This window comes from Aerococcus viridans (genome assembly GCF_002871935.1).
Taxonomy (GTDB): domain Bacteria; phylum Bacillota; class Bacilli; order Lactobacillales; family Aerococcaceae; genus Aerococcus; species Aerococcus viridans_B.
This window is the reverse complement of record NZ_PNHQ01000012.1, coordinates 1-57,671: the sequence shown is the minus strand read 5'-3', so window position 1 is coordinate 57,671 and position 57,671 is coordinate 1. Positions and strand designations below refer to the sequence as shown.

The following is a 57,671-nucleotide window of genomic DNA, read 5'->3' as shown; positions in this document are numbered from 1 at the left end:
TGCAAAAGCTAGGGCATACGGTAAGATTATCGTCACTTGGGAGACTAGTAAGGCACCTAGAGCTGCACCAACGATTTCAACTAAGGCAGATGCTTGACCTAATTGGAAAGCATGCCATTTGCTAGCCCCTTCAGCGCGGATAGGCATTGACAAAGCTGCACCTTCAGGGAAGTTTTGTAGACCAATCCCCATTGTTAAGACTAAAGCAGAGGCGAGACTAGCTGCATTAAATTCATTTGCACCGTACGCTACCCCAACAGATAAACCTTCGGGAAAGTTGTGGATTGTCACTGCTAAAAAGAGCAAAGTGGTTGCAGGTAATTTAGTTTTAGGCCCTTCAGCGTCCATCTTATTCTTTCCCATATGTAAATGTGGGGTGATGTAATCGATTAGGCGTAAGAATAAGCCACCAACAATAAAACCAATTAATGCGGGTATAAAGGCAAGTCGTCCCCAACCAGCTTCCTCGGCAAAGCTAATGGATGGTGCTAACAAGGACCAAAAGCTTGCTGCAATCATCACCCCTGCAGCAAAACCGTTCATAATGTCTAATACACGGCGGTTAATTTCATTAAAGAAAAATACTAAAGCTGACCCTAAAGTTGTCATTAACTAAGTGAAGACACCAGCTAGTGTTGCTTGTAATACAGGGTTAGCACTTGCAAACCATTCAAACATATCTATTCCTCCATTTCTCCAATCATTCCATTTCATTATAAATCATTTGGTATCGCTTTTCATTGTGATTAGCAAAGTTTTCGGTTTTTTATTTGGATAACCAAAAAAAATAAAAATAGTTGTAGAATGAAGTAAAGGTGTTTACCTTTGTTAAAAGATAAAGTATACTATTTTTAGGCTTACTTTTAGTAAGCATATAAAAAGTTAAAGTAAGTTGTGAAAAAGTGAAAAAATATTCAATCCGTATATGAATAACTAAAAAGGTGGAAAATAACAATGGAAAAACAATTTTTTAAAGATGTTACCATTTCAACGGTAACTTACCGAGTAAAAGATTTGAATAAAATGAAACGCTACTATAATGAGGTTATTGGTTTAGAAATACTAAAAGATGAGGAAACTGCAGGAATTGTTGAATTAGGTTTTAAGGGACAAGATGCACCACAATTAATTTTAGATGGGAAAGCAGATTATAAATTAATCACTGGACCTAAAAATGGTTTATACCACACAGCTTGGTTGTTACCTACTCGTGCAGCTTTAGGTGATGTGTTATACCGCATGCTATTAAATAAAACACAACTATACGGTGCTTCAGATCACTCATATTCAGAAGCTTTATATCTACAAGATCCTGAAGATAATGGTATTGAAATTTATGCTGACCGTACTGCTGACCAATGGACACATGGTCCAGATGGTGGGATAACTGATGTTACTGAACCAATGGACGCAGAAGGGGTATTAGCGAGTCGTTCCTCTGATGAACCACAACCATTACTTGCAGAAGGTACTATCATTGGGCACTTACACTTGTCATCAGACAAAGTAGAAGAGTTCTTTGGTTTCTTATCTGATGAAATGATCTTAGAAGAACAAATGGGCTTTAAAAACAACGTTCATTTCACTTCTTATTCTGACTACCACCACCACATTGCTGTGAATGCTTGGGGGGCGGAATCAATGGCACCTTATGCTGAAGATCAAACTGGTTTAGCAGCTTACACACTAACTTACCATAATGAAGAATTGTACAACAATATAGTAGCAAAACTTAAAGCGAATGGACGAGTAGTTGATGAGGATGTAAACCATGTGACAGCGATAGATGCCAATGGTGTAACAGTTTATGTAGATTTTAAATAGGTCAATAATGATGTTGGGAAAAGGGCTATCAGCTTAATCGTTGATGGCCCTTTTTCTCTGGAGAAGATGGCGAATATTTGTTATTAGTGTGTTCGTTAATAGCGAACAATACCGTTCACATATTCATAAATTTTAATCATTGAAACCATGTTATGATTGGGAAAAGCGATGACGGAATTTAATTGAATTTTAATAGAAGGACGGTAATGATAATGACGAAACGACATATTGAAACTTTGCTAGCTCAAATTGGTAACCGTAGTGACAAACTTTATGGTGCGATTAATACGCCTCTATATTTTTCAACGGCATATAAACACCCTGGTTTAGGGGAATCAACCGGATACGACTATACGCGTACAGCCAATCCAACTCGTGACGTCTTGCAAGAAGCAATTGCCGTTTTGGAGAATGGGGAACAAGGATTCGCCACTTCATCAGGTATGGCAGCGATTCAGCTAGTCATTGAAGGGTTATTATCGCATGGAGATACAGTGGTTACGCTACAAGATTTATATGGGGGTTCATATCGTTACTTTCATCATATGGAGGAGAAAGGTTTCTACAACTTTACTTACTGTTTAACAGAGGATGAAGTGTATACAGAGATTGAAAAAGGACCTCAATTAGTCTTCATCGAAACGCCTACCAATCCTATGATGGTGGAATTTGATATTGCAGAAATTTCTAAACGCGCACATGCAGTAGGTGCTATTGTGGTGGTAGACAATACTTTCTACACGCCTATTATTCAACGACCACTAGAAGAAGGTGCGGACGTTGTGCTTCATTCAGCAACCAAATATATTGGGGGCCATAATGATGTGTTAGGTGGTTTAGTTGCGAGTAAAGGTCAAGAAATCAATGAAAAATTAGCCTTCCAATTAAATACAACTGGGGCAACTTTAGATCCCTTTGCCTGTTGGTTGATCATCCGTGGGCTAAAAACGTTAGCGGTTCGCTTGCAACAACATGAAAAAAATGCCAAAGCTATAGTGGCAGCGTTACAGGAACATCCTACAATTGAGCAGGTTTATTATTCTGGACGTGGTGGTATGGTAACATTCGCAGTGAAAGATGCAAGCATTATCCGAGATGCTTTAAATAGCTTAAAGATTTTTACTTTTGCAGAGAGTTTAGGTGGTGTTGAGAGTTTAATTACTTATCCAGAAACACAAACGCATGCGGATATTCCAACTGAATTACGAGCACAGTATGGTCTAACTGATAAGGTTTTACGGATCTCAACTGGGATTGAAAATAGTGATGATTTAGTGGCCGATATTAAACAAGCATTTAGCGTCTAAAAAAGCTGTTGCCTGTGAGCAGTAATAGTGAAAAACGAATTTGATTAGTGTAATATAGGGAATTGTGAGTGTAGTAGTTCACAAGGGAAGGATGGAAAGCCATGAACTTTCAAAAACTAAAATATGCTGTTGTTGTCGCTGATAGCGGATCATTTCGTGAGGCAGCGAGACGGCTGTTCATGGCGCAATCTTCTTTATCAACAGCCATTCGTGAGTTAGAAGAAATGTATGATCTACAAATCTTCGAACGTACAAAACGCGGTATTTTCATTACTGAAGAGGGTAGCGAATTCTTATCTTATGCCCGCGATGTCTTGTCGCAGGTGTCGGTGATGGAGAATCGTTATTTAGATGCCGACCGAAAAAAACTGTTTTCTGTATCTAGTCAGCACTATGACTTTGTATCAGAAGCTTTTGCGGTATTAGTTGCGAATGATGAAGATCGCGCCCACCATTATCGTTTATTAGAAACCTCAACAACTGATGTCATGGAAAATGTGAAAAATGCTTATTCTGAAATTGGCATTTTATACATGAATGCTTATAATCAAAAGGTCATTAAGCAATACCTAAACCACAATGAGTTGAGCTATACAGAGATTGGGGCCTTTCAACCCCATGTTTTTGTTGGTAAACAACATCCCTTAGCAGGTAGAGAAAGCCTAACCCAAGCAGAGTTGCTGGCCTATCCATCTGTTACCTTCGAACAGACACAAGGTTCCTCAGCCCAATTAACTGAGGAGGCGTTGGACTTGGGAGAGGACTCTACACAATCAACCATTTACGTTAGCGACCGGGCAACTTCGATTAATGTCTTAGTAAAAACCGATGCTATCCTAGTGGGTACAGGTATTTTAACTTCGCCATTTCGCAATATGATGACCACAATTCCTATTACAGATGTTGAAGAGAACCATATTATTTATATTCAAAATAAATACCGTAAACTTTCTAGTGAAGCTGAACGATTCATTGGCATTTTGAATGACCAGTTAAGCGACGTGATTGGATCTGTTGGTCAATAACCAACACAATATCTTTATCAAAATTTAGGAGGAAGACAATAAATGGCAGTCATTATTACTTTAGCTATTTTTGTACTTGTATTGTTATTCTTAAACCGTTTAGCAGGGAAACACGTGAAATATTCAAATCGTGTCTTTATCGGATTAGGCATCGGGATTGTTTTTGGTATTATTATGCAATTACTTTTTGGTTCCGATTCAAGTACAACCACAACAATTTTAGATTGGGTCAACATCGTTGGGAATGGATACGTATCCTTCCTACAAATGCTGGTTGTACCTTTAATTTTTGTGTCACTAGTCCGTGCTTTTACACGTGTTGAAGGGGAACAGAATTTGGGCAAAATTGGTTTCAATGTCCTATCTGTTCTAATTGTTACGGTAGCAATTGCTTCCTTTATCGGTTTATCAACTGCCTTGTTATTCAACTTAGATGGTGCAGAATTTACCCAGGGGGCAGCTGAAACAGCTAGAATCGCTTATATCCAAGAGCGTCAAGCGGAAATTGCTGATACAACCTTACCACAACAAATTCTGTCCTTTATTCCAACTAATATCTTTGAAGACCTAGCGGGATTACGTCAATCAAGTAATATCGCAGTAGTCATCTTCTCAGCTATCGTTGGCGTGGCTTATCTAGGTATCGCTAGAAAGCATCCAGAAGAAGCTTCTTATTTTAAGAAAATGATTGATATGTTAGATGCTATTGTCTCACGCATCGTGACATTAGTATTAAGAATGGCGCCTTATGGTATCTTCGCCTTAATGGTTAAAGCTATGGCATCATCAAGCTTCCAAGCCTTGTTAAACATGGCTACATTCGTCATCGCAGCTTATGTAGCGATGATTATCATGTTTGCAATCCACGCAGTGATTTTAGCAGGGTTCAAGGTAAACCCAATCAACTATTTCAAGAAAGCTTCTAGTGTATTAGGATTTGCCTTTACCTCACGTTCAAGTGGTGGGGCATTACCAATGAATATCCAAACCCAAACGGAAGCCTTAGGTGTTGAAGATGCAACAGCTAACTTCGCGGGTACTTTTGGTTTATCTATTGGACAAAATGGTTGTGCAGGTATCTACCCAACAATGCTAGTAGCAATCGTTGCGCCAACAGTTGGTATGGATTTATCTGATCCAATGGTTTGGTTAACCATTATTGGTACAGTGATTATTTCATCATTTGGTGTAGCCGGTGTCGGAGGTGGTGCAACATTCGCATCGTTAATCGTATTTGGTACGTTAGGTTTACCAGTAGAAATCATTGGATTAATGGTATCTATTGAACCTATCGTTGATATGGGTCGTACAGCCTTAAATGTAAATGATTCTATATTAGCGGGTGTTGTAACTTCAAAACGTTTAGGTACCCTAAATGAAGAAATTTTCAATAACCCAGAAGCACAAATCGAAGTGAATTAATTAAAAAAGCAGGTGAGACAAAAGTCGTTTAGAAGGACGCACTGTACCAAAAGCCGAATAATAACGACATGTTATTGGCGCATTTTGGGAAGTATCGCGGACATGCTGACTTTTGAAACTCGATGATAAACATTCTTATATAGCAAAGAGAGGCTGAGACTTGTTTTGTCCCAGCCTCATTTTTATATCATATAACCTCTTTAATTAGACATAGAAAAGCTTTTGTTTCGTATTCGAATTATCGTGCGAATTATTTGAATTGTCATAACTTTTATTGTAATCTATAGATAATCATCTATAGTGTATAAACAAATTAGGAGGGATCTGATGGGTGGTTTTAGAAGGTTTCTACAAATTATCTTAACCTTATTCGGCTTGGTTACTTTATTATTTGCCATTGCGCTATTTTACCCAATTCAATACCTAACACCTTTCGTAAAAGATACTATATTAGGCAATACTTATGGTCAATGGGCTATGATAGCTGGTTTAGCCTTTGTAGCTTTAGTTGTATTAGTTGTTTTTCTGCAAGCTGTTGTGGCACCTGCGAAACGTGACCACTTAGAAGTGAAAACAGATGCTGGTGTGTTAAGTTTTACCAAGCACTCTGTTGAAGATACAGCAGTTCGTGCTAGTCAACGGGTAGCAGGGGTAAGATTTCCTGAAGCCAAGGTACGTTTCGGTAAACGACCAGAAGATACCAAAGTGAAAGTTGTCTTTCAGGTAGAAGAAGCGGCGAATGTGATTGATCTAGCTAGTCGGGTACAAGAACGTGTTCGTGATACTGTCTCTGTTTCATTGGGCATTCCCGTAGAAGATGTCAATGTAAAAGTCAATCAAATTGACCGCAGTGTCGTAGTTGCTGAAAAACAAGCGAAACAAAAAGCGATACCACGTGTGCAATAAGGAGGAGGGATAATATGTCAGAACGAAACAAACAAGAAGAACGTGCGATTTGGCGCCAATATAAAGGGCGGATTATCGGCTTATTATCAGCCTTTATTTTTGCACTGCTTTGGGTAGTCTTTAGTTTTGGGACTGCTTTACTGGTCTTCATTATCGCAGCAATCGGCTTTGTGGTAGGTGCATACTTTGATGGACAAGTGGATTTACGTGCTTGGTTACGATTTTTCATGAAGTAAATGAAGGGTTATCGGTTGATAATCAAAAATATCCACGTTATCATTAACTTATAGGTTATTATGAAGTTGGTTGGGTGACCAACCTAAATATTAGGAGGAATTAAATTATGGTTGAAACAAACGAACAAGTAAAACACGAAAATAATTTAGCTTTTGAACCTCGCGTGTTAGAACGCATTGCGAATAACTCAGTTCAAGATATTGATGGCATTTTAGAGTTAAAAGGAAATTTCACATCTGGTGTGAAAAGCTTCTTCTCTTCTGAAGATGATCAAACAAAAGGTGTGAATGCTGAAGTAGGTAGCAAAGAAGTAGCTATCGACTTAGAAGTCATTGCTGAATATGGCAAAAATATTCCTGCAGCCTTTGACAAAACAATTGAAAAAGTCAAAGCAAATGTTGAAAAAATGACTGGTTTAAAAGTTGTTGAAGTAAACATGAATGTTAACGATGTGATGACTCGTGCAGATTATCAACAACAACAAACTGAAGAAGAACGTAAACGTGCAGAAGAACGCCGTCGTGCCCACCAAAATGGTGAGTATACAGATGGTTCAAGAGTACAATAATTACTAACATACAAGGATACCTAGTATCTATTACCATGTGTAGGAGGGTCGACCAAGTGTCGATCCTTTTCTTATTCATAAAATTTAGGTAAAATAGAGAAAGCAAACCGTGCAGATTAAACTGGAGGGGTTAAGATGAACACAATGATTTTACTAGGTGAAGGTTACGAAGAAGTCGAAGCAATTACAGTTATTGATTATCTACGTCGGGCAGCAATCCCAATAGATATCATATCTATCAACGAAACCCTATCAACAATTGGTGACCATGGTATTGAGATTATGGCAGATAAACTGCTAGATGATATTGATACAGACCGCTATGATATGGTCATTACACCAGGTGGACGCCCAGGTGCAGAGAAATTGGCCAAGGATAAAAGAGTAACTGACTTGATTGCTAAACAAGTAGCGAACGATAAATATGTTTCGAGTATTTGTGCTTCACCAATCGTGCTTGAAGCAGCAGGCATCACAAAAGACTTGGAAGGGACATGCTACCCAGGCTTTGAAGACCAAGTACATTACAAAACCTTCCATGAAGACATCACCTACTACGATGAAAACTATAAAGTATTGACCTCACGGGGACCAGCTACAGCAGTTTATTTTGCCTTGGACATTATACGAATACTAAAAGGTGACGCTAAAGCGCAAGAGATTGCTGATGGTTTATTATTACCAATGGTTGAAGGGAAAAAGGGGTAAACGTATTATGGCTGACAAACCCCTGGTAAAAATGGTGCGGGGTTACCAAAAGTATATTTCTCCAATGTTTCCCCCAACTTGTCGCTACTACCCATCGTGTTCCACTTATATGATACAAGCAATCAGTAAACATGGCACATTCAAGGGTGCAGTTATGGGCACAGCGCGTATTATTCGTTGTAACCCAATGGTGCCAGGAGGGCTAGATCCAGTACCAGACCATTTCACTTTACGTCGCAACCGTGAAGAAATGTCTGATGAAGACCGGGCATATTTAATTGCACAAATGGAGAAACATGACCACCACCATCATGAAGTAGAATAACAGAAAAACGTGGTAAGAAAACTTTTTGCAGCAATAGGCAACAGTTAGTGAATAAAAAGAAGGTGAGACAAAAGTCGTTTAGCATTGACGTACTGGACCAAAAGACGAACAATAATGAAATATTATTGGAGACATTTGGGAAGTATCGGACAATACTGACTTTTGGAACCCAATGATAAACGTTCTTATATAGCAAAGAGAGGCTGAGACATTTTTGTCCCAGCCTCTCTTTTATAAGAAATGATGTCAATTGGTAGTTGTATTAGCCTTTTTTACCTGCGGCTTGTCTGAACATATTCTCTACAACAATATCAAATATTTCTCCAATACTACTTCCATAAGTTAGCAAATCTCCAGGTTTGTTGGTATGAAAGTGTATTTTAATAAGATTTTCATCACCAACAACGAGCAGGCAATCACCTTGAAATTGCGCTTGTATCGTTTCTTGGATAGCTTGTTTGGATAAGTTTTCTCCTTCAATCAAAAATTGTGTATCGTATCGGAAGTTACCTAAATCCATTATGATTCTCCTTTCATTTTTAGCAAACGCAATCTGTACCGCAATCTGAAAGATCGTCTAAGTACATTTGATTATCGATGTAGTACTGTAACATGTCTTGGTCAAGGTCAATATTTTCTCTTGCAGCGATTTCATCAGCTATGACGGCAAAACGTTGTCTGTATTTGTAAATGTAGCATAGGATAACGCCTTCATGTTCAACTTGCGGTCCGACCATAAATAAGTTTGGATATATGGTTGATTCATCTATATGATTTAGAACAGGTCTTTGATTAGATTCCTCAAAGAGGTGTTTGATTAAGGGTGATTGAATTGTGGCAAATCCTGTAGCTAGAATGGGTTGTGCGATAGAATGGTAAATATTATTGTTGCTATCGACCATTTGGTAACCTTGTTCACTTTTAATAATGTTTTGTATCCTTACACCTCTCTGTATTTGAATCCAGTCTTTAAATTCTTCATACCGATTTCTTGTATAAATAGAAAGTCCCAAGCTTGGATCTGATGAAGTGGAATCAATTCCTGTGCTATCTGTATAGATAATCGATTTCTTTTTATTTTTAGCTAAATTGATTGCAGCATCAAAACCAGATTCGTTACCACCAATTATGGCATATGTATCTGTATCAGTTAGTTTGCTATAGTCCCCAAGACCTGTATAGTGAATACCCAGTTCACCACCCTTGATACCATTGATATTTGGGAAATGAAAATCACCAAGTGCAATAATTAAGTATTTAGACTTATATACTTCGTGGTTGCTAGCTAATAGATAGCCATCTTTGGTATAGAGAATTTCTTTAATTTCTTCATTTGTATAAATAGGCAAATTAAAATGCTGTGCGACTTCTGTAAGGTAGGCTGCGTACATTTTTCCAGATGGATGTTCATTATTGCTGAAATAACCCGGTGACGTATCAGGTGTGATAGCATTCAAATCTGGAAATCCAAAACCATTCGTATTAAAAGATGGGGAAATAAAATGGGTGCTAGATGGCCACTTTCTAAAAGAAGCACCAACCTGGCCTTTATCAATGACTTGTATATCTTCAATTCCTAACCTTTTTAATGTAGTTGCCATACCGATACCAGCGGCACCTGCCCCTAAAATGGTTACTAATGCATTATTCATCATTCATTGCCTTCTTTCTATTAAAATAAAGATTTGTGATAAACATACTTATTTTTGTCCCGATATAGGTAATTAATACCGTAACAGCTAGGGCCATTACTTGCACAATTAAGAATTCATTACTGTGCCAGTCGAAAATAAAACCAACTTGACCATTTGGTGTAAATGAAGGATCGGCAAAAAGGGCTAATCCTATTGTTCCTACTATGCCACCGATTGCATTTAGGATAAATGAATCAACAGGATCGTCAATCTGACTAATATTTCTTAAATGACATACAATTACACCGCTAAATAGGGTTACACCTAACATGGTGATCGGCGATACGTAACCGACAAGTGCCGTCGAGGTTACCAAACCTACCGTCATACCCGTTAATAAATCATCGATGGCCACTTTTTCCCTTTGAACCAGTAGAAATCCTAGGGCACTACTAAAAATAGCGAGCATGGTATTCAAGATGATTAACCCCATACTTGTATCAAGTGCTTCTAATGAGCCTAAATTAAAACCAAACCAACCAAAACAAATCAATATCGTGGCCATATAGTTGGGACTATAATCACTAAAGCGTTCTGGCACATCTTTTGATGTTAGAGGTGGATAATGCGTTAAAAGTAAGCTAGTGAGTCCAGCAGAAACGTGGACAACCATACCTCCTGAGAAATCTATAGCTCCCATTTGATTTAAAAATCCGTTATCATTCCATAATAAAAAGGTGAGTGGTACATAAACGAATAATAACCAAAGTGGCGTAAAGATGATAAAGAAGGGCCAGGTTACTTTATGAATTAAAGTACCGATAAACATACCTACCGCATATAAAAAGAAACATCCCTGTAAAAGGATAGATAGTATAAGATCAATATCACCAGCTTGTATTAAAGAGAAATAGTTTGAAATACTATCAAAATAGCCATTTCCCTGAAAAGATAAGACATAGCCAAATAGAAACCATGCTAAAAAAGCCACCGTCAGGCCAATTGTGGTCATGACTAAAGTGTCAGAAACTTTACTTTCCTCACTACTGCTAGCATATAGAATAGGTACGCTAAATAGCATTGGCCACATAATAATGACACAAATGACTATAAATAAATAGTTAGACATTTTTATCCTCCTTTTTTGTAAATCGTAATCGTTACGATTTACCCCCCATGTAGCGTATATTACGCATTAAATAAAATGATGTCAATATTTTTTTATATGAAAATATAGTCATCAATCCCTATGCTTAATAAGGGAAGAGAAAAAAGTCTTGTGGAAAGCTGGTATGAATGAGTACTTTTAGACAGGAAAAAGGATCGCGATATTTTCATCACGACCCTAGTCTAATAATGTTTATTTGAATATATTTTTTATGAAAAAAGCACAAAAATAGCGTATGGCAATTGCCATACGCTATTTCACCTTGTTAATAAGGATAGTCACATTCTAAACAAGTATGTGGCTATCCTTGTTTAGTTGAGTTCGTCAGAGCAACTAAGCGTCCGCTTCAGAATAATTTGCAGCTGATTGCATCAGCCACTACATTAGTCTTCCAGTGTTGTTGAGCTAAGCGGTCTCGCTCGCACCTTGTTTAGTTGAGCTCCAAATGTCAGACTCGTGCCACTTCAGAAATAAGCTACGTGATGTGCCATCACTACGTTTATTTCTTCCACTGTTACGAGTCTAAGCGACATTTGTCACATCCTGTTAATCGGGTTCTACAAACCAGAAATGACTGCGTTTCAGATTAGTTTGTAACTGACTGCGTCAGTCACTACACTAATCTTCCAACGGTTCATTTCTAAACGGTTTGTGTCACACCTTGTTTTTATTCTACGCCGAATTCTTTGCTTACTTGGTCTGCGATTCGTTTTGCATAGTTGTATGCTTCTTCGTCTGTTTGTGCTTCTACCATAACACGTAATAGGTTCTCTGTTCCTGAAGGGCGTACTAAGATACGGCCGTTGCCGTCCATTTCTGTGTTCACTTCATCAATAACTTGTTGTACAGTAGCGGAGTTCATTGCTTCTGTTTTACCTTCACGTGTTACACGTACGTTGATTAATTCTTGTGGGTAAGTCTTCATTTCGCTAGCTAGTTCAGATAATTTTTTGCCTGAAGTTTTTAATACATGTAGTAATTGTACTGCTGATAAAAGACCGTCACCTGTGTTGTTGTAGTCCATAAAGATAATGTGACCTGATTGTTCCCCACCAAGGTTGTAACCATGTTCACGCATTTCTTCCACTACATAACGGTCACCAACTTTTGTTTGTGGTGCTTTCATGCCAGCTTCTTCAACAGCTTTGTGGAAGCCAAGGTTAGACATTACAGTCGATACAATTGTTTGATCATTTAATTTACCACGTTCGTTCAAGTATTTACCACAGATGAACATGATTTGATCACCGTCTACAAGGTTTCCTTCTTCATCAACTGCTAAACAGCGGTCGCCATCACCGTCGAAAGCCACACCAACATCAGCACCTGTTTCTTTTACAAGGGCTTGTAATTTCTCAATATGTGTTGAACCGACACCGTCGTTGATGTTGATACCATCTGGAGAAGTTGCCATGGTTGTAAAATCAGTACCTAAGTCAGCGAATAAACGGTTTACTAATGGAGAAGTTGCACCATTCGCGCCATCAACTGCTACTTTAATACCTGACAAGTCACCTGAGATAGTTGATGATAAGAATTCAAGGTATTTACCAACTGCACCAGGGTTAGCGATTACTGTTCCTAATCCTTCAGCTGAAGGGCGAGGTAAAGTATCTTTCTCTTGGTCTAATAAAGCTTCAATTTCTTCTTCTTGAGCATCAGATAATTTAAAACCATCGCTACCGAAGAATTTAATCCCATTATCTGGAGCAGGGTTATGGCTTGCTGAAATCATAACACCAGCAGTTGCGCCAGAAGTACGAGTTAAATAAGATACAGCTGGAGTTGTAATAACGCCTAATTGTTGCACTTCAATTCCTACTGATAATAAACCAGCAGTTAATGCTTGTTCTAATAATTGTCCTGAAATACGTGTATCACGGGCAACTAGAACGCGTGGATGTTCTACTTCTTCTGGTGCATGTTGCATTAACACGTGACCACCAAAACGACCCAATTTAAATGCTAATTCTGGTGTTAATTCTTCATTCGCTAAACCACGAACCCCATCAGTACCAAAATATTTTCTCATAATTTACTCCTTTGTTTTCGAAAGTGACTATCGATTTTCTTGTCGATTTCGTAATAGTATAACATTTTCTGTTTTATATTCAAAAGTCATAGATATATTTCTTGTCTAGAAAAAAGGCAATCTAGTTTACACTGGTTAATACTAGAAAAAACTAGCTAAAAAAGCAAGTATTCCATTAAACATATTTGCGCTAGGAGAGCCATTGACGCTTTCTGAGCTAGTTGAATGTATTTGGTCAGCTTGGACATTGCTGTTACCGTTTTGCAAGTGATCATTAACCCCCGTTATAACGCTTACCTCGCTACTACTAGAACTATTGCTTTCACCAGTATCACTACCACTGTCGGTATTTTCTTCAATGCTTGATTCTGTACTATTACTGGTATTTTCAGAACTAGTGGTAGATTCTGCATCACGCTCGTTTAAAGAGGTGTCTGAACTAGCATTATCTTCGCTTCTACTTGAAGAAGTACTAGAAGTTGAGGAAGACTCGTTATGAGTTGGGACTACTTGGACCCGGACGCTAGAAGGGTTTGCACTTGTTACGCCATCAGGTAGTACGATAGGGGCATCAATAGTTGTTGTTGAAGTAATAGATGACACATCAACTGTCGCTGTCACGCTATTCGTATTATTTATAGTAGCGTAATCACCTGATAAAATCGTATTTTCATTGTCTAAAATAGTGGTTTCATATGAATAACCATCTCTACCATTGATGACATTGGCCTCAATAGGTACGGACACGCCTTCAGGTGAAACTTGTACGGTTACATCTACTTCACTTGGGTCAGTATTGATATTTAAGATATCACCATTGGCATTTTCTGTGATAACAGTTGCTGTTGTGGTATAGTCTTCGGAAAGGTTATCAGGAATGTTGACTACTGTATAAACACGACGAACATTTTCAATATCAGAAGTAGAACCTGTAAGTGTTACGCTGTCTTGGCTCAAGCTAACATCTGTAATTTCGTACCCATCTGCCACAGCGGATTCATTGGACATTTCTACTTGAACAGGATATTCAGTAGTTTGCAAGGAATCGATTGAGATATTGACACTAGAAGGGGAAATTTCATAAGAAACTGCTTCTGAAACTTTATCTAATTGTAATTGAATATAATGAGACCCTTCGCCAAGATCTGTTAAATCTTCTGTAATGACACGGAAATTATCAGCTTCAAGTGTTTGTTCAATTAAGTTTTTCGGACCAGATAAACTAACAGATACTGTATCAGGTAACCCAGTCACATAATACTCATCTACGTTTCCTTCTATATAAACAGGCACATTATATATAGTTTCTGTCGTTGCTTCGCTTACATTCTGAAAGAAACTCACTGGATTTTCAGAATACTGCTCAGCTTTTACGTAGACAAACATTAAGATCGATAGGACTAGGGATAAAATCAACAGGGCAATGCGATTGTTGTAAAACTTATTAATCATCTGACTTGCCACCTCCTGTTAATTGGTTAAACCAGTTGGTTAAGAAATTATCATTTGTTTCTTCGTCAGAAATATTGATAAAGTTATCCGCTAGTATGGTGTACAGTTCATCTTGACTTAAATCGCGTGTAATCTCGCCACGTTCTGTAATCGAGATACCCCCCGTTTCCTCTGATACAACAATTGTAATCGCATCAGTGACTTCACTTAACCCTACTGCGGCTCTGTGTCTAGTGCCTAACTCTTTAGGAATTTCTGAGTTTTCTGAAAGAGGTAGGTATGAAGCAGCAGAGGTAATTTGTAAATCTTGGATGATAACTGCACCATCGTGAAGTGGTGTGTTTGGGATAAAAATATTGATGAGTAACTGTGATGAAATAGCTGAATCTAATCGAATACCGGTTGCGGCAAATTCATTTAGGGGTTGCGAACGTTGTAAGGAAATTAAAGCACCAATCCGTCGTTTACCCATATATTCGCAAGCTTCAACTAAATCGCGTACCATTTTTTCATTCGGGTTACGAGCACCAGTCCCACGTTTACCAGCAAAGAACTGTTGACCTAAATGATCTAATCCACGTCTGATTTCAGGTTGGAAAATAACAATCGCACCAACAACTGACCATTGGATGATATTATTCATAATCCAATCTACCGTTCTCAATTGAAAGAGCGTGGAAATAATCTTAATCAGCAAGAATATAAAAAAGCCATTTAAAATATTGAAAGCTTTCGTATTCTTTAAAATTTTCAAAAGCTGGTAGATAAACAACCAAACAATTAAAATATCAATAAGATTGAAAACATTTGTCCAGGAAATAATACTAGACCAATCTATTTGCATGCGTCTATCCTCCATTCTAATTTTTTCACTATAAAGTATACCATATCAGTCTTTTATCGATAGAAACATAAGACATATTTCCCAAAAATGTTTATAATAATAGCAATAAGTAATCTTGAGTGAAGGAGGGATGTCATGTTACTAGGACAATTGATTATGGATGCGAAACAAGTTACTCGAAAAGAAAGCAAGCGACTATTAAAAAAAGGTCTTGTGACTGTGGATCAAGTTGTAACTACTCAATTTGCTTCAGTTGTTGACCCTGCTTGGCACGTGATTACTGTAGACCAACAAGTCATTAGTAGTGATTTTGGCCATACCTATTACTTGGTACACAAACCAAAAGGATATCTGTCAGCTAATAAAGACCAACAATATCCAACGGTGATTGACTTGATTCAAACAACTGAAAATCCAGGAAATTTAGCCATAACCGGTCGTTTAGATAGAGACGCCCACGGGTTAGTTTTTGTTACTAATAATGGACAGCTTCACTACATCTTTCAACAACCAAAATTTGATATCCAAAAAACCTATCGGGTCACTGTAAATGGTCCAATTAATGAAAGAATGATTCAGCAATTTAAAGTTGGTATTGTCTTCGACGATGGGACTATCTGTAAGCCGGCAAAGCTTGAAATCATTTCGACTAGCTTGCAAACTTCCACTGCTTTAGTGACCATTTTAGAAGGACGCCGTCATCAAGTGAAGAAAATGTTTCTTGCTTGTGGTGTTAAAGTAACTGATTTATTTCGGGAGAAAATAGGTGAGTTAAGTATTGGGTATTTAGAGGAAGGAGACTATCGTCAACTTAAGAAATCAGAGATACAATATCTGAAAAATATTTTCCTTCTATATAATAGACGTAGAGAAAGTCATTATGAAGCCAATATTATCTGAGGTAAAAAAGTCTTGAATATTTTAAAATAAACTATTGAAATCTATCATATCTGATGATATACTACTTAAGTACGATATTTTTGAGAGGTTAATGCTCAAGGATACGTTGATATATGGAGGGATAGCGAAGTGGCCAAACGCAGCGGACTGTAAATCCGTTCCTTCGGGTTCGAAGGTTCAAATCCTTCTCCCTCCATTACATTGGGATATAGCCAAGCGGTAAGGCAACAGACTTTGACTCTGTCATTCGTTGGTTCGAATCCAGCTATCCCAGTAATATAAAACAAGAAGACTAGGCGAGCGCCTGGTCTTTTTTATTGATTTGAGATACGTAAATACCTGATAGCTTATCTAAATATTTGTATTATCTGATCTTTAAACAGCATATTTCGCAAATAATATAAGTTATGTTACAGAACTATTGCGAATTGACACAAATTTAAACGTGTATATATGGGGCTTCTGAGTAGTTTTGTTTATTTAATTCATAATAAAAACGTGTATTTTTCAAATAATTTGTCATAAATTGTAAAAAACATCACTCTTATCACTTTATATATATAACCTTAGCTTTATTCTGTTACAGAAATGTTACAAATTTACACAACGTTTTCAAAAATGCCAGATTTAATTTCAAGGCAGTTAAGAGGCTTTAACAGATACCTGATTTACATGACTAAAAAAAAAGCCTGTGCTAACATATTGCTTGTGGATGAGACAGGTGGTGTCCATCTAGAATATAGTCGCACAATATAGATGCGGTAAACAGCTTGTCATCAATAAGATGACAGCAGACAGTTAAAAATAAATTTAAAAGCAGTATTCTTATAAGGAGAGTATTATATCAATGAAATTGAACAAAATTATCTTAGGTACGTCATTTGCATTAGCAGGTTTATTCGCCGCTACAAACAACAACAACGTAGAAGCAGCTACTTGGTCTGCTCGTACAGTGGCTGAAGTTTCAGCTGATTTAGAAACTACAGATGATACAACGACTTCATACACTATTCAATATGGTGATACTTTAGCAGCTATCGCTAAAGCTTCTAACGTAAGTGTAGATGCATTAGTTGCCATCAATGACATTCAAAATGCTAACGTAATCTTCCCAGGAACTAAACTTTCATTTACAAAAGATGAAACAACTGGTGAAGTTAACGAAGTAACAGTAGAAGATGCTACAACTGAAGAAGCAACTACTTACGATGTAGCTGAAGAAGAAGTAACTGAAACAACTTATGAAGCACCAGCTGAAGAAACTTATGTAGCAGAAGAAACTACTGCTACAACTACTTCATACTCTAGCAATTCAGCTAAGGAAATCATCGCACAACGTGAGTCAGGTGGATCATACACTGCTACTAACGGTCAATACTATGGTCGTTACCAATTAAACCCTACATTAGTAGCTTACGGTGCATCTCCAGCTGAACAAGAAGCTGCCGCTGACAAATATGTTGCTGAACGTTATGGTTCATGGGAAGCTGCTTTAGCTTTCTGGGATGCAAACGGTTGGTACTAAGATAAAGTTTCTTCTATTATAGAAACCTTTATTTAAAATATATAGGAAAGAGTCAGGTTATTCCTGGCTCTTTTCGTATTTTTGCAATATAGTTAGCGGGTGACCTATATATCTTCTTAAGAGAAGGTTAAGTTATAGTCGTTGGCATCTAAAGTGGTTGACAATAACTTTTTGTATTTATAGAATGTAAAGAGCTATTACTTTTAATAAAATCCTAAACAGCTTTTTTAGGATAGCGCCAGGCTTGCTTAGCAAGTGACGAGGACTGAATTGATCGAAATATTCGGCGGATGATTCAGGGGTTGTACAATCCACAGGTGGGAAAAAAGTAAGGCAATCAATGATCTAGACCATCATTTTGCCTTATCAAATTACCGCCACGTACGTAGTAGCCAAATAAAAAATGCGATCAGACACCTATACGGATAGGGTCTAATTTTATGTCGCCAAATTAGGAGGAAACTGCAACATGTGTGGTATTGTAGGTTATATTGGAAATGGATCAGCTCAAGAGGTATTATTAAATGGTTTAGAGCGTTTAGAGTACCGTGGTTATGATTCAGCAGGTGTATACGTTGTCGATGGAAATGGTCAAAATGGTCATTTATTTAGAGAAGAAGGACGTATCGCTAAACTACAAAGTGAAGTAGACATGTCATTAGATGCCCATACAGGTATTGGACATACACGTTGGGCAACCCATGGTGAACCAAGTGTTCGCAATGCCCACCCACATCAATCTTCAACAGGTCGTTTCACATTAGTACATAACGGTGTTATCGAAAACTACCGTGAAATGAAAGAAGGCTACTTATCTGACGTGACTTTCCACTCAGATACAGATACAGAAGTAGCTGTTAACTTAATCGAACACTTTGCCCTTACTGAAGATTTGGATGCTGAAGCTGCGTTCTTAAAAGCTTTAAACATTATTGAGGGTTCATATGCATTTGCATTAATCGATTCAGCACAACCAGGTGTTGTATTTGCAGCGAAAAATAAATCGCCTTTATTAATTGGTAAAGGATCTGACTTCAATACAATCGTTTCTGATGCAATGGCATCAATTGATTTAACTGACCAATACGTTGAAATTCATGACGGCGAAATGGTTATTTTAACTGAAGAAAACGTTACAATTAAAGACTTAGCTGGCGAAACAATCGAACGTGCGCCATATACTGCACAATTAGATGCCAATGACTTAGATAAAGGGACATACCCTTACTACATGATTAAAGAAATCGATGAACAACCAGCTGTAATGCGTCGTATTATCCAAGAATATACAAACGATAATAACGAATTGACTGTTGATCAAGAAATTATTGACGCTATTAAAGCGAGTGACCGTATTTATATTATCGGTGCCGGTACTTCAATGCATGCAGGTTTAGTAGGTAAAAATATCATTGAGAAAATGGTAAATATCCCAGTTGAAGTGCATGTCGCATCTGAATTTGCTTACAATATGCCTGTATTAAGTGAAAAACCATTCTTTATTTACTTAACACAATCTGGTGAGACTGCAGATAGCCGTCAAGTATTGGTTCAAACGAATAAATTAGGCTATAAATCACTAACAATCACAAACGTCAAAGGTTCTACTTTATCACGTGAAGCTGATTACACCTTATTATTACATGCAGGTCCAGAAATCGCTGTAGCATCAACTAAAGCATATACTGGTCAAATTGCAGTAATGGCTGTATTAGCTGAAGCCTTACGTCGTGATTTAGGATTTGAAGCGCAATTCGATATGGAATATGAATTATCAATTATCGCTAACGCTATTCAAGTAATAATTGATGATAAAGATGAAATTCATGAATTAGCGACTGAATTATTCACTGATAAAGCAAGTGCCTTCTACATCGGTCGTGGAATTGACTACGAAGTCAGTCGTGAAGCTGCCTTGAAAGTAAAAGAGATTTCATATATCCAAGCTGAAGGTTTCGCTTCAGGTGAATTGAAACACGGTACAATCTCACTTATCGAAGATGGCACGCCAGTAATTGGTGTAATCACTCAAGAGAATACCGCTGCTCACTCTCGTGGTAATATTGAGGAAGTACGTTCTCGTGGAGCGAATACATTAATCATCTCTATGGAAGGATTAGACCGTGAAGGTGACGATATTGTCATCCCAGCAGTAGAACCATTGTTATCTGCACTTGTATCAGTCATTCCAACGCAATTACTAGCATACTATGCGTCACTAGACCGCGGTTTGGATGTAGATAAGCCACGTAACTTAGCGAAATCAGTAACAGTAGAATAAAACAGATGAATATAGCTTTTTTGAAGAGTAGTAGAGAAAACCTACTACTCTTTTTATAAACAAATAGCCTATGACAGACTTGGCGTCAAGTTTGTCATAGACTATTTGTTTTTATTTTAAAGGTAACTTAAAGTCTTTATTTACTTAATAAACTTGCAGCTGCACTATCTAGATAAACAGTTACGTTAGGGTGTTCTTGTAATAAACTTGCAGGCACATCTTCTGTCACAGGACCTTCAATCATATCTTTCACAGCTTGCGCTTTAGATTCCCCAAAAGCTAATAATAAGATGTGTTTAGATTGCATAATAGACGCTAATCCCATTGAGAAGGCTTGTGTTGGTACATCTTCAACTGAATCAAAGAAGCGCGCATTTGCTTGAATAGTACTGTCTGTTAAATCTACTAATTGTGTTTTTGTCTCGCGAGAAGAACCAGGTTCGTTGAAGCCGATATGCGCATTTTGTCCAATACCTAAGATTTGTAAATCAATTGGATGTTCATCTAATAATGTGTTATAGCGAGCAAGCTCTGCTTCAACATCAGTTGCTAAACCATTAGGGATGAAAGTTTCTTTGAAAGGTTTCTTACTGAAAAGGTGCTTATTCATAAAGGTTGCGTAACTTTCTGGGTGGTCAGCAGATAAACCATAATACTCATCTAGGTTTAAAGCGGTTGCATCGCTAAAGTCTAAATCAGAAGCTGTAATATATTCATATAAGTCTTCTGGTGTTGAACCTGTTGCTAAACCAAAAGTTGTTGCACCATTGGCTAATGCTTGTTCAAATTCATGAAAAACCTCTTTAGATGCTTCTTTTGCAGTATCAAAAATCTTAATATCCATAAATAATCCTCCTAAAATATGCCTTTATCAAGATCGAATCTTTATTTTCAGTCTATCATAGAAAGGTCGAAACAGGAACAAGGAAAAAGTGTCATGATGAAATGTGCCAAACTTACATGCCTAATGAATTGTAACCGGTTCCGATTCTAGATAAGATAGAGGTGTATTAAACAAAGGAGGGGAACGCTTATGTCGGAGAAAACCAAAGATTCAGGTTTAAAGGCGTCAATTCAAAAATTAGGTTCTTATTTATCCAGTATGGTTATGCCCAATATTGGGTCATTTATTGCGTGGGGGATTATTACAGCACTCTTCATTCCAGATGGTTGGATTCCAAATGAAGCATTAGCCAACTTAGTTGGTCCAATGCGTGACTACCTATTACCTATTTTAATCGGTTATACTGGTGGTTCTATGGTATATGGCCAACGCGGAGCGGTAACAGGTGCTATCGCTACTATGGGTGCAGTTGTTGGTGCATCAGAAATTGTGACAGGTCAACCAACAGTACCAATGTTTATTGGGGCAATGGTTTTAGGTCCTCTAGGGGGTTGGCTAATTAAAAAATTTGATGAAAAGTTCCAAGATAAAATCCCATCAGGTTTTGAGATGTTGGTCAATAACTTTTCAATCGGAATTATTGGATTCTTATTAGTGTTACTTGGCTTCTACGCTGTTGGGCCGTTCGTTTCCGGAATGACAACAATCTTTGCAACAGGTGTAGACTGGATTATTCAAAGACGCTTATTACCATTAGCCAATGTGTTTATTGAACCAGCAAAAATCTTGTTCCTGAACAATGCGTTGAATCATGGTATTTTAACACCACTAGGTTCACAACAAGTAACTGAAACTGGCCGTTCAATTCTTTATTTATTAGAAGCGAACCCAGGACCTGGTCTAGGTATTCTATTGGCCTTTACAGTATTTGGTAAAGGTTCAGCGAAATCTTCAGCACCAGGTGCGATTCTTATCCACTTCCTAGGTGGTATTCACGAGATTTACTTCCCATATGTTATGATGAAACCATTATTATTCTTAGCAGTTATTGCTGGTGGGGTTTCAGGTACATTGACTTTCCAATTATTAAACGCAGCTTTAACCGGACCGGCATCACCAGGATCAATGATCGCTATTATCGGCATGACAGCACCAGGAGCTTATATTGGTGTAATCGGTGGTGTTTTAGTAGCAACAATTGTTTCATTCTTAGTAGCGGCGCCAATTATTAAAATGGACCGTGCACAAGATGAAGATAACTTTGAAGCAAGCCAAGCAGCAGCAAAAGCAGCTAAGGCAGATTCAAAAGGCCAATCTTCTGAGGAAACAAATGCTGGCTCAGCGTCAGTTGAAGGTGAAATTCCTGCACCAGAAGATATTAACAGCATTATTTTCGCATGTGACGCAGGTATGGGATCTAGTGCCATGGGTGCCTCATTGTTACGTAAGAAAGCGAAAAAATTAGGTTATGACATGTCTATCACGAATACGGCTATTTCGAAATTAGAAAATCAAGCGGGTGTTCTGGTGATCACTCAAGAAGAATTAACTGATCGAGCTAAGCGACAAGCACCTTTAGCATCTCACGTATCTGTGGGGAATTTCCTAGACGGTGACCGTTATGATGAAATCTTAGGTGAAATGCAAGCAGCCTCTCAAGAAGCAGCAAGCCCAGTAGCTGAAACAGCAGATGCGTCTAGTGTTGAAGAAGAAGTACATGCAAATGTAGCTTTAATTCAAGTGCCTTTCCATGAAGATAAACCATCAGCTTCAGTTATGGCAGCTTCAAACTTACGTAATGAATTGAAGAAATCGGGATCTGACCTTTTAGCTGAAGCAGTGCCATTTGCACAATTACAAAATAATCCGCAAACTTTGATTATTGTTGATGCGGACACTGCTAAACCAGCAAAAGAAGTTGCACCAAAAGCTCAATTTGAAGAAGTGATAAAACTTTATGAGCAAAACCAATACAGCAAGTTGTTAGATAAGGTAAATTAGTCATATCAATAACAGGTAGATTTTGACTAAGGAGCGATTGAAGTGTATTTTACAGAGCGAGAAAAGAGTATTTTGAATTTATTATTGGCATACCCAAAAGGTGTGACGCAGCAAGATATTCAAGAGGAACTCGATATCAGCAAACGCACAGTGTATCGTGAAATTAGCCATATTGAAGCGTCGCTTAGACCACTCAACTTGCGGTTAGATAAGCCGAGAAATGAAGGTTATTACTTAATTGGTAGCGATGAGGATAAAGCTGCATTGAGTGATCATATCAATGCGCATCCTTATGGTGATTTATCTAAGGCTCAAAGACAAAATGCGATTGCCTTAATGGTTTTATTGGGTCAAGGTTTAAGTACAGTTGATGCTATGGCCTATGATTTTTCTGTGAGTACACGGACATTGAATACTGATATGGCTAGTGTAAAATCAAGTCTTAGTGAGTATGATATCCAAATTGAAACGTTTAGTCACGCTGACTTAACAGTTCAAGGCGAGGAAACAGTTATTCGCCAATTAATCGTGAATCTCTTAGATTACAATATTAAAGAAATTGATTTCTTTCTTTATTTTAATCAAATGTCTGAAGAAAATCAGTTACCTCATTCAGAGGACGCTTTTTTCATTCAATTAATACCAAGAGAGATATATGAAATGGCACATAAGGTCTTTAAGTCAGATGCGATTCATCATAAGTTGTCTAACTTACCAGATAACCAATTAAAGACAATTATCATCAGTTTTATGGTGAATATTTTTCGTATCCAAAAAGGGCATAATATTTATAGTGAAGTTCTAGTGAAAGACCAGTCCAGTCATTTCATCCGGCTATCGCATCAGATGTATGAGATTATTGCCAAAGAAATGAAACTAGTGATTGATTTCAATGAGCGTCATATGTTTGCGCGTCAATTGGAAGGGATGAATTTTAATCGTCCACAAAATATTTTCTCCAATAACTTTGATACGGAGTTATCCTACCGTGTAGCGGAACTAACGAGAAAAGTATCTACTAAAACCGGTTATGACTTTAGACAGGACAATCGTTTGTTTGAAGATTTATTGACGCATTTAAATGCAGCTTTAAAGCGTTTAGATCAAGCAATTTCAAGTGATGATATAATCTTAGATAAGATGATTGCGGGCTATCCTAATCTGCATGAAGCAGTAGACCATTCTTTAAAGGAAGTTTTTCGGGATGTAACTTTTACAAAAGAAGAGACGGCTTATATCATTATTCATTATGCTTCGTCTATTGAACGTCAGCCGATATCACGTAATTTAAAAATTGTTATCTTGAGTGCTGGTGGGTTCGGGACTAGCAAAATCTTAGAAAGTCGTTTTTCCAATAAGATTCCGGAAGTGAAGCAGGTAGATATTGTGAAAGTTTCGCAGATGTCGAAGGTGGATTATGATCAGTATGATTTGATTTTATCCACTAGTTTCTTAGCTGGATTTAACTATCCTTATCAAGTGATATCTCCCCTACTATTGGATGATGAAATTATGGCAATTCGACAGGAAATTAAGCGCTTATCACAAACCAAAGAACGAACGCAATCGAGTCAACAGACACATGGGTTAGCTGATATGCAGTTTGAACGGCTTTATCAATTAGTGAATACAGCCAATAAGATTCTAGAAAAATTTGGTATTCACCAAGTCCAATCTAGGGAAACAATTGAAGCGAGCTTATTACAAATTATCAAGAGCTTGTCCAAGCAGATAGTAGATGATCCAAATCAAGTGACAAAACGAGTGGTTGAACGCTATTTGGAAGCGCCTATTGGGATTCCGCATTCAAATATTGCCTTATTCCACTCGACGAATCCACATGTAAAGGAAGCTTTCTTCTCTATTTATGAACTAGACCAACCTTTTGAAATCTTGGGAATGGACCGAATGACAATTGAATTAAAAAGAATCTTATTATTATTGGCCCCCGAACCACTATCCTGGGAAAATGAATTGTTGTTAGGTAAGATATCATCTTCTATTATTGATAACGATTTGAATACGGAGATTTATAAGAGTGGCACAAAAGCCATTGTTTTACAATTACTGAGTGCACTATTTGTAGAAGAAACCACAACATTTGAATAACAGGGTGTGAGACAGAGCGTTCAGCCAGGAGACGGTGGAAGAAATAGGTGTAGTGATGGCACATCACGCAAGCTATTTCTGAAGCGGACACCTGGCTGCTCTGACGAACCCGACTGAACAGGGTGTGAGACAGGGCGTTTAGACTCGTAACTTCTGACGCATTTAAGCGAGTAAGCGCTAAAGCACTAACTCGCTCATAAACTGGAAGGATTAGACGAAGTGATTAAAAATCGCGTAGCCTAATCCTGAAGTGGCACGAGTCTGACATTTGGATCTCAACTAAAGGGTGTGAACGTCTAACCCGACTAAAGTAAATATAACCACAGGTACAAACAAAATCATAAAAGGATGTGATTGAATGGAATTGAAAAAAGAGTTAATTCAGTTAAACAATACATTTTCTTCAAAAGAGGAAGCCATTCGTGCTGCTGGCCAATTATTGGTTCAAGACGGTGCGGTTGATGCGGATTATGTAGAGGCCATGATAGCGCGTGAGCGTATTGTATCAACATATATGGGGAATTTTGTAGCTATTCCACACGGTACAGATGAGAGTAAAAACCACGTGAATCATACGGCAATTTCTTTCGTGCAAGTACCAAAGGGTATCGATTTCTCTGAGGATGGTAAGGAAGAAAAATTGGCTTTGGCTGTTTTCGGGATTGCTGGTGTGGGCGATGACCATTTAGATTTATTATCTAAAATTGCAGTCTTCTGTTCTGACGTAGCTAATGTTGTGCGTCTAGGAGATGCAAAAACGGCTGAAGAAGTGATTGATATGTTGAAGGAGGTTGAAGCGTAAATGAAAGCTGTACATTTTGGTGCTGGTAATATTGGTCGTGGATTTATAGGTGAAATTTTACATAAGAATGGCTTTGACATCACTTTTGTAGATATTAATGAAACGTTAATTGATGCCTTAAACGCCCGTGATAGTTATAAAATTGAATATGCTGATGATGCCCATCAACGCTTAACTGTTACTGATTTCAGTGGTATAAATAACGGAAAAGATCCCGAAGCGGTGTCTCAAGCGGTAGCTGAAGCAGATATTGTGACCACAGCTATTGGGCCTAATATCCTACCTTACATTGCTGAATTAATTGCTAATGGGATTAAATTACGTCGAGAAAATGACGATACACGTCCAATGGATGTTATTGCTTGTGAGAACATGATTGGTGGAACAGACTTCTTAAATGAAAAAGTATCTGCTTACTTCGATGATGCGGACCGTGCTTACGTTGACCAATATATTGGTTTCCCCAATGCAGCGGTTGACCGTATTGTGCCTATGCAAAGTCATGAAGATCCATTGTTTGTATCAGTTGAACCTTTCAGCGAATGGGTAATTGACAAAACGAATATGAAAGGAACTCAAATCGAACTTGACGGTGTATTATACGTAGATGATTTACTGCCTTATATTGAGCGTAAATTATTCTCAGTGAATACAGGGCATGCTACAACAGCTTATACTGGTAAACACTTTGGTTATGAAACTATTGATCAAGCGCTAGAAGATGAAAAAGTCTTACAACAATTAAAAGCTGTCTTAGCAGAAACAGGGGCTTTATTAGTTGAAAAATGGGGATTTGACCAAGAAGCACATGCAGCTTATGTCAATAAAATTGTGGGACGTTTCCAAAATAGCCACATTTCTGACGCCATCACCCGTGTTGCTCGTACACCGATTAGAAAATTAGGCTATGATGAACGTTTTATACGTCCAATTCGTGAGGCAAAAGAACGTGGCTTAACTTACGATGCTTTGCTGTCAACTGTAGCTTATATCTTTGAATATAATGATGCAGGAGACGAACAAAGTCAAGAGTTGCAAAAAATGTTGGCAGAACAACCACTTAACCAAGTGATTCAAACGGTTACTAGTCTTGAAGATGTAGATTTAATAGCTGAAATTGAAGGCAAGGTTCAATAATTGCTTCTTGGTAAAAAGTTTAGCCGTTTTTATTCGACATTCAGTGATTTTTAGCTTATTCTTTACTTATAAGTGTTGGAAGAATCCAATGTTGAAGGAGCGATAAATATGCGACAAATTGCGATCCAATTATGTTTCAACGACCAAGCTGAAGAAGCAGTTAAATACTATACTAAAATTTTTGACCAAAGTGAGATTACTCGTGAAATCCATTACCCAATGCCTAAAGGTGAAACTGTAGCTTACGATTTTACGATCGAAAATCAAGCATTTGCAGCTTTTAATGGGGGTCCTGATTTTAAAATGAATCCCTCATTCTCCTTGATGGTATCGCTAGATACTGCCGAAGAAGTAGATGCTTTATACGCTAAATTGGCAAAAGGTGGAAAAGACTTGATGCCTTTAGATACTTACCCGTTTAGCGAACGCTATGCTTGGGTAGAAGATCAATTTGGTTTATCATGGCAAATTATGTTGGCACCGGATGTGCCTAAAAATCATAAAATCCGTGTATCTCTATTATTTGCTGGTCAATATTGTGGTCAAGCAGAGCAAGCTTTAAAGGATTATGCAACGATTTTTCAAAAGGCAGCGCCAGGCCACATCAATTATTACCAAGAAGGTGAAGCTCAAGATGCGCGTGCTAAGGTGAATTATGCCGAGTTAAATGTTGGCGACCAACAATTAGTCTTTATGGACCATGGATTTGGTAGTGATGAAGAATTTTCTGAAGCGATTTCCTTCCTAATCGTTGCTGGTGCGCAATCAGAAGTAGATTACTATTGGGAAAAATTATCAGCTGACGAAGAAGCTGAGTCTATGGGGTGGTTGAAAGATCATCATGGTATTTCTTGGCAAATAGTGCCACAAGCCTATTTACAAATCATGGAAACAGCTACTGAAGCACAAAAGAAACGGGTACTAGAAGCATTATTTAAAATGAAAAAAATGAATGTAGCCAGTTTAGAAAATGCCAAATTTGGTATCGGTTAATAAGCAATGCGGAAGTGAGACCTGTGTCTATTGTGACATGGGTCTTCTTGATTGTAAGGGGTTTTATTTTGGTTTAAAAATATTTCTATTATAATATATATAGAAATACAATTTAGAAAGGGGTCTTTCAATGGAACTAGGTTTAGCAGGAAAAGTAGCGATTATTACAGGGGCTAGCCGTGGCATCGGATTTGAGACAGCTAAGTCATTAGCGAACGAAGGGGCTGACGTGACAATTGTTGCCCGTCGTGAGGATCGTCTCATTGAAGCGCAAAGAGCGATTCAAGAAATTACCGGTCGCAAAGTCCATTATGTCGTTGGAGACGTAACGGTCGAAGAAGATGCTAAAAGAGTAGTTACTGAGACAATCGATCAATTTGGTCGTATTGATATTTTAATTAATAATGCGGGTGGCTCATCTGCCCATAGTTTCGATGCAGTCGATAATGCTGAATGGCAACGAGACTTGAATATTAAAATATTTGGTGTAGTGAATTTTACCCGTGAAGTATTGCCATATTTTAAGAAACAAAATTCAGGAGCTATAGTGAATTTAACCGCTATAGCAGGTAAGACACCTCCAGCCAATTCATTACCAACGTCAACTAGCCGTGCTGCTGGTCTTGGCTTAACAAAGGAATTGAGTAAGGAATTAGGTCAGTATAATATTCGTGTGAATGCTGTTTCTATTGGTTTAGTGCGCAGTGAACAAATCGAGAAACGTTGGCAAGATAATGCGCCTGATCAAACTTGGGAAGAATTTTCTAAAAGCCAATCAGCGAATACACCTTTAGGTCGTATTGGTGAAACGGTGGAAGCTGCCAATGCTATTACGTTCTTAGTGTCTGATGCAGCTTCTTATATTTCAGGTGTGGCACTCAACATTGATGGTGGCGCCGCTTCTGTAATGTAAATATGTTTTACGGGTAACGGGCTTTGTAGAAGAATAAATGTTTAGATTAGTATGATTAACGACCTAAAGTAGAAGAGGCTGGGACAAAAATATCTCAGCCTCTCTTTGCTATATAAGAACATTTATAATTGGGTTCCAAAAGTCAGAATTGTCCGATACTTCCGAAATGTCTCCAATAACATTTCGTTATTGTTCGTCTTTTGGTCCAGTACGTCAATTCTAAACGACTTTTGTCTCACCTTCTTTTGCGTCCAAATAGAATTTGTAAGTCAAGAGTAATACCAGCTAATGCCATTGCTTCTGTAATTTGATGTTCATTTGCATGCCACATTAATGGCGTCATTTGAATTAAATCACGTAACTGCTCTTTGTTTAATGGTCGATATTGTTGATAATGACTTTGACCAAAGTCGTTGAAGGTCGCTTTAAATTTAGCGATGGATGCAGAAGTGTTTTGTTTTTGTTCATCCACTGGTAGCATAATTTCCCGTAGTTCTTTTAAATAGTTAGGGCCGGGTACGATTTTTAGCGCCCAACCTTGGTCTGAAAGTGCTCGGTTTAATTCAGCGTAGTTAGAGGGTGAAAGGATAGTAAGCGTACCTTCTACTTGACCATCTTTAAAGGGTAATTTACTTAAATCAGCGACTATCCAAAGGGCGTTGGTATAGTGTTTGGCAGCAGAAAGGATGCCATCTTTAGCTAAGTCTAAGCCTAGAAATTGTGGCATTTGCTCTTGATTGTTAGCCACATGTACCTGCCAAGTTTGTGCTAGTTGGTGAAGGTGACTACCTTCTCCAGTGCCTAAGTCAATTAGGTTTTTAACTTGTGTTAAGTCTACCTCTTTTTCAATTAATAGGTCTATGATTTGTGGGTAAATACCGGCGTATAGACTTGCATCTTGCATGATTCGTTGGCGAGCAGTGAAGAGGTTGCTGTTGTAGTGTGCTTCTTGGTGGTTGGGTGCAAGGTTAATGTAACCTTGTTTAGCAATGTCAAAGCTGTGATTGTGATCGCAACGGACTTGATTATGGCTAAAAGAAAGATTGCTTTTGCAGATAGGGCAGATCATGCGCGATGCCCAGTAATTAAATTTTTGAATTGCTTGTGTACGTTTTGATTCCATAGTTCACCTTTTTGAATTTGTCATAGTTCTCACTTTTATTATAGCATGTTAGAATAGACTTATTAATGATGATTCATGAGTTGGGTGCTGGCTATTTTTGTTTGCATGCTAGTTAATCATAATGATTTGAGAAGTGAGGGAATATGCGAAATAGAGATAAAAGATGGCTATATAGCGGATTCATAGCTAGTGTGATGAGCCTATTGCATGTGATGTTGGAGCTATGGTTTCCAAATCCTAGTTTCCAAGCAATCCTCGGGGATGGTTTGGCGGTGCAACAGGGGTTCTATTATCCAGCTTTATTTATAGTTTATTTGCTAATATATACATTCATGACGTATGCTTACTATCTAATTGACTTTCGTTTGCCAGGAACGAAAGGGACGAAAGTAATGCTTTATGTCATCTCCGAATTGTTAATTCTGTTAGTTTACCGGGCTGAACCCTTGCCACACTTAGTGGATATAGACTGGGTGATCAATCCGATTAAAATAATGTTGATTTTTATCATACAAGGTCAGTTGATTTACTGGTTAATGGCTCGCCAACGGTTGATGTATAAGCCAAAACCCTTTTTCTATACGAGAGGTTTACATGTCTACATACTCGTTTTTGCGATCATGCGGCTAGTGGCTTATCTAGGCCTAGGTATTTATGGAGTAGATGATGGGCAGTTACCAATGGCTGTTCTTTGGGCTGGTATTATGGGGCTTGCGATTGGCTTATCTTTTGGTGCAATACAGCGGTTTATTATCCGTCAAAATCAAATTGGAAAGACTAACCAGTTTGCCCTACAATTTTTTGCTTGGCTTGCAATCGCCAATTATGCCATGATGTATCTACGTTATGATGTCGGCATTTTTGATTTACTAGCTCGTCTAGGATTGGATATTGCAGCTGTTTGGATTGCGACCTTTATCGTGCTCCATTGGCAAATCAATGAGCGCACACCTGTATATCCATTAGACACAAATTCACAAATATAAGTAGTTGTTGGCTAGGACCCTGCTGTCCTAGCTTTTTTTACAAAAAAATGCCCGCTAATCAGCTAGCGAGCAATAAGATCGTATTATGCTTCTTGTTCTTCTGCATATACTCGGTCTAACACTTGTTGGAATACTTCAACAGGTTGGGCACCTTGCACTGCGTATTTATTATTAAATACAAAGAAAGGGACACCTTGAACGCCAACTTCACCTGCGCGGAAGATATCAGCAGTGGCTTCAGCTTGGAATTGATCTTCACTAGCTAAAATTTCACGGACTTTGTCTCCATCTAAACCGACTAATTTAGACAGCGAAATGATTGTATCTTCGTCGCTAATTAATGCACCATCTTCGAAGTAAGCTGTATAGAATGCTTTAAAATATTCGCCGTCTCTACCTTGTGTTTTCGCATATTGGAATACACGATGTGCAGGCATGGTGTCGGCCATCTTCATATCAGAAAAGTTGAAGTTTAAGCCAGTAGCAGTAGCCATTTGTATGACTTGTTCGTTCATTTGCACTGCCTGTTCAACAGTAGTCCCTTTTAAATCTGCAAAAGCTTCATAGAAGTTTTTGCTTGGATCATATTTTGCACCAGGCATTAATTCGAATGATTTGTGCTCAATCGTAATTTCATCTGCGTGGGCAAAGTTAGCCATTGCGCGTTCCAAGTGCGTTTGTCCAATATAACAGAACGGACATACGAAATCAGCCCAAATTGTAATTTCCATGAAAGTAAATCACTCCTTATCATTTTTTATTTGTGATCTTTACTTGTTTGATTATTTTTAGCTTCTTGTTCTTGATCATCTTTCTCCTTATCGCCATCTCCATCACCGTCAATATTAACGATAGAGGCAAACAAGTCTTCTAACTCAGTAGATTTACGGCTTTCGATACCCATGGTAACGCTCCTCTCTGCAATTTACTTCTAGGAAATATTATAAGGACGTCTATTAAGGAATGCAAAGACTAGGTACTAAGGTGAGGGGAATTGCTAATAGTGGGATAGGCGCTAAATGTTCGTCTTTACTGGGGAAATAAAAAAGGCCAAAGAAAATATTTACATTTTCTTTGACCTAATTATCTATAAATTACAACAAAAATCTAGTAGTCATAACCATATGGGTTATCAAATAAATCTAGACCTTTCAAATCGTCCACATTTTGTGAACCTGTTAATTGCATTACACGTTCTAAGTCTTTTTGGAAGTAGTCAAGTACTGAATAAGCACCTTGCCATCCACCTAAAGCTAAACCAAATAATACTGGACGACCTAAAGCAACAACGTCTGCACCGGAAGCTAAAGCTTTAGCAACGTGTTCACCACGACGTACACCTGAATCAAAGACGATTGGTACACGTTTGTTTACACGTTCTGCAATAGCTGGCAGCGTATCAAATGAACCTGGCGCTTCATATAATTGACGAGCACCATGGTTAGATACCCAGATACCTGATGCACCAGCTTTAATTGCCATATCAGCATCTTCAGGGTGTTGAATACCTTTAACAAATACTGGTAATCCAGAGTAAGCAGCGATTTCTTCAATATCTCTTGGCGAAATCTTTTGTTTTGAAGCGCCATAGATATTGTTTAATGACATACCTTCTGCTGAACCACGTAAATAGCGTTGAACAATTGGCATACCGAATGGGTAAACGAATTTATTCTTCACATCACGGTCACGGTTACCAGAAACAGTTGAGTCAGCTGTAAGGATGATAGCAGTTGCGCCATCAGCTTTTGCTTCGTCTAAGATATCACGGTTTTGTTGGTCATCTTTAGCCATGTAAATTTGGAACCAACGAGGTCCGCCGTTTAACCCTTCAGAAATCTCTTCAAATGTTGCACCAGAATAAGCTGAGATCGACATGATTGTACCAAATTCTGAAACTGCACGTGCAGTACCTGCTTCTTTAGTAGCATGTGCTAAACCATGTGCAGCAATTGGTGCCATGATGAATGGTGCTTTAATTTTATGACCTAAAATTTCAGTACTTGTATCAGGCGCTTCAACATCTTGTGCTAGACGCGGGTAAAGTAATTTATGCTTCCAAGCGCGGTCATTAGCACGTTTAGTCCACTCATCCCCAGAAGCACCGGCAATGTAGTTAAAACCACCATGTGGTACCACTTTACTTGCTTCTTCTTCTAAGTCGTAAGTATTGACAACATCAATGTATTTAATCTCACTAGGTGCATTATACTCAATGTTATTGTTATCCATTATATTCGCTCCTTCTAAATGTAAAAAAATAAATATGGCAAGACAAATCTATCAACGTTCCTATTTTAGCGTTTGTGATGTCAAAAGGAAAGGTTTTAGAAATCGTTTTCAAAACAATTTTAGCAAAAATCAAATTAAAGCGCTTAAATAGTGCCTTTTGATAAGTATTCAAAGTATTTTTACCTAAAATTTCATAAATAAGAATACAAAAATGTTTCTAAAATAGTAAAAAAAGACCAGGAGAACCTGGTCATAAAGAACAGCTATTCTTATTAATCTAATGATTTAGATCATGGCTAAGATAATAAAATTAGCTAAGAATAAGAATGATGCAGCCCATAAGATTGGATGAATTTCTTTTGTTTTGCCAAGTGATACTTTCACGATGCAGTAAGTGATGAAACCTGCTGCAATTCCGTATGAAATTGAGTAAGCATATGCCATAAATACAGAAGCAAAGAAAGCAGGAATTGCAACTTCTAAGCTAGACCAATCAATCTCACGAATAGCTGACATCATCATAATACCAACGATGATTAAGGCTGGTGCAGTAGCAGCGCTTGGTACTAAGCCAACGAAAGGTGAGATGAAAGCACATAGGAAGAAAGCAATGGCAACAAATACAGACGTTAAACCAGTACGGCCACCTAATGAGATACCTACAGTAGATTCAGCATAGACAGTTGTGTTTGAAGTACCAAAAATCGCACCTAGTGAAGTACCAACCACATCACCAAAAAGGGCTTTATCTAATTTGGTATTCATGACGCTTGATTGATCCATATTATCAATATCTTCTTTGGTAAAGATACCTGAAGCGCGCCCTGTTCCAATGAATGTACCAATTGTATCGAATACATCAGATAGAGAGAAAGCAAAGATTGTCATGATAACTAATGGATAACGAGATGGATCTGCGAAAAGGGACAGCAAACCTTCTTTGCCAAAGGCTGCTCCGAAAGTTACACCCAAGTCTTGGAAGGCAGCGCCTAAACCAGACTGGTCCAAGTTCACAGTGGCTAAAGCAGCTGGGTTTAAAATAACGTAAATAGCTGAAACTGCGACGATACCAATTAAGATCGCACCTTTTACATTTTTTAATAATAAAAAGATTGTTAGGATTAGGCCAAATAAGGCTAATAGTGAAGTTTGGTCTGTAAAAGTAGAAATTTCTGGGAGTGTTGCCCCAGTAGAGTTGATTGTTGCTAGACCGCCTTCGAAAACAGATTGTGTGGCATCAAATGGTTGACCGTTAACAGCAGTGATATTTGCTGCTTCAGTTGTAAAATTGATGAAACCGGCATTTTTAATACCAATATAAGCAACGAATAGACCAACACCTGCACCAATTGCATGTTGTAATGAATCTGGAATTGCTTTAATAATTAATTGACGGAATTTAGTTACTGTGATGAAGATGTTGAATAAACCACAGATAAATACCATTGCTAAAGCTTCTTGCCAAGTAAAGCCCAGTGAGAAAACAACTGTATAAGTAAAGAAAGCATTTAATCCCATACCTGGTGCCAATGCGTAAGGTACGTTAGCAAATAATCCGATAAATAATGTCGCTAAAGCTGATGAAATGATGGTTGCTAAGAACACACCTTGGTAAGGCATACCTGTTTGAGATAAAATTGCTGGGTTAACAAAAATAATGTAACTCATTGCAAAGAAGGTTGATAAACCGGCAATCAATTCAGTTGAAAAGTTTGACCCATTTTCCTTCAATTGGAAAAATTCCTCTATTTTTTTCACTTTTCTTGCTCCTTTTATGAATTTAATTAACTACTTCTATCATTATAAAGACCTAATCAGAAAAATCAATAGTAAACACGAATGTTCTATTAATTTATTATTCAATTGTTCGCAAAATGTTTTGTTTAGATAAGATTTACTAATTTGTCGGCAAAAAGCTTTTTTACTATTAATAAGAATAGTTATGGTGAGCAATTTGATACACGTATGCTAGAATGAAGATAACAAAATGAGCCACATTTTAAATAGGAGGTCAGCTATGGCTAAAGTAACGAATTTAACGTTACGGCACAAAACACTGTATAAGTTATTTGTTCGTAATTTTACAGAGGAAGGGACATTCAAATCGATTATTCCGGAGCTTCAACGATTAAAAGATTTGGGCGTAGATATTATTTTACTGCAGTCTATCTTTCCAACTACTGACTTGAGGGTTGCTGATAATCTGGAAGGTAATCCGATGATTGTGAAAAATATCTCTGAGGTATCACCAGAGTATGGTAGCTTAGACGATTTTCGTGAATTAGTGGATACTATTCATGAAATGGGTATGCAGGTGATGTTAAACTTGCAATTATTTCATTTAGCAAAGGATTCGGAATTAGTTAAAGAACATCCTGAATACTTCTTACATAATGAACAGGGTGAAATGATTTCTCGATTGGATATCTACGATAGCTCATATGACTTAGACTATACTAATCCTAAATTATGGGATTACATCATTGAAAATCTAAAATATTGGGCTAAATTTGTGGATGGGTTTGCAGCAAACCATGCCCAACTGATTCGTCCTGAATTTTGGGCATCAGCACGAGCTGAAGTGGAAGATGTGCATCCATATTTCTATTGGGTGGCTGCGTCCATGCCTTTATCAATCCTAACGAAGTTACAACAAATGAATATGTTGTATTGGACAGAAGGGGAATTGTATCCTAATTTTGACGTGGTTGATCAAATTCCAGGATCCTTTTATACGGACCGTTTTTATCACGGAGATATGTCTTTAGAAAACTTTGTGGGTACTTTAAATCTCCAAGAATTGATGATGCCAAACACATACGTAAGTATGCGTTCTTTAGAGTTTGAGGAATTTCCACGTTTTGCAGAAAGTGTTAAACCAGGTAGTGAACTAGAAAACTGGACAGCTTTTGCCTTCTTCCAAAAAGGGATAGCAAGCATATTTATGGGACAGGAATATGGATTAAAGGAACATTTTAACTTCCGAAGTGGTGAAACGATTAACTGGGCTATTCAACAAGATTTAACGCCATTAATCAATCGTATGTCACAAATTAAGAAACGAGAAGTATGTAAGAGTGGCTACTATACGATTATGCCTGCTGGAGATTCAACAGTAATACTTTCTTATCATTATTATACGCAGCATTTGTTTGGCATTTTCAAATTGAAAGAAGAAGGACAACCTAGTGAAATTGAATTGAATATACCTGATGGAGAATATAGAGATGAAATATCTAAAGCCAATTATCAGGTTGTGAATGGTCGTGTAACATTTGGAGATAAGCCAGTTGTTATTTCATATGAAGGTGATATGAAACTACCAGAATATTTTAAAAAAGATGGAGGAAATGGATAGATGTATAAATTAATCGCATTTGATATTGATGGAACTTTAGTAAATTCAAAAAAAGAGGTGTCTCAAGCGACGAAAGAAGCGCTTCATAAACTGCATGATGCAGGTATCCATGTGGTGATCTCATCAGGTAGACCTTATAAAGGTGTACTACTAAATGCAGATTTAGTTGGTCGTGAGATCGTACCATTTGTTTCTTGTTTTAATGGTGGTTTAGTAAAAGAAGTAGCAACTGATAATACCGTCTTTTCACATGCCTTAACCAACGATGAATTACAAAGTTGGGTTGAATTAGCTAAGGCACATGATTTGGATGTGCATGCCCATGATGATCAATATGTGATTGTGCAAGATGCACCTAAAGATCAATATGTAGATATTGAGTCTAAATTAAATGAGATGCCAATCAGAACAGTTGATTTCTTTGATGGAGAAGTTATGGCGCCCAAAGTGATGATTACTGCTGAACCAGAAAAATTAGATGCTTTTATCACAACTTTAGATACTAGTCTATTTGAAAAATACTCGATTATGAAATCTGAGCCATTCTTCTTAGAAATTATGCCAAAAGGCGTGGATAAAGGAGAAGCTTTAGCTAAATTAGCAGAAAGCTTAGGTATTGATCAAAGTGAAACAATGGCTTTTGGTGACCAAGCGAATGATTTATCGATGATTAAATGGGCTGGTTGTGGGGTTGCTATGGGTAACGCAATTGACGAATTAAAAGACAATGCCCAATATGTGACAGCATCCAATGATGATGAAGGGATTGCAAAAGCATTAGAAAAATTAGTTTTTGCTGCTCAATAAAATTTGGGTGAATAATAAGTTCCCATCCCTATGAATAGTGATTTATTATAAACTTTGTTATACTATTAGTATGACAAGCTGTCAGCTGTAAATGAGAAATTGAACAGATTTTAAGGAGTGAAATGAATGTTTGACAACACGGATATTTTAGCAACAAACGCTATTCGTGCTTTAAGCACAGATATGGTGGATAAAGCAAATTCTGGTCACCCAGGTTTACCTCTAGGTGCCGCACCAATGGCTTATGCTCTTTGGTCTAAACACATTCGTCAAAACCCACAACATAGCAAATGGACTAACCGTGACCGTTTTGTATTGTCTGCTGGACATGGTTCTGCAATGCTTTATAGCTTACTGCATTTATCAGGATTCGATGTATCTTTAGAAGATACAAAAAACTTCCGTCAGTTTGGTTCAAAAACCCCTGGTCACCCAGAGGTTCACGAAACAGATGGTGTAGAAGCGACAACAGGTCCATTAGGTCAAGGATTTGCTAATGCAGTAGGTATGGCAATGGCTGAAGCACATGACGCTGCTGTTTATAATAAAGACGGTTTTAACGTTGTGGATCATTTTACTTACACCCTAGTTGGTGACGGTGACTTGATGGAAGGTGTAACGCAAGAAGCAGCATCTTTAGCTGGTCATTTAAAACTGAACAAATTAATCGCTTTATACGATTCAAATGACATTTCATTAGACGGACCTACTTCCAAAGCCTTTACTGAAAATGTTGGAGATCGTTTCAAAGCTTACGGCTGGGAACATATCCTAGTAAAGGATGGTAACGATTTAGAAGCAATTAATACTGCTATCGAGCAAGCAAAAGCGAACACTGATCAACCTACATTAATTGAAATTAAGACAATCATTGGTTTCGGTGCTGAAAAACAAGGGACATCTGGTGTTCACGGAGCACCATTAGGTTTAGAAGGGTCCACTTTTGCTAAACAAAACTTTGGTTGGACCTATGATGCATTTGATATTCCACAAGAAGTTTATGACCGTTTCAATGAAGTTGTAGGCGCTCGTGGTCAATCTGAAGAAGAAGCTTGGAACAAGCTATTTACTGACTATAAAGCAGCTTACCCAGACTTAGCGGCGCAATATGAACGTGCTTATGCAGGTAAATTACCTGAAGGTTGGGGAGCTAACATCCCTGTTTATGAAGTAGGCGATAAAGCAGCAGCAAGTCGTAAAACTTCTCAAGCAGCTATTCAAGAAATTGGTAAAGCATTACCAGAATTCTGGGGTGGATCAGCGGACTTATCTTCTTCTAACAATACGATGAATGATGCAGATGAAGAATTCCAAGCTGGCTCTTATCAAGGACGTAATATTTGGTATGGTGTGCGTGAGTTTGCGATGGCTGCAGCGATGAATGGTATTGCTTTACATGGTGGTTCTAAAACTTATGCTGGTACATTCTTCGTCTTCTCTGACTATCTACGTCCAGCGGTTCGTTTAGCTGCGATTTCAAAATTACCAGTAACTTATGTCTTTACCCATGACTCAATTGGTGTTGGAGAAGATGGTCCAACACATGAACCAATTGAACAATTGGCTTCCTTCCGTGCAATGCATAACGTAAACGTATTGCGTCCTGCTGATGGTAATGAAGTAGGCGTAGCTTGGAAATTAGCCCTTGAATCAGAAGAAACACCAACGATGCTAGTCTTAACACGTCAAGACTTACCGGTCTTAGAAGGGACTAAAGAAAAGGCTGAAGAAGGTGTCCGTAAAGGTGCATACGTTATTTCTCCAGCAGCAGGTGAGCAAACAGGTATCTTAATTGCGACCGGTTCGGAAGTAAGCCTAGCGATTTCGGCTCAAGCGAAATTAGCTGAAGAAGGTATCCACGTATCTGTCGTATCTATGCCATCACAAGAAATTTTTGATGCACAAGATGAAGCATATAAAGAGACTGTATTACCAAAAGCCATCACTAAACGTGTGGCTGTTGAAATGGGTGCTTCATTCGGTTGGACGAAATACACTGGCTTAGATGGTGCTATTGTTGGTATTGACCGCTTTGGTGCTTCAGGTAAAGGTGACTTAATCCAAGAAGCATATGGCTTTACAGCTGAAAATGTTGCTAATACATTTAAACGTTTAGCTGACTAATTTGTCAGTCAGGTCCTTTGTCCAAACATCACTCAAGAATTCGCTAACAGGAGGCCGTAACAAAATGAAATTTTTCTTAGATACAGCAAATATCGATGAAATCAAACGTATTAATGACTTAGGACTAGTTGACGGTGTCACAACTAATCCATCTCTAGTGGCTAAAGAAGGACGCGATTTCGAAGAAGTCATCAAAGATATCGCTAGCACAATCGATGGCCCAGTTTCTGCTGAAGTTACAGGGTTAACTTATGAAGAAATGATTGAAGAAGCACATGAGATTGCTAAATGGGCAGACAATGTTGTGGTTAAGATCCCTATGACTGAAGCTGGTTTGAAAGCTGTAAATACACTTTCTAAAGAAGGTATTAAAACAAATGTGACTTTAATCTTCTCTGTTTCGCAGGGATTAATGGCAGCAAAAGCGGGTGCAACTTATATTTCACCATTTATTGGCCGTATCGATGACATCGGTCAAGATGGATTGAAATTAATTGCAGAATTACGTGAAGTATTAGATATCTACGGTTATGAATCTGAAATCATTGCAGCATCTATCCGTCACATAGCGCACTTTGAAGGTTCTGCGTTAGCAGGTGCACATATTGGTACGATTCCAGGTAGCCTATTCCCTAAATTATGGGGACATGTGCTGACTGACAAAGGCATTGAAGGCTTTACAGCAGACTGGGAAGCTTACCAAAATCGTCACAAATAAACTTTGATTGAAAGTAGGGCGATCATAATGGATGAGGTTAGACGTATTTTTCAAACCTACGAACCACGTCCTCTAGATGTTGAAAAAGCCTATGCTGTCTTGATTCCCTTAGTGAAACTCGAAGGTGAATGGCATATTTTATACGAACACAGGGCAATCGGCATTTCCCAAGCTGGGGATGCCGCTTTTCCTGGTGGTCGAGTAGAGGCTGGTGAAAGTTTTGAACAAGCTGCTATCCGTGAAACGACAGAAGAGTTAGGTATCAGTCCTGATAAAATTGTAGTTGTTGGTGAGATGGATTATATTGTGATGGGTAAACGAATGATTGGTTGCTATGTTGGTGAATTAGTGATTGATAGTTTAACACAATTAACCCTAAACAAATATGAAGTAGACCATATCTTTACAGTACCACTGCGTAAATTGAAAGCCATGGAACCTGACGTACATTATGTAGCCCACCATCAAGAAGTGGCTGATGATTTCCCTTTTGACCTAATTCCAGGTGGGAAGCAATATGATTTTGATCGATCTGAACGACGGGGAATTCATTTTTACAATATCCAAGGGGAACATTTATGGGGAATGACTGCTAAATTAACTGCTCGTTTTGTGGATATACTGAAGGGTAAACATCTTGCATTTAACCAAGATGACAGGGAAGGCTAGCATAATGTTAGCCTTTTATTGTAGCGGGAATTCATGGTATGATAACGCCACATATACTACAAATTTAGATATCGAGGTTTATTATGGATCATCAAAAAGAACGGACCGCCAGATTAACTGTCATTAGTTTGATGTTGGCGATTTTAATTATTCAAACTTTTGTTCCTGGCATCGGTTATATACCTATTGGACCAGTTCAAGCAACAATTATTCATTTAACAGTGATTATTGGTGCGAGTTTATTTGGTCCACAAACAGGACTTATCCTCGGCGCTGCTTGGGGAATTTTGCGGATGATAAAGGCAGCGATTGTGCCCGATATCATGTCAGTCGTTTTCTTAAATCCGTTAGTATCTGTTATTCCGCGGATGCTAGTTGGTTTTATTTCAGGATGGATTGCTGTGTATCTTGATGGTAAGGTAAAAGATAGAACCAAATTCATCATTACGGGTGTTACCGGCTCTATAGTGAATACCGTTACTGTTTTGGGTTCGATTTACCTATTTTCAGCAGAATCTTATGCGAATGCGCTCAATATTCCAACGTCTGCTTTAATTGGTACATTCTTAGTGACTATTGGTGGTAATGGATTATTAGAAGCTGTCACTTCAGGGATTTTGACACCTATTCTATCCTTACCTTTAAGTAAATCACTTAAAAGATCCGGAATAAATACTTAATTGGAGGTCAGATTGATGACACAAGTAACTTGTAAACGAACAAAGGCAGTACAATCACATCGAATTATGCCTAACCAAACCAATTTTTATAAGAATTTATATGGTGGTCAAATATTATATATCATGGATAATGTGGCTTCTGTATCTGCAGGTCGGTTGACACCTTATGGCACAATGACAGCTAATATGGATGATATTCATTTTGTGGCGCCTTTGCCAGAAGGTGATATTGCTCATGTTGAAACCTATGTAACGGGGTCAGGTAAACGTTCGATGGAGATTTTTGCCAAAGTTATTGGTGAAAAACATAACGGTGAGCGTTATTTAGCTGCAACGGCCTTTCTAACCTATGTAGTCCTGAAAGACTATGTTGACCCTGACTATCATTTACCAGAAGTTGTTGCACATACGGATGAAGAAGTTTACTTATGTAACGGTTATGAGGCCCGTAAGGCTGGTCGTGCTGATAAGCGAAGTTCAATGAAAGCATTGATTAGTCATCTGACAGTTGACTTGCTCGATTAATAAAACTATTTTTACGGGAAAAGACTTGAGATATTGACTTTTATGGGTTAATCAAGCAAAATATAAGCTGTAAGCTATGAGAATAAATAATCGATTTGTAGACTAGTAATGTTGTTAAGGATTAAGCGAGATGTGATCAGGTGTAAGCATATCCCCACTAACAATATGAACCTACTACATGTAAAAATTACCTTGAAAAAGGTACGGTGGCGCCGTTATCGTCTTTGAGAGAGTTGGAGAGCTATTGTATCTTCAATTAAAAAAGGTGGCACCGCGAGCATTTCGTCCTTTATGGATGAGGTGCTCTTTTTGGTTACAGAAATATATTTAAAGGAGTATGAAAATGGCAAAGCAAGAGGCAGCAGAAAATTTACAACAAACAGATTTTTCAAAATGGTATTTACAAGCGATTCAACAGGGCGATTTGATGGATTACGGTCCTGCCCGCGGGACAATGATTTTTAAACCAGATGGCTTTTTATTATGGGAATCGTATAAAGAGGCCTTCAATGAAATGTTGAAGAAGGAAGGTATTCGTAACGCTTACTTCCCAATGTTAATTCCCAAACATTTCTTCGAAAAAGAGGCTGATCACGTAGAAGGTTTCGCGCCTGAATTGCCATGGGTAACTGAAGCAGGTGAGGAAAAATTAGAAGAGCCATTGGCATTACGTCCAACTTCTGAAACCTTATTTGGTAATGCAATGTCAGATTGGATTAACTCTTACCGTGATTTACCGATGGAGTTAAACCAATGGGCTAACGTCTTCCGTTGGGAAAAACGTACATTACCGTTTATCCGTACATCAGAATTCTTATGGCAAGAAGGGCATACAGCTCACGCAACTGAAGAAGAAGCACGCGAACGTACAATGAAAATGTTGCACTACTATACTGACTTAGTTAAAGAAGTATTTGCGATGCCAGTTTATGAAGGACAAAAAACACCATCAGAACGCTTCGCTGGTGCGGTAGATACCTTCTCGATTGAAGCGATGACAAAAGATACTAAAGCCATTCAAGCAGGGACTTCTCACTATCTAGGCCAAAACTTTGCAGAAGCCTTTGATATTAAATTCTTGAATGAAGAAAACCAACATACCTATGTGCATACAACGTCTTGGGGTTCATCCACTCGTTTGGTGGGTGCAATGATTATGATTCACGGTGATGAAAAAGGTTTAGTTTTACCTCCTCGTGTTGCTGGTACACAAGTATCACTAATCCCTGTTGGTAATATCAAGAAAAATCCACAAGTACTTGAGAAATTACAAGAAATCAAAGCAACATTATTAGATGCTGGATTACGGGTAAATCTTGATGACTCAAATAACTCACCAGGTTATAAATACAACGAATCTGAAGTACATGGTGTACCATTGCGCATTGAATTTGGTCCGCGTGATATGGAAAAGAACCAAGTTATGATAAAAATGCGTGATGTTGATGGTAAAGAGGCATTTTCACTAGATCAAGACCTAGTAACTGAAATTCATAACCGTTTTGATGAAATGCACCAACGTCTATACGATAAAGCAGTAGCCTTCCGTGCTGAAAATGAGCATTTTGATATTGACACAATGGACCAATTAACTGCTCACTTAGCAGCATGTGAAGAAAATGGCGAACGACCAGGTTGGATTTTAGCTGGTTGGGATGGTACTGATGAGTCAGAAGCAGCCATCAAAGAAGCCACAGGATTTACTTCACGTAATATCCCATTCAACCCACCAGTAGAAAAAACAGTTGACCTATATTCTGGTAAACCTGCTAAATACACTGTGTGGTATGCACGCGCTTATTAATAACTATGAAAGAAGGGAAGACAAAAGTCGTTTAGAATTGACGTACTGGACCAAAAGTCGAACAATAACGACATGTGATTGGCGCCTTTTAGCCAGTATCGGACAAGGCTGACTTTTGAAACCTGATGATAAATATTTTTATATAGCAAAGAGAGGCTTGGATATTTTTGTCCCAGTCTCTTTAATATGAAGAATAGAAATATACTTAATATACTCTTAAAATATAAAACATCTTTTATTCACATTAAGTGGCAGATTGTCACAGTATAATCATATTTTATTGGTAAAATGCATATGCATGGAATGAGAACCGTAAAATATCAAAATGAATAAGGAGTAATACATGTCGAAAAGAAGAAAAAAATCTAGTATTAAACCGCTAGTACCCTTCTTCGTTCTAGGAGTGGCTTTAATCGCAGTGTTAATTGCTATATTTAAATATAATGATGAGGATAATGGAGAAAATGCAGATGAATCTTTGACGGCTACTGTAGATGATTCAAATGCAGTAGGGTCAGCTAGCGATGTCGTGTTAACGCTAAGTGGTGAAGAAGTTTATAATGTTGATTTGATGCAAGCCAACGGTGTCGCTATGATTGAACCAAGTTCTTATCACTCAATGGCGGATGTCATTGAAGATACAATGACCGAGTTTGGTGTAGATGAAAGTCAAATTTCATTAGTATTCACCAATTATCAAACAGGTGAAAGCTATACAGTGAATGAAAATAACTTTCAAACAGCCGCTTCTATTATAAAATTACCATTATCAGTTATTTATGTAGATGCGATAAATGAAGGCGCCATTGATTGGGATACAGAAGTGCCTTATACATATGCTGATTATGAAGAGGGCGATGGGACGATCACTGCAGCAGTTGCTAACGGTACAGGGCAAGCAGCCTATACGATCGAGGATTTAATCGCTAATGCCTTGATGTATTCAGATAATACAGCAACGAATATGTTGATTAGATATTATAATGAACTTTACGGATCAGGTGCATATAATACAAGCATTGCTAATAGTGTAGATGTTCCAATTGATGAGTCGTTTTATAGTGATAACGTTGCTTCTGCTGAACTGATATCAGCTTACTATGATTTATTAGCAACGGATGATACTTATCAAGCACTAGTAGATTACCTGTTGAATACATCGCCGGACCGTTTGTTTACAACCTATGTGAATAGTAGTCTCATGGCGAATAAATATGGTAGTTATGGTACAGCTTTAAATGATGGTGGTATCTATTATGAAAACGATCAAGCGCAGTATAGTTTAGTTGTCCTAACAGATGGCCTATCAGATGGAACGAGTTTCTTGGAGAATTTAAACTTGCGTATAAATCAATACTACCGAGCAAATTACCTATAGATTTTCGAGCTATTTTTGTAGATGAAGAGTCGTTTACTTAGATCACTTAAAAGCAAAAAAAGATGGTTTCAATTCAGCTACACTGAATTAAAACCATCTTTTTTTAATTTGCTAATTATCTAGGCATCACTAGAATACGACCTTTTTTAAAAGGGCGTAAGAGCACAGGTTGACCATAAAAATCATGCAATCGGTCGGGATCAAGCATTAAGGAACGTTCACCTTTAGCAAAGATTTCTCCATCTTTTAATAAACAGATTTTTTGATATAAAGGAATAATTTCTTCTGTATGATGGGTAACCATTAATTGCGTAACCTCAGGTTTTTCTTTAGCTAATTGGTCTAGCATGGCTAAAAGATTTTCCCGGGCAAATAAATCTAAACCACTTGTTGGTTCATCCAAAATCAAAAGTTCTGGTTCTGCCATTAAAGCCCGCAGAATGAATACGGTCTGTCGTTCGCCTTGAGACAACGTTGCCATTCTTCGATCTTTGAAAGCTTGGAAATTAAAGGTAGTTAAGAGGTCTTCAGCTTCTAAAATGAAGTCATCAGTTACTTTCTTATATAGACCAAGACTAGCGAATTTACCTGAAATGATGGTCTCCAATACAGATAGATGACTGGGGATTTCTTGGCTAATCCAAGCAGAGACTATGCCAATCCGCTTTTGTAAGTCAGGAATTGAAGATACGCCAAATAATTGATCAAGCACTTTCACTTGGCCACTAGAGGGAAAGCGGTAGCCTGTTAGGATGTTAATGATGGAAGACTTTCCCGATCCGTTTAGGCCAAGAAGCGCCCAGTGTTGCCCTTGGTTGATTGTCCATTGAATGTTTTTTAGAATGGATTTATCTTGGCGGTTAAAGCAAACTTTGTCTAACTCGATAATAGGTTTTCCTTGGGTAGTTGTCATAGGACGTATCCTTTCTAAATTAAGTCAAATATTGTACTGATTTAAACTTATCATACCAATATAGAATGTCAATATGGTGAATGATTAAGATATAAATTAGAATACAATTAAAATAATCCATTGACAAGTTAAAGAGTTCTCAGTATACTTTCGTTATTGAATCATTAAAAAGACGAAAGGAGTTTCACTCATGATGAAATCGTTCAAAGCAGCGAATTTTAATATTGTAGTCATTATCGTGACTTAGGACTGGAATTAACAGCTGTTAATTTGAGTCCTATTCGATGTTGAGTGGGACTTGGCATCCCACATAGTGTATGTGGGATGCCTTTTTTATTGTTTTCAATACTTAAAAATGGAATTTAAAGAAATGGGGTGCTCATGTGGAGAGAACGAAGAAGACCAGTATAGGAACAGAGTTACTCGTCAATGCCTTGCGAGATGAAGGTGTAGAGATCATCTTTGGCTATCCTGGTGGTGCAGCATTACATATTTATGATGAATTTTTCCGCCAGAACGTCAATCACATCTTAGCTCGTCATGAACAAGGCGCTGGTCATATGGCAGATGGCTATGCCCGCGTGGCTGACAAAGTGGGTGTAGCGGTGACAACTAGTGGACCGGGAGCGACAAATATTGTCACAGCGGTGGCAACAGCGCAGATGGATTCGGTGCCTCTAGTCGTCATTTCGGGTCAGGTAACGACATCTGGTATTGGGAAAGACGCCTTTCAGGAAACCGACGTTGTCTCTTTAATGACGCCAATCACAAAATATGCCTACCAAGTCGAAGATGCTAAAGATATACCACGCATTATTAAGGAAGCTTTCTATTTAGCTAATTCTGGTCGAAAAGGTCCTGTTTTAGTAGATATTCCTAAAGACATTGGTGTTCAGGAAGTAGCCTTAAAAGACATTGATGACCACTTTGACTTACCCGGTTACTACTTGGAAGATGACTTAGACTTGGAAGCGGTGGCTGCAATTAAGGAAGCCTTGCTTGCAGCTGACAAACCCTTGTTGTTAGTGGGAAATGGTATTGTAAAATCCAAAGCATATCAAGAACTGCGGGATTTTGTCCATCGTTACAATATTCCGGTAACGCATACCTTATTAGGGATTGGATTACTTGCTAGTGATGATCCATTAAATCTAGGAATGGCAGGGATGCATGGTACGTACGCCGCCAATATGGCTTTGATGGAGACAGATTGTCTCTTGAATATTGGCAGTCGCTTCGATGACCGAGTAGCCTCTAATCCTAATAATTTCGCACCAAATGCCAAGATTATCCATGTAGATATTGATCTAGCGGAGATTGGCAAAATCATCCAACCGGATATTACTTTATTAGCAGATGCTAAAAAGGTATTGGATGCTCTTTTACAAGAACCTATTGCAGGTTGGTCTGATAAGACAGATTGGTTGACCCACCAAGCGGATAATCAAGCGCTACATCCCACTCGAGTGCCAGAGATGACAGATACGATTCGACCACAAGCGGTACTGGATTACTTAGGTAAGGCAACAGACGGTCAGGCCTATATTGTGACCGATGTTGGCCAACATCAAATGTGGGCTGCTCAGTATTACCCTTACCAATTCCCTGGCCAAAACTTAACTTCAGGTGGTTTAGGTACTATGGGTTACGGTGTGCCAGCAACGATTGGAGCGTCATTCGCGGCAGATGCGAAACATCCTGTTGTAGGGATCATGGGTGACGGTGGTTTCCAAATGACCAATCAGGAATTGAATATCATTCAGCATTACGGTATCCAACCAAAATTTATTATTTTAAATAATACGGTGCTTGGGATGGTGCATCAGTGGCAACATGCTTTCTATTCAGACCGTTATTCACATTCTGAATTTGGATCGAGTTTGCCAGACTTCGTGAAATTGTCAGAAGCTTTAGGCGTGAAGGCGGCTAAGGTAACGGACCCAGCGGATATGCAGGCGGCGGTAGATGAGATGTTGGCTTATGATGGGGCTTATGTTTTAGAAGTCTTAATCGATAAATACGAGAGCGTTACCCCAATGGTGCCATCTGGTAAGGCAAATAATGAAATGGAGGGCTTGTCATGATCTTTCAATTTATTCAATTAAAGGTAGTGAACAGACCGGGTGTCTTAAACCGAGTGACGCAAGTTGTCCTCAAGCCGCGTTATAACATTGATACCTTGGCCTTAGCAGGTACAGAGGATCCAGCGATTTCCTATATTACAATTGGCATTAATTTTCAAGATTTAGACGCAGCGACCCTTTTGACCAGACAATTATTAAAGCAAGTGGATGTGGTGAGTGCACAACAATTAGACCCATCTGAACTGGGATAAGTAAATTACTTTAAAACATTGACACAGGGACACATGTCAGAATATATATGGAGGCAAAAATTATGGCACAAGTATACTATGAAAAAGATATGACCAGTAATGCATTATCAGGTAAACAACTCGCTGTCATCGGCTATGGTTCTCAAGGGCATGCCCATGCACAGAACTTACGAGACAACGGTCAAAATGTCATTATCGGAATCCGTGAAGGTAGTTCAGCTAACCGGGCGCGTAATGATGGATTTGATGTTTACTCAGTTGCTGAAGCGACGAAAAAAGCAGATGTCATCATGATTTTATTACCAGATGAAATTCAAAAAGATACTTATGTGAATGAAATTGCACCGAATCTTGAAGCGGGGAATGCCTTAGCTTTTGCACATGGTTTCAACATTCATTTTAAAAATATTCAACCGGATGCTGCAATTGATGTTTTCATGGTTGCACCAAAAGGGCCAGGACACTTGGTTCGTCGTGAATTTACCAAAGGGTCAGCGGTGCCATCATTATTTGCTGTGTACCAAGATGCGACTGGTACTGCGCGTGATTTAGCCATGTCTTGGGCAGATGGTATTGGCGCAACACGTGTAGGTATTATTGAAACTGACTTCCGTGAAGAAACAGAATCTGACTTATTCGGTGAACAAACGGTATTAATGGGAGGCACAACGCATTTAATCCAAGCAGGTTTTGAAACGTTAGTTGAAGCAGGCTATCAACCAGAGATCGCTTACTTTGAAGTCATGCATGAATTGAAATTGATTGTAGATCTATTATATGAAGGTGGTATGGACCACATGCGTAAATCATGTTCTAATACTGCAGAATTTGGGGACTATGTATCAGGTCCACGCTTAATTACACCAGATGTTAAGGACCGTATGAAAGCAGTTTTAGCGGATATCCAAGATGGTTCGTTTGCGAAACGCTTCACTGATGATTACGATAACGGCTTTAAAGACTTCTACGCGATGCGTGAAAAAGAGCAAGGACATCCAATCGAAGAAGTTGGTGGTCGCTTACGCGAAATGATGCCGTTTGTGAAAGAAAATGCGGTAGATACAAATAACTAAAGCTATAAAAAAAGGGTCAAGATGAAAGAGGGAAACTATATGGTCAAACGCGTCAACAAGGAGAAGGTACTAAGTGCCTATAAAAAATTACAGTCGGTCGTCAAGCAGACACCTTTACAATATGATCAATACTTATCTGAGACGTACCAAGCCAATATTTACTTGAAACGAGAGGACTTACAGGTTGTTCGTTCATTTAAATTAAGGGGCGCTTACTATTCAATTAGTGAACTCAGTGAAGAAGATCTAGCTAAAGGTGTTATCTGTGCCTCAGCCGGTAACCATGCCCAAGGGGTAGCCTTTGCTTGTAATGAAAAACAAGTGATGGCGACGATTTATATGCCGAATACGACACCCGCTCAAAAAATTAACCAAGTAAAATACTTTGGCGGTGACTACGTGAATATTGTGATTGAAGGAGATACCTTTGATGCCTGTAATCATGCTGCGCATGAATATGGTGCTGAACACCAGATGACTTTTATTGAGCCTTATGATGATGAAAATGTCATTGCAGGCCAAGGGTCATTAGCTGTTGAAATCCACCACAGTCTAACTGCCGACGGGGAAACTGCAGACTATGTTTTAGTGCCCATCGGTGGGGGTGGATTGATCTCTGGTGTATCAGCTTATGTCCGTGAAGCGATGCCTGAAACCAAAATTGTTGGCGTTGAACCAGCCGGTGCAGCGTCCATGAAACTGGCCCTTGACCACGGTCAGCCGACAGCACTTGAGAAAGTGAACAAATTTGCGGATGGTACAGCAGTTGGTAAGGTAGGAGATATCACCTTCGAATATGCTAAGGATAATATCGACCGTCTTGAAACCGTTGAAGAAGGCAAAATTGCGGGGACAATTATTGATTTGTACACCAAACAAGCTATTGTAGCCGAGCCTTCAGGCGCTTTGACTGTATCTGCCTTAGATAATATGGGAGACGACCTAGTTGGTAAAACAGTCGTCTGCATCATTTCTGGGGGGAATAATGACATTAACCGTATGGCCGAAATTGAGGAGAAAGCATTGATTTATTCAGGAACCAAACAATATTTTGTAGTGAATTTTCCGCAACGACCGGGTGCCTTAAAAGAATTTTTAACGGACGTTTTGGGGCCAGACGATGATATCGCTAAGTTTGAATATACCAAAAAAATTTCTCGCTCAAATGGCCCAGCCCTAGTTGGTATCCTACTAGGTGATTATGAAACCCTACCAGGATTATTAGAGAGATTAAAGAATTTCGATGCAAATTATATTTCTGTATCGGAAAATCCAACTTTATACGAATTTTTAGTCTAAATCCCCATTGATCATAAATGATAGAAAAAACCTATAACAACAACATTGAAAACGTTTCATAAAAAGGCTTTCATTTTTATTTGTACCATGCTATAATGTTTTTGAGGCAATCTAGACCTCTAATAGATTGCATCATCCTTTCATTTTTGTTTTTTTCCTTTTTCACCCTCAAGCGATGAGGGTGTTTTTTATTTTATTGAATAATAATAATAGAATGCTTAATGATTATTGTTATTTTAAGCTCAAATCATCATTGTTTTAATGGGCATTCAAAAAAATTTAGAAAACGTTTTCGAAATATCTTGACAACGTTTCCATTGCGAGGTATTATTGCACTTAGATAAAGAACAAGTACTCTGTATACTGGATTCGTTACGGTGCGGCCGGCAAGACCAGGCATCAAAGTTATCGTATATTAGCCTAAGGACTAATATTCAGACTTTTTTGCTCTGGTCTTTTTGTATATATAGGCTTGTTCCCATCAAGTCATCGAGAGAAGGTGTGGGGAAATTTGTTTTAAAATTGTAAAGCGTATTAATAATAATGTCGTATTTTCAAGTGATGATGACGGACGTGAGATGATTTTAATTGGAAAAGGGTTAGGCTTCCAAGCCAAGGTTGGCGATCCAATCGATGGCAACAAAATTGAAAAACGTTATTATCCTGAAGGAGACGTTGATCTCGAACACATTTTGATGGTGATGACAAATGCTAGTGAGGAAGAAATGTATTGGATTTATAAAATCGTATCCCTCTTCAAGAAGAAGATGGATGTGGCATTCAATCCTAATCTCTTCCTTACACTGACCGACCATATCTTATTTGCGATTCATCAGCAAAAACAAGATCCCGATTTGATGAATCCCATGCAATGGGAAATAAAAAGGATTTACCCTAAAGAGTATGCGATCGCTGAAGAGGCGGTGGACTTGGTTCGACAAAAATTGTCACCGAATTTTCCGCAAACAGAAGTCGCTGCAATCACCCTACATTTTGTAAATGCACAACTGGACCGAACGGCTAACCAATCTGCTTATGAGCAGATGGCGTTGACAAATGATATTATTCGAATTGTTCAGTTTGCTACGAATATTGATATCGATGAGAATTCTGTATATTTTCAACGTTTTGTTACCCATATTCGTTACTACTTAATACGACAGGGACAAGAGTAAGAAAATGACCAACCGGTTAAAAATGACCGAATGGTTGAATTGGCCTTCATCTCTTATCCAAAAGAGAAAGAAGCAGCCGATAAAATTAAGGAATACCTATTAGAAGCTAAGGGTTGGCAAGTTAATGATATGGAATTATTATATTTAATCCTACATATTGGAAATCTTGTGAACCATTCAGCTAATAAAGAAAAATAGAATGATATCTAGTTACGGAAAAATACTGGATTCGTTACGGTTCGGCCGGCAAGACCTGCATTTTCTATTTGATTAGTAGCTTAGGATAGGCGTGTGTGTACCTCCCTACACATACGCCCATCCTAAGGTATTTCAAAAATAGATTTGTGGGTCTTTTTTGTATAGTCAGTTAGGTTTTATAAAAGAAAAGGAGTAGAGAAAATGGCGAAATACACCCAATTAGCTGAAGATATTGTCGACAAAGTCGGCGGTAAGGAGAATGTTAAGGAAGTAAGACATTGTGTTACACGTTTGCGTTTCTATTTAAAAGACGAAAGCAAAGCCAATACAGAATATTTGAAGAAGCGTGATGGTGTGGTCACAGTCATGAAAGCTGGAGGACAATACCAAGTAGTTATTGGAAACCACGTACCAGAGGTATATGAAGAGGTACTGAAAGTTGGGAACTTTGCTGGTGGTGGCGAAGTAGATGCGGATGATGACGGCGATAAAGGGAACTTGTTTGACCAGTTTATCGATATTGTTTCCGGCTTATTCCAACCCTTCCTAGGCGCTTTAGCAGCTGCCGGTATCTTAAAAGGGGTGACAGCCCTATTAGCGGCTACTGGTGTAGATACAGCATCAGGTATTTATATCTTAATGAATACTATTGGTGATGGCTTGTTCCAATACTTACCAATGGTATTAGCGGTATCAGCTTCTAAGAAATTCAAAATGAATACTTATACAGCAGTTGCGATTGCAGGCGCATTAGTATATCCAGGTTTAGCTGAATCATTAACTGAAGCAACTAATATATTCGGGTTAAACTTTACGCTACCAGCGGGTGGCTACTACAACACCGTATTACCGATCTTACTAGCCATATTTGTAGCTTCTAAAATTGAGAAATTTATGAAGAAAGTTACCCCAGATGTTTTGAAATTATTCGCAGTACCAATGGTTACCTTATTAGTAACTATTCCATTAACTTTCCTATTAGTAGGACCTATCGCGAATACAGCATCTGCTTGGATTGGGATTGCTTTCCAATCAATTTATGACTTTAGTCCAATTATCTATGGATTTATTTTAGGGGCAGCATGGCAAGTAATGGTCATGTTTGGTTTACACTGGGGTCTTGTACCAATTGCCATTTTGGATATGGCACAAAATGGCTCATCAGTTATCCTGACAGCCGCAGTGTTACCATGTTTCACTCAAGTGGGTGTGCTTGCCGCTATTTATCTTAAAACTAAAGAAGACAAAGTCAAAAAAGGGGTTTTACCTACATTGATTTCAGCAATCTTTGGAGTAACTGAACCAGCAATCTATGGGTACACTCTACCGATGCGTACACCATTTATCATTTCATGTATTGTTTCAGGTATTGTCGGTGTTTACTTATCAATCTTTAATGTTACTGGTTACGCAATGGGTGGTATGGGTATCTTCTTATATCCAGCTTATATTGACCCAGCGACAGGTTCATTCCATTCCGTTATTCATCTAGCAATCGGAACCGTAATCGCTATTATATTAGCATTTGTAATTCAAATGTTTGTAAAAGTACCTACCTTATACGGAGATGACGAAACAGTTAGTGCAACTGAACCAACACCAAGTGAAGACCAACCTGTCTTAGTGTCTGCTAGTGTGTCAGATGCTAAAGATCAAATTTTGAATAGCCCATTACAAGGTAATATCGTCCCTTTAAGTTCATTAGATGACCAAGTATTTGCTACTGGGGCAATGGGACAAGGGGTTGCCATTGAACCGAGCGAAGGTTTAGTTACAGCGCCGGCAGATGGATTAGTGCAAATTCTTTTCCCAACGAAACATGCAATTGGTTTCATCACAGATGATGGTGTGGAAATTTTAATCCATATTGGGATGGATACAGTTGAACTAGAAGGTAAATTCTATGAAGCGCATGTAACACAAGGTGACCATGTTAAAGCAGGAGATCCGTTAGTAACCTTTGATATTGAAGCGATTAAAGCTGCAGGTTACCAAGTCACTACACCGGTTATCATTACCAATACACAAGCTTATAAAGATGTGACAACTACTGAAGCAAGTACAGTTTCCTTTACAGATGAATTAATAGAAGTATTTGCATAGACACTAAAGCATTAACGAAAGAGGGATTATATGACAGACAAGACATTTCCACAAGGTTTTTTATGGGGCGGGGCAACGGCAGCCAATCAATTTGAAGGTGCTTGGAATGAAGGTGGTCGTGGGCCAGCGACATCTGATACAGCGGTAGCGGTAGCACCAGAAGACCGGAAGAATATTTCAGATTTCGCCTCACCGATGAATCGTGAGCGTGTACAGTTTGCTTTAGCAGATCAAGAAGGTTTATACCCTAAACGTTGGGGTTCTGACTTCTACCATCGTTATAAAGAAGATATTGCCTTGTATGCTGAGATGGGCTTTAAAACTTTCCGTTTATCCATTGCTTGGTCACGTATCTTCCCGAATGGTGATGATAAAGAGCCAAACGAAGAAGGCCTAGCTTTCTATGATGCTGTTTTTGATGAATGCTTGAAATATGGTATCGAACCGTTAGTGACTTTATCTCACTATGAAACACCAATCGGCATTGCTTTAAATTATGGTGGTTGGAAGAACCGTGAAGTAATTGATTTATTCGTGAAATACGCGCAAACAGTTCTAGAACGTTACCAAAATAAGGTGAAATACTGGTTAACCTTCAACGAAATTAATATTATGGGAATTTCCGGATATGTAGGTGGTGCTTTATTATTTGAAGATGGTAAACAAAACTTATCTGACATGTACCAAGCAGCCCACCATCAATTTGTAGCATCTGCTTTAGTAACCAAATTTGCCCATGAATTAAAAGCGGATTTAAAAGTAGGAATGATGTTAGCGCGTATGGAAGCTTATCCAGCATCTCCAAACCCATTAGATGTTATGGAATCAGTTCACAAAGACCATGAAAATCTATTCTTCTCAGATGTTCAAGTACGTGGTAAATATCCGGCTTACACCAAACGTTTCTTTAAAGAAAACAATATTCATGTAGAAATGGCTGAGGGTGATGAAGCGATTTTAGCTGCACATCCAGTTGACTTCATGTCATTCTCTTACTACATGTCATCGATTGCTCGCTATAATCCGGATGAAGGCACAGGTACAACTGCAGGTAATTTCTCTATTTCAGAAGAAAATCCTTATTTAGAAGCCTCTGACTGGGGTTGGCAAATTGACCCAGTTGGTTTACGCATTACCTTAAACAAATTATATGACCGTTATCAAGTGCCATTATTTATCGTGGAGAATGGTCTAGGTGCCTTCGATACAGTAGAAGCTGATGGATCAATACATGATGACTACCGTATCGACTACCTAAAATCACATATCCAACAAATGTACGAAGCCATTCAAGATGGTGTAGATTTAATGGGGTATACACCATGGGGCTGTACTGACTTAGTATCTGCATCAACCTCTGAAATGTCTAAACGTTATGGATTTGTCTATGTAGATGCAGACGACCAAGGAAATGGTACATTTGACCGGTCACGTAAAGATTCATTCTTCTGGTACCGTGATGTGATTCAATCAAATGGCGCTAATATTTTAAACTAATCAGCGTTAACTTACTGACCCTCAAAATTAGACTCAAAAATCTGATTTTGAGGGTTTTCTCAATTGTTTAAATAAGGAATGACTTAAAAAATCTTTAGCGGGGGGGTAGAATAAAATTTTATAGCAATAACGTCACTGTATCTGGATTCTCTGTAGGTGGAAGAGATGTGATGGCTATGTTAATTTCACCTCTTTTTGAAGGGAAGTTTGATAAGGCAATTTCATTTAGTGGTGGTATGACAGTTGCAGATGAAGAAAAGAGCCAGGATATATTTGCTGAAAGTATTGCACCTTTAGTAGTAGAAGATGGCGTAAAAAATGATGAAAATGAAGCGAAAGAATGGTTACTGACTTCAGATGAAGCAGTCAAAGATTACTTGTATCATCTTGATGGTAGTCGATTAGTTGGGTTAATGAGCAATGCAGGTATTCGTATGAATGTCTTCCCTCATCTTATACAGAAGCACAAAAGACTGATTTGTTATCTGAAGTGATGAATGGACGTTGGTTCAGCTATGCGTTAGATAAAGAATATCACAATCTATCTGAATATGATCAATAGTAGTCCTAAGTAGTGTTGGCAAATTTGTAGAAATTTTCACCAACAATCGTTTTGATGATCACTACTATCTACTATTGCATGACAAAAAATACAGGACAGACAGCTATTCCTATAAACGTCTAGTCCTGTATTTGTGATGCATTATGTTACTTGTCAGTGTCAATTGCATCTTCAGCCTTTTTTTCTTGTTCAGCGGCTTGTTTTTTCTTTGCATCGCGAACGGCTTGAGGAGTTACATCCGTACCTTCAGGGTCAATTACCCGAGTGTTTAAGATAATGTCATTAAAGGCTGAACGGAATTGTTTCAAGTAAACTTGACGCAATTCTTTTTGTTCAAGAAGTTCTTCCTCTGTAATTGTACCAGCTTTTTTCTTAGCTGCGAGCTCGTTAATGCGTTTTAGTAATTGATCAGAATCCATTGGTTATCATTCCTTTTTTGTATTAGCCAACAGCGGTAGCATACCATCCCTTCGCTGCTTGTAATTCAGACATAGATAAGGAATGACCATAGTCCTCCCAATGTAGGGTGACCGGGCTACCAGCTGATTGAAGGCTGGTTTTGAGTTCTTCACTTTCGCTTGGTGCACAGATTGGATCATTAGTACCCGCACCAATAAATACGGGTGTATGACTAAGGTTTGGCATCTCTTCATCTCTAAATGGTACCATAGGGTGGAGTAAAATCGCGCCCTTGAAAGGATTATCATATAGGTATAAGATACCGCCAGCAATATTGGCACCGTTTGAGTAGCCAATTGGTACGACGTTTGCTGGATTGAACCCTTTTTCCCAAGCCAAGGCTTCAATGAAATTATACAGGTCTTTAGCATGGTATTTCAAGTTTTCAATATCTAAGTTCCCTTCACCGTGACGTTTAAAGAAACGATTCATGTGCCGCTCTGGTTCATTCCCACGTAGTGACAGGACATTTGCATTTGGATCAATGAATTGAGCAATCTCCAGTAGGTCGTGTTCTGTTCCACCTGTTCCGTGTAAGAGTAGTAGGGTATTCGCTTCGGCTTGTTGTTTCGCTGGTTGATAAATATATTCGTAACTCATATATAAACTCCTCGTATAATAAGATTAGTCTTAAATGGCTAATCTTTTTTTACTATATTTGTCATTTAAGGCTGACTTAAACCTGTGACTCTTATG

Annotated in this window: 53 protein-coding genes and 2 tRNA genes (1 of these 55 running past the window's edge); 39 read left to right on the top strand and 16 right to left on the bottom strand. The window is 38.3% G+C overall.

The genetic code is table 11. From position 1 onward, the window contains the following. Positions 1-609: the 5' portion of a ZIP family metal transporter gene (locus CJ191_RS05955; protein WP_257994135.1), read on the bottom strand. The gene continues 135 nt to the left of window position 1, outside the view; only the first 609 of its 744 coding nucleotides appear in the window; it begins with the start codon at positions 607-609; its stop codon lies off the left edge, out of view. A gap of 345 nt (positions 610-954) precedes the next feature. On the opposite strand from CJ191_RS05955, the gene CJ191_RS05950 reads away from it, so the two are divergent. The 9 genes from CJ191_RS05950 (at position 955) to yidD (ending at position 8,322) form a co-directional block, all read left to right on the top strand. After that, positions 955-1,824: a VOC family protein gene (locus CJ191_RS05950; RefSeq protein WP_102199275.1), complete on the top strand. Its 870-nt coding sequence runs from the start codon at positions 955-957 to the stop codon at positions 1,822-1,824. 206 nt (positions 1,825-2,030) lie between these two features. Continuing rightward, positions 2,031-3,131, top strand: a complete 1,101-nt coding sequence (locus CJ191_RS05945; RefSeq protein ID WP_374754469.1) for an aminotransferase class V-fold PLP-dependent enzyme — start codon at positions 2,031-2,033, stop codon at positions 3,129-3,131. 101 nt (positions 3,132-3,232) lie between these two features. Further along, a complete protein-coding gene (locus tag CJ191_RS05940) occupies positions 3,233-4,156 on the top strand; it encodes a LysR family transcriptional regulator (RefSeq protein WP_070467110.1) in 924 nt (307 codons plus the stop codon). A gap of 42 nt (positions 4,157-4,198) precedes the next feature. After that, complete coding sequence (locus CJ191_RS05935) at positions 4,199-5,578, top strand: L-cystine transporter (RefSeq protein WP_070467106.1); 1,380 nt, start codon at positions 4,199-4,201, stop codon at positions 5,576-5,578. A gap of 327 nt (positions 5,579-5,905) precedes the next feature. Beyond that, on the top strand, positions 5,906-6,484 hold the full coding sequence (amaP, locus tag CJ191_RS05930) for an alkaline shock response membrane anchor protein AmaP (protein ID WP_070467104.1): 579 nt from the start codon (positions 5,906-5,908) through the stop codon (positions 6,482-6,484). Between the two features lie 14 nt (positions 6,485-6,498). Further along, on the top strand, positions 6,499-6,720 hold the full coding sequence (locus CJ191_RS05925) for a DUF2273 domain-containing protein (RefSeq protein ID WP_070467102.1): 222 nt from the start codon (positions 6,499-6,501) through the stop codon (positions 6,718-6,720). Positions 6,721-6,827: 107 nt separating this feature from the next. Then, positions 6,828-7,289 (top strand): Asp23/Gls24 family envelope stress response protein, encoded by a 462-nt coding sequence (locus CJ191_RS05920; protein ID WP_070467101.1) that lies wholly within the window; start codon positions 6,828-6,830, stop codon positions 7,287-7,289. Between the two features lie 135 nt (positions 7,290-7,424). Then, positions 7,425-7,997: a DJ-1 family glyoxalase III gene (locus CJ191_RS05915; RefSeq protein ID WP_102199274.1), complete on the top strand. Its 573-nt coding sequence runs from the start codon at positions 7,425-7,427 to the stop codon at positions 7,995-7,997. A 7-nt stretch (positions 7,998-8,004) separates the two neighbouring features. After that, positions 8,005-8,322: a membrane protein insertion efficiency factor YidD gene (gene yidD / locus CJ191_RS05910; protein WP_102199273.1), complete on the top strand. Its 318-nt coding sequence runs from the start codon at positions 8,005-8,007 to the stop codon at positions 8,320-8,322. Positions 8,323-8,584: 262 nt separating this feature from the next. Here yidD and CJ191_RS05905 read toward each other — a convergent pair whose 3' ends face one another. The 6 genes from CJ191_RS05905 to cdaA form a co-directional block, all read right to left on the bottom strand. After that, a complete protein-coding gene (locus tag CJ191_RS05905; RefSeq protein ID WP_070467099.1) occupies positions 8,585-8,842 on the bottom strand; it encodes a kinase to dihydroxyacetone kinase in 258 nt (85 codons plus the stop codon). A gap of 19 nt (positions 8,843-8,861) precedes the next feature. After that, complete coding sequence (locus tag CJ191_RS05900; RefSeq protein WP_102199272.1) at positions 8,862-9,977, bottom strand: NAD(P)/FAD-dependent oxidoreductase; 1,116 nt, start codon at positions 9,975-9,977, stop codon at positions 8,862-8,864. Beyond that, positions 9,967-11,085 carry an ammonium transporter gene (locus CJ191_RS05895; protein ID WP_102199271.1) on the bottom strand — a complete coding sequence of 373 codons (1,119 nt, stop codon included), beginning with the start codon at positions 11,083-11,085 and terminating at the stop codon, positions 9,967-9,969. The genes CJ191_RS05900 and CJ191_RS05895 overlap by 11 nt, the downstream gene beginning before the upstream one ends. A 706-nt stretch (positions 11,086-11,791) precedes the next feature. Next, entirely contained in the window at positions 11,792-13,156 is a 1,365-nt protein-coding gene (gene glmM, locus CJ191_RS05890; RefSeq protein WP_102199270.1) for a phosphoglucosamine mutase, read from the bottom strand. A gap of 141 nt (positions 13,157-13,297) precedes the next feature. Beyond that, the gene (locus CJ191_RS05885; protein WP_102199269.1) at positions 13,298-14,608 is read right to left on the bottom strand and encodes a CdaR family protein; all 1,311 of its coding nucleotides are present in this window, start codon (positions 14,606-14,608) and stop codon (positions 13,298-13,300) included. After that, on the bottom strand, positions 14,601-15,452 hold the full coding sequence (gene cdaA, locus CJ191_RS05880; protein WP_257994134.1) for a diadenylate cyclase CdaA: 852 nt from the start codon (positions 15,450-15,452) through the stop codon (positions 14,601-14,603). Before cdaA ends, CJ191_RS05885 begins: the two co-directional genes overlap by 8 nt. A 135-nt stretch (positions 15,453-15,587) precedes the next feature. On the opposite strand from cdaA, the gene CJ191_RS05875 reads away from it, so the two are divergent. The 5 genes from CJ191_RS05875 (at position 15,588) to glmS (ending at position 20,158) form a co-directional block, all read left to right on the top strand. Continuing rightward, on the top strand, positions 15,588-16,352 hold the full coding sequence (locus CJ191_RS05875; RefSeq protein ID WP_070467092.1) for a pseudouridine synthase: 765 nt from the start codon (positions 15,588-15,590) through the stop codon (positions 16,350-16,352). 115 nt (positions 16,353-16,467) lie between these two features. Further along, positions 16,468-16,548, top strand: a tRNA-Tyr gene (locus CJ191_RS05870). Positions 16,549-16,554: 6 nt separating this feature from the next. Further along, positions 16,555-16,626, top strand: a tRNA-Gln gene (locus CJ191_RS05865). Positions 16,627-17,199: 573 nt separating this feature from the next. Further along, positions 17,200-17,877, top strand: coding sequence for a LysM peptidoglycan-binding domain-containing protein (locus CJ191_RS05860; RefSeq protein WP_102199267.1), 678 nt, complete (start codon positions 17,200-17,202; stop codon positions 17,875-17,877). A 469-nt stretch (positions 17,878-18,346) separates the two neighbouring features. Beyond that, positions 18,347-20,158, top strand: coding sequence for a glutamine--fructose-6-phosphate transaminase (isomerizing) (glmS, locus tag CJ191_RS05855; RefSeq protein ID WP_102199266.1), 1,812 nt, complete (start codon positions 18,347-18,349; stop codon positions 20,156-20,158). 136 nt (positions 20,159-20,294) lie between these two features. Here glmS and CJ191_RS05850 read toward each other — a convergent pair whose 3' ends face one another. Further along, positions 20,295-21,002, bottom strand: coding sequence for a glucosamine-6-phosphate deaminase (locus CJ191_RS05850; RefSeq protein WP_070467086.1), 708 nt, complete (start codon positions 21,000-21,002; stop codon positions 20,295-20,297). A gap of 189 nt (positions 21,003-21,191) precedes the next feature. On the opposite strand from CJ191_RS05850, the gene CJ191_RS05845 reads away from it, so the two are divergent. The 6 genes from CJ191_RS05845 to CJ191_RS05820 all read left to right on the top strand — a co-directional run bounded on the left by CJ191_RS05845 (position 21,192) and on the right by CJ191_RS05820 (position 28,957). Next, entirely contained in the window at positions 21,192-23,003 is a 1,812-nt protein-coding gene (locus CJ191_RS05845; protein WP_102199265.1) for a PTS mannitol transporter subunit IICBA, read from the top strand. Positions 23,004-23,045: 42 nt separating this feature from the next. Next, complete coding sequence (locus tag CJ191_RS05840) at positions 23,046-25,112, top strand: BglG family transcription antiterminator (RefSeq protein WP_257994133.1); 2,067 nt, start codon at positions 23,046-23,048, stop codon at positions 25,110-25,112. Between the two features lie 358 nt (positions 25,113-25,470). Next, entirely contained in the window at positions 25,471-25,914 is a 444-nt protein-coding gene (locus CJ191_RS05835; protein ID WP_070467079.1) for a PTS sugar transporter subunit IIA, read from the top strand. Next, positions 25,915-27,051 (top strand): mannitol-1-phosphate 5-dehydrogenase, encoded by a 1,137-nt coding sequence (locus CJ191_RS05830; protein ID WP_070467077.1) that lies wholly within the window; start codon positions 25,915-25,917, stop codon positions 27,049-27,051. A gap of 108 nt (positions 27,052-27,159) precedes the next feature. Then, entirely contained in the window at positions 27,160-28,044 is an 885-nt protein-coding gene (locus tag CJ191_RS05825) for a VOC family protein (RefSeq protein WP_102199263.1), read from the top strand. Positions 28,045-28,174: 130 nt separating this feature from the next. Further along, on the top strand, positions 28,175-28,957 hold the full coding sequence (locus tag CJ191_RS05820) for an SDR family NAD(P)-dependent oxidoreductase (RefSeq protein ID WP_070467073.1): 783 nt from the start codon (positions 28,175-28,177) through the stop codon (positions 28,955-28,957). A 235-nt stretch (positions 28,958-29,192) separates the two neighbouring features. On the opposite strand, the gene CJ191_RS05815 is transcribed toward CJ191_RS05820, so the two are convergent. Further along, a complete protein-coding gene (locus CJ191_RS05815) occupies positions 29,193-30,080 on the bottom strand; it encodes a putative RNA methyltransferase (RefSeq protein WP_070467071.1) in 888 nt (295 codons plus the stop codon). A 143-nt stretch (positions 30,081-30,223) separates the two neighbouring features. Between CJ191_RS05815 and CJ191_RS05810 the strand changes: the two genes are divergently transcribed. Further along, positions 30,224-31,066 carry a hypothetical protein gene (locus tag CJ191_RS05810; RefSeq protein WP_246819008.1) on the top strand — a complete coding sequence of 281 codons (843 nt, stop codon included), beginning with the start codon at positions 30,224-30,226 and terminating at the stop codon, positions 31,064-31,066. 83 nt (positions 31,067-31,149) lie between these two features. Here the strand turns inward: CJ191_RS05810 and CJ191_RS05805 are convergent, their stop codons facing one another. From CJ191_RS05805 to CJ191_RS05795, 4 genes are all read right to left on the bottom strand, one after another. After that, positions 31,150-31,797, bottom strand: coding sequence for a DsbA family oxidoreductase (locus tag CJ191_RS05805; RefSeq protein WP_102199262.1), 648 nt, complete (start codon positions 31,795-31,797; stop codon positions 31,150-31,152). Between the two features lie 26 nt (positions 31,798-31,823). Continuing rightward, positions 31,824-31,970, bottom strand: a complete 147-nt coding sequence (locus CJ191_RS09145; protein ID WP_168125754.1) for a hypothetical protein — start codon at positions 31,968-31,970, stop codon at positions 31,824-31,826. Positions 31,971-32,173: 203 nt separating this feature from the next. After that, positions 32,174-33,298, bottom strand: coding sequence for an L-lactate oxidase (gene lctO / locus CJ191_RS05800; RefSeq protein ID WP_070467068.1), 1,125 nt, complete (start codon positions 33,296-33,298; stop codon positions 32,174-32,176). A gap of 285 nt (positions 33,299-33,583) precedes the next feature. Beyond that, positions 33,584-35,047, bottom strand: coding sequence for an NCS2 family permease (locus CJ191_RS05795; RefSeq protein WP_070467128.1), 1,464 nt, complete (start codon positions 35,045-35,047; stop codon positions 33,584-33,586). A gap of 268 nt (positions 35,048-35,315) precedes the next feature. Between CJ191_RS05795 and CJ191_RS05790 the strand changes: the two genes are divergently transcribed. The 9 genes from CJ191_RS05790 (at position 35,316) to CJ191_RS05750 (ending at position 45,361) form a co-directional block, all read left to right on the top strand. After that, positions 35,316-36,656 (top strand): alpha-amylase family glycosyl hydrolase, encoded by a 1,341-nt coding sequence (locus tag CJ191_RS05790; RefSeq protein ID WP_070467066.1) that lies wholly within the window; start codon positions 35,316-35,318, stop codon positions 36,654-36,656. Next, positions 36,657-37,463 (top strand): Cof-type HAD-IIB family hydrolase, encoded by an 807-nt coding sequence (locus tag CJ191_RS05785; RefSeq protein WP_070467064.1) that lies wholly within the window; start codon positions 36,657-36,659, stop codon positions 37,461-37,463. Between the two features lie 126 nt (positions 37,464-37,589). After that, positions 37,590-39,587, top strand: coding sequence for a transketolase (gene tkt, locus CJ191_RS05780; protein WP_070467063.1), 1,998 nt, complete (start codon positions 37,590-37,592; stop codon positions 39,585-39,587). A gap of 64 nt (positions 39,588-39,651) precedes the next feature. After that, positions 39,652-40,305 carry a fructose-6-phosphate aldolase gene (fsa, locus tag CJ191_RS05775; RefSeq protein WP_070467061.1) on the top strand — a complete coding sequence of 218 codons (654 nt, stop codon included), beginning with the start codon at positions 39,652-39,654 and terminating at the stop codon, positions 40,303-40,305. A 27-nt stretch (positions 40,306-40,332) separates the two neighbouring features. After that, a complete protein-coding gene (locus CJ191_RS05770) occupies positions 40,333-40,974 on the top strand; it encodes an NUDIX hydrolase (protein WP_102199261.1) in 642 nt (213 codons plus the stop codon). A gap of 83 nt (positions 40,975-41,057) precedes the next feature. Further along, positions 41,058-41,654: an ECF transporter S component gene (locus CJ191_RS05765; protein WP_102199260.1), complete on the top strand. Its 597-nt coding sequence runs from the start codon at positions 41,058-41,060 to the stop codon at positions 41,652-41,654. A 15-nt stretch (positions 41,655-41,669) separates the two neighbouring features. After that, positions 41,670-42,179 carry an acyl-CoA thioesterase gene (locus CJ191_RS05760; protein ID WP_102199259.1) on the top strand — a complete coding sequence of 170 codons (510 nt, stop codon included), beginning with the start codon at positions 41,670-41,672 and terminating at the stop codon, positions 42,177-42,179. A gap of 343 nt (positions 42,180-42,522) precedes the next feature. Then, positions 42,523-43,983 (top strand): proline--tRNA ligase, encoded by a 1,461-nt coding sequence (gene proS, locus CJ191_RS05755; protein ID WP_102199258.1) that lies wholly within the window; start codon positions 42,523-42,525, stop codon positions 43,981-43,983. A 343-nt stretch (positions 43,984-44,326) separates the two neighbouring features. Next, a complete protein-coding gene (locus CJ191_RS05750) occupies positions 44,327-45,361 on the top strand; it encodes a serine hydrolase (protein WP_102199257.1) in 1,035 nt (344 codons plus the stop codon). Between the two features lie 115 nt (positions 45,362-45,476). Here the strand turns inward: CJ191_RS05750 and CJ191_RS05745 are convergent, their stop codons facing one another. Next, entirely contained in the window at positions 45,477-46,274 is a 798-nt protein-coding gene (locus CJ191_RS05745) for an ABC transporter ATP-binding protein (protein ID WP_102199256.1), read from the bottom strand. A gap of 383 nt (positions 46,275-46,657) precedes the next feature. On the opposite strand from CJ191_RS05745, the gene ilvB reads away from it, so the two are divergent. The 9 genes from ilvB to CJ191_RS05705 all read left to right on the top strand — a co-directional run bounded on the left by ilvB (position 46,658) and on the right by CJ191_RS05705 (position 56,448). Further along, positions 46,658-48,358: a biosynthetic-type acetolactate synthase large subunit gene (ilvB, locus tag CJ191_RS05740; protein ID WP_102199255.1), complete on the top strand. Its 1,701-nt coding sequence runs from the start codon at positions 46,658-46,660 to the stop codon at positions 48,356-48,358. Next, positions 48,355-48,609, top strand: coding sequence for an ACT domain-containing protein (locus CJ191_RS05735; RefSeq protein WP_070467048.1), 255 nt, complete (start codon positions 48,355-48,357; stop codon positions 48,607-48,609). The genes ilvB and CJ191_RS05735 overlap by 4 nt, the downstream gene beginning before the upstream one ends. Positions 48,610-48,671: 62 nt before the next feature. Then, complete coding sequence (gene ilvC, locus CJ191_RS05730) at positions 48,672-49,682, top strand: ketol-acid reductoisomerase (protein ID WP_102199254.1); 1,011 nt, start codon at positions 48,672-48,674, stop codon at positions 49,680-49,682. Between the two features lie 39 nt (positions 49,683-49,721). Then, positions 49,722-50,981, top strand: coding sequence for a threonine ammonia-lyase IlvA (gene ilvA, locus CJ191_RS05725; protein WP_070467045.1), 1,260 nt, complete (start codon positions 49,722-49,724; stop codon positions 50,979-50,981). Between the two features lie 488 nt (positions 50,982-51,469). After that, entirely contained in the window at positions 51,470-52,156 is a 687-nt protein-coding gene (locus CJ191_RS05720; RefSeq protein ID WP_308409781.1) for a PRD domain-containing protein, read from the top strand. Between the two features lie 30 nt (positions 52,157-52,186). Next, positions 52,187-52,354 (top strand): PRD domain-containing protein, encoded by a 168-nt coding sequence (locus tag CJ191_RS09285; protein WP_246819006.1) that lies wholly within the window; start codon positions 52,187-52,189, stop codon positions 52,352-52,354. A gap of 201 nt (positions 52,355-52,555) precedes the next feature. Then, positions 52,556-54,457 (top strand): beta-glucoside-specific PTS transporter subunit IIABC, encoded by a 1,902-nt coding sequence (locus tag CJ191_RS05715; RefSeq protein ID WP_102199252.1) that lies wholly within the window; start codon positions 52,556-52,558, stop codon positions 54,455-54,457. Positions 54,458-54,487: 30 nt separating this feature from the next. Further along, on the top strand, positions 54,488-55,954 hold the full coding sequence (locus tag CJ191_RS05710) for a glycoside hydrolase family 1 protein (protein ID WP_102199251.1): 1,467 nt from the start codon (positions 54,488-54,490) through the stop codon (positions 55,952-55,954). A gap of 167 nt (positions 55,955-56,121) precedes the next feature. After that, complete coding sequence (locus tag CJ191_RS05705; RefSeq protein ID WP_308409780.1) at positions 56,122-56,448, top strand: hypothetical protein; 327 nt, start codon at positions 56,122-56,124, stop codon at positions 56,446-56,448. Positions 56,449-56,662: 214 nt separating this feature from the next. Here CJ191_RS05705 and CJ191_RS05700 read toward each other — a convergent pair whose 3' ends face one another. Together CJ191_RS05700 and CJ191_RS05695 are read right to left on the bottom strand one after the other, a co-directional pair. Further along, positions 56,663-56,935: a DUF896 domain-containing protein gene (locus CJ191_RS05700; RefSeq protein WP_070467038.1), complete on the bottom strand. Its 273-nt coding sequence runs from the start codon at positions 56,933-56,935 to the stop codon at positions 56,663-56,665. A gap of 22 nt (positions 56,936-56,957) precedes the next feature. Beyond that, positions 56,958-57,575 (bottom strand): alpha/beta hydrolase, encoded by a 618-nt coding sequence (locus CJ191_RS05695; RefSeq protein WP_102199250.1) that lies wholly within the window; start codon positions 57,573-57,575, stop codon positions 56,958-56,960. Positions 57,576-57,671 lie beyond the last annotated feature (96 nt).

Coding starts and splice junctions, on each gene's coding strand:
- CJ191_RS05940 (WP_070467110.1), top strand. CDS start 3,233: ATGAACTTTCAAAAACTAAAATATGCTGTTGTTGTCGCTGATAGCGGA.
- yidD (WP_102199273.1), top strand. CDS start 8,005: ATGGCTGACAAACCCCTGGTAAAAATGGTGCGGGGTTACCAAAAGTAT.
- CJ191_RS05915 (WP_102199274.1), top strand. CDS start 7,425: ATGAACACAATGATTTTACTAGGTGAAGGTTACGAAGAAGTCGAAGCA.
- CJ191_RS05765 (WP_102199260.1), top strand. CDS start 41,058: ATGGATCATCAAAAAGAACGGACCGCCAGATTAACTGTCATTAGTTTG.
- CJ191_RS05860 (WP_102199267.1), top strand. CDS start 17,200: ATGAAATTGAACAAAATTATCTTAGGTACGTCATTTGCATTAGCAGGT.
- CJ191_RS05715 (WP_102199252.1), top strand. CDS start 52,556: ATGGCGAAATACACCCAATTAGCTGAAGATATTGTCGACAAAGTCGGC.
- ilvA (WP_070467045.1), top strand. CDS start 49,722: ATGGTCAAACGCGTCAACAAGGAGAAGGTACTAAGTGCCTATAAAAAA.
- CJ191_RS05750 (WP_102199257.1), top strand. CDS start 44,327: ATGTCGAAAAGAAGAAAAAAATCTAGTATTAAACCGCTAGTACCCTTC.
- CJ191_RS05950 (WP_102199275.1), top strand. CDS start 955: ATGGAAAAACAATTTTTTAAAGATGTTACCATTTCAACGGTAACTTAC.
- CJ191_RS05735 (WP_070467048.1), top strand. CDS start 48,355: ATGATCTTTCAATTTATTCAATTAAAGGTAGTGAACAGACCGGGTGTC.
- CJ191_RS05805 (WP_102199262.1), bottom strand. CDS start 31,797: ATGGAAATTACAATTTGGGCTGATTTCGTATGTCCGTTCTGTTATATT.
- tkt (WP_070467063.1), top strand. CDS start 37,590: ATGTTTGACAACACGGATATTTTAGCAACAAACGCTATTCGTGCTTTA.
- CJ191_RS05695 (WP_102199250.1), bottom strand. CDS start 57,575: ATGAGTTACGAATATATTTATCAACCAGCGAAACAACAAGCCGAAGCG.
- CJ191_RS05760 (WP_102199259.1), top strand. CDS start 41,670: ATGACACAAGTAACTTGTAAACGAACAAAGGCAGTACAATCACATCGA.
- CJ191_RS09145 (WP_168125754.1), bottom strand. CDS start 31,970: ATGGGTATCGAAAGCCGTAAATCTACTGAGTTAGAAGACTTGTTTGCC.
- CJ191_RS05885 (WP_102199269.1), bottom strand. CDS start 14,608: ATGATTAATAAGTTTTACAACAATCGCATTGCCCTGTTGATTTTATCC.
- CJ191_RS05790 (WP_070467066.1), top strand. CDS start 35,316: ATGGCTAAAGTAACGAATTTAACGTTACGGCACAAAACACTGTATAAG.
- CJ191_RS05895 (WP_102199271.1), bottom strand. CDS start 11,085: ATGTCTAACTATTTATTTATAGTCATTTGTGTCATTATTATGTGGCCA.
- CJ191_RS05825 (WP_102199263.1), top strand. CDS start 27,160: ATGCGACAAATTGCGATCCAATTATGTTTCAACGACCAAGCTGAAGAA.
- CJ191_RS05810 (WP_246819008.1), top strand. CDS start 30,224: ATGCGAAATAGAGATAAAAGATGGCTATATAGCGGATTCATAGCTAGT.
- CJ191_RS05875 (WP_070467092.1), top strand. CDS start 15,588: ATGTTACTAGGACAATTGATTATGGATGCGAAACAAGTTACTCGAAAA.
- amaP (WP_070467104.1), top strand. CDS start 5,906: ATGGGTGGTTTTAGAAGGTTTCTACAAATTATCTTAACCTTATTCGGC.
- CJ191_RS05905 (WP_070467099.1), bottom strand. CDS start 8,842: ATGGATTTAGGTAACTTCCGATACGATACACAATTTTTGATTGAAGGA.
- CJ191_RS05820 (WP_070467073.1), top strand. CDS start 28,175: ATGGAACTAGGTTTAGCAGGAAAAGTAGCGATTATTACAGGGGCTAGC.
- CJ191_RS05920 (WP_070467101.1), top strand. CDS start 6,828: ATGGTTGAAACAAACGAACAAGTAAAACACGAAAATAATTTAGCTTTT.
- CJ191_RS05900 (WP_102199272.1), bottom strand. CDS start 9,977: ATGATGAATAATGCATTAGTAACCATTTTAGGGGCAGGTGCCGCTGGT.
- cdaA (WP_257994134.1), bottom strand. CDS start 15,452: ATGCAAATAGATTGGTCTAGTATTATTTCCTGGACAAATGTTTTCAAT.
- CJ191_RS05815 (WP_070467071.1), bottom strand. CDS start 30,080: ATGGAATCAAAACGTACACAAGCAATTCAAAAATTTAATTACTGGGCA.
- CJ191_RS05785 (WP_070467064.1), top strand. CDS start 36,657: ATGTATAAATTAATCGCATTTGATATTGATGGAACTTTAGTAAATTCA.
- CJ191_RS05830 (WP_070467077.1), top strand. CDS start 25,915: ATGAAAGCTGTACATTTTGGTGCTGGTAATATTGGTCGTGGATTTATA.
- proS (WP_102199258.1), top strand. CDS start 42,523: ATGGCAAAGCAAGAGGCAGCAGAAAATTTACAACAAACAGATTTTTCA.
- CJ191_RS05845 (WP_102199265.1), top strand. CDS start 21,192: ATGTCGGAGAAAACCAAAGATTCAGGTTTAAAGGCGTCAATTCAAAAA.
- CJ191_RS05850 (WP_070467086.1), bottom strand. CDS start 21,002: ATGGATATTAAGATTTTTGATACTGCAAAAGAAGCATCTAAAGAGGTT.
- CJ191_RS05935 (WP_070467106.1), top strand. CDS start 4,199: ATGGCAGTCATTATTACTTTAGCTATTTTTGTACTTGTATTGTTATTC.
- CJ191_RS05835 (WP_070467079.1), top strand. CDS start 25,471: ATGGAATTGAAAAAAGAGTTAATTCAGTTAAACAATACATTTTCTTCA.
- CJ191_RS05945 (WP_374754469.1), top strand. CDS start 2,031: ATGATAATGACGAAACGACATATTGAAACTTTGCTAGCTCAAATTGGT.
- CJ191_RS05770 (WP_102199261.1), top strand. CDS start 40,333: ATGGATGAGGTTAGACGTATTTTTCAAACCTACGAACCACGTCCTCTA.
- CJ191_RS09285 (WP_246819006.1), top strand. CDS start 52,187: ATGGTTGAATTGGCCTTCATCTCTTATCCAAAAGAGAAAGAAGCAGCC.
- glmM (WP_102199270.1), bottom strand. CDS start 13,156: ATGAGAAAATATTTTGGTACTGATGGGGTTCGTGGTTTAGCGAATGAA.
- glmS (WP_102199266.1), top strand. CDS start 18,347: ATGTGTGGTATTGTAGGTTATATTGGAAATGGATCAGCTCAAGAGGTA.
- CJ191_RS05700 (WP_070467038.1), bottom strand. CDS start 56,935: ATGGATTCTGATCAATTACTAAAACGCATTAACGAGCTCGCAGCTAAG.
- lctO (WP_070467068.1), bottom strand. CDS start 33,298: ATGGATAACAATAACATTGAGTATAATGCACCTAGTGAGATTAAATAC.
- ilvC (WP_102199254.1), top strand. CDS start 48,672: ATGGCACAAGTATACTATGAAAAAGATATGACCAGTAATGCATTATCA.
- CJ191_RS05710 (WP_102199251.1), top strand. CDS start 54,488: ATGACAGACAAGACATTTCCACAAGGTTTTTTATGGGGCGGGGCAACG.
- CJ191_RS05745 (WP_102199256.1), bottom strand. CDS start 46,274: ATGACAACTACCCAAGGAAAACCTATTATCGAGTTAGACAAAGTTTGC.
- CJ191_RS05925 (WP_070467102.1), top strand. CDS start 6,499: ATGTCAGAACGAAACAAACAAGAAGAACGTGCGATTTGGCGCCAATAT.
- fsa (WP_070467061.1), top strand. CDS start 39,652: ATGAAATTTTTCTTAGATACAGCAAATATCGATGAAATCAAACGTATT.